50 protein-coding genes and 2 tRNA genes (2 of these 52 running past the window's edge) are annotated in these 56,885 nt (G+C 67.8%); 23 read left to right on the top strand and 29 right to left on the bottom strand.

The features are described from left to right. Positions 1–1,425: the 5' portion of a thiol reductant ABC exporter subunit CydC gene (cydC, locus tag BKE09_RS18935; protein WP_075677255.1), read on the bottom strand. It extends 249 nt beyond the left edge of the window; the window shows 1,425 of its 1,674 coding nt (coding positions 1–1,425); its start codon is at positions 1,423–1,425; its stop codon lies beyond the left edge, outside the window. Next, entirely contained in the window at positions 1,422–3,167 is a 1,746-nt protein-coding gene (gene cydD, locus BKE09_RS18930) for a thiol reductant ABC exporter subunit CydD (RefSeq protein WP_075677253.1), read from the bottom strand. The genes cydC and cydD overlap by 4 nt, the downstream gene beginning before the upstream one ends. A gap of 227 nt (positions 3,168–3,394) precedes the next feature. On the opposite strand from cydD, the gene BKE09_RS18925 reads away from it, so the two are divergent. From BKE09_RS18925 to pgaD, 10 genes are all read left to right on the top strand, one after another. Beyond that, positions 3,395–4,984, top strand: a complete 1,590-nt coding sequence (locus BKE09_RS18925; protein ID WP_075677251.1) for a cytochrome ubiquinol oxidase subunit I — start codon at positions 3,395–3,397, stop codon at positions 4,982–4,984. Between the two features lie 15 nt (positions 4,985–4,999). Continuing rightward, positions 5,000–6,151, top strand: coding sequence for a cytochrome d ubiquinol oxidase subunit II (cydB, locus tag BKE09_RS18920; protein ID WP_075677249.1), 1,152 nt, complete (start codon positions 5,000–5,002; stop codon positions 6,149–6,151). A 58-nt stretch (positions 6,152–6,209) separates the two neighbouring features. Continuing rightward, positions 6,210–6,326 carry a cytochrome bd-I oxidase subunit CydX gene (cydX, locus tag BKE09_RS18915; RefSeq protein ID WP_005410354.1) on the top strand — a complete coding sequence of 39 codons (117 nt, stop codon included), beginning with the start codon at positions 6,210–6,212 and terminating at the stop codon, positions 6,324–6,326. A 55-nt stretch (positions 6,327–6,381) separates the two neighbouring features. Continuing rightward, positions 6,382–6,458, top strand: a tRNA-Pro gene (locus BKE09_RS18910). Positions 6,459–6,598: 140 nt separating this feature from the next. Then, positions 6,599–6,675: transfer RNA gene (locus BKE09_RS18905), tRNA-Pro, on the top strand. Between the two features lie 221 nt (positions 6,676–6,896). Next, positions 6,897–8,102: an MFS transporter gene (locus BKE09_RS18900; RefSeq protein WP_014037847.1), complete on the top strand. Its 1,206-nt coding sequence runs from the start codon at positions 6,897–6,899 to the stop codon at positions 8,100–8,102. Between the two features lie 341 nt (positions 8,103–8,443). After that, positions 8,444–10,471, top strand: a complete 2,028-nt coding sequence (gene pgaA, locus BKE09_RS18895) for a poly-beta-1,6 N-acetyl-D-glucosamine export porin PgaA (RefSeq protein ID WP_075677247.1) — start codon at positions 8,444–8,446, stop codon at positions 10,469–10,471. A gap of 1 nt (position 10,472) precedes the next feature. Further along, complete coding sequence (gene pgaB / locus BKE09_RS18890) at positions 10,473–12,359, top strand: poly-beta-1,6-N-acetyl-D-glucosamine N-deacetylase PgaB (RefSeq protein ID WP_075677245.1); 1,887 nt, start codon at positions 10,473–10,475, stop codon at positions 12,357–12,359. A gap of 7 nt (positions 12,360–12,366) precedes the next feature. Continuing rightward, a complete protein-coding gene (pgaC, locus tag BKE09_RS18885) occupies positions 12,367–13,617 on the top strand; it encodes a poly-beta-1,6-N-acetyl-D-glucosamine synthase (protein ID WP_170871776.1) in 1,251 nt (416 codons plus the stop codon). After that, on the top strand, positions 13,614–14,084 hold the full coding sequence (pgaD, locus tag BKE09_RS18880; RefSeq protein WP_075677241.1) for a poly-beta-1,6-N-acetyl-D-glucosamine biosynthesis protein PgaD: 471 nt from the start codon (positions 13,614–13,616) through the stop codon (positions 14,082–14,084). The genes pgaC and pgaD overlap by 4 nt, the downstream gene beginning before the upstream one ends. A gap of 169 nt (positions 14,085–14,253) precedes the next feature. Here pgaD and BKE09_RS18875 read toward each other — a convergent pair whose 3' ends face one another. From BKE09_RS18875 to BKE09_RS18825, 11 genes are all read right to left on the bottom strand, one after another. Then, on the bottom strand, positions 14,254–15,525 hold the full coding sequence (locus tag BKE09_RS18875; protein ID WP_075677239.1) for a glutamate-5-semialdehyde dehydrogenase: 1,272 nt from the start codon (positions 15,523–15,525) through the stop codon (positions 14,254–14,256). Next, positions 15,522–16,679: a glutamate 5-kinase gene (proB, locus tag BKE09_RS18870; protein WP_075677237.1), complete on the bottom strand. Its 1,158-nt coding sequence runs from the start codon at positions 16,677–16,679 to the stop codon at positions 15,522–15,524. Before proB ends, BKE09_RS18875 begins: the two co-directional genes overlap by 4 nt. Before the next feature lie 11 nt (positions 16,680–16,690). Continuing rightward, complete coding sequence (locus BKE09_RS18865) at positions 16,691–16,954, bottom strand: YciI family protein (RefSeq protein WP_014037854.1); 264 nt, start codon at positions 16,952–16,954, stop codon at positions 16,691–16,693. Next, positions 16,954–18,249 (bottom strand): argininosuccinate lyase, encoded by a 1,296-nt coding sequence (gene argH / locus BKE09_RS18860; RefSeq protein WP_075677235.1) that lies wholly within the window; start codon positions 18,247–18,249, stop codon positions 16,954–16,956. Before argH ends, BKE09_RS18865 begins: the two co-directional genes overlap by 1 nt. A gap of 20 nt (positions 18,250–18,269) precedes the next feature. Further along, positions 18,270–19,223 carry an N-acetyl-gamma-glutamyl-phosphate reductase gene (gene argC, locus BKE09_RS18855; protein WP_071229720.1) on the bottom strand — a complete coding sequence of 318 codons (954 nt, stop codon included), beginning with the start codon at positions 19,221–19,223 and terminating at the stop codon, positions 18,270–18,272. Beyond that, positions 19,220–19,819: a GNAT family protein gene (locus tag BKE09_RS18850; protein WP_075677233.1), complete on the bottom strand. Its 600-nt coding sequence runs from the start codon at positions 19,817–19,819 to the stop codon at positions 19,220–19,222. Before BKE09_RS18850 ends, argC begins: the two co-directional genes overlap by 4 nt. A gap of 4 nt (positions 19,820–19,823) precedes the next feature. Continuing rightward, entirely contained in the window at positions 19,824–21,152 is a 1,329-nt protein-coding gene (locus tag BKE09_RS18845; protein WP_014037858.1) for an acetylglutamate kinase, read from the bottom strand. Between the two features lie 75 nt (positions 21,153–21,227). Beyond that, the gene (locus tag BKE09_RS18840) at positions 21,228–22,316 is read right to left on the bottom strand and encodes an acetylornithine deacetylase (RefSeq protein ID WP_075677231.1); all 1,089 of its coding nucleotides are present in this window, start codon (positions 22,314–22,316) and stop codon (positions 21,228–21,230) included. 152 nt (positions 22,317–22,468) lie between these two features. Further along, positions 22,469–23,665, bottom strand: a complete 1,197-nt coding sequence (locus BKE09_RS18835) for an argininosuccinate synthase (RefSeq protein WP_053450318.1) — start codon at positions 23,663–23,665, stop codon at positions 22,469–22,471. Positions 23,666–23,785: 120 nt separating this feature from the next. Next, positions 23,786–24,796: an N-acetylornithine carbamoyltransferase gene (locus tag BKE09_RS18830; protein ID WP_014037861.1), complete on the bottom strand. Its 1,011-nt coding sequence runs from the start codon at positions 24,794–24,796 to the stop codon at positions 23,786–23,788. 319 nt (positions 24,797–25,115) lie between these two features. Further along, positions 25,116–25,679, bottom strand: a complete 564-nt coding sequence (locus BKE09_RS18825; protein WP_049442777.1) for a hypothetical protein — start codon at positions 25,677–25,679, stop codon at positions 25,116–25,118. 188 nt (positions 25,680–25,867) lie between these two features. Between BKE09_RS18825 and cysS the strand changes: the two genes are divergently transcribed. The 3 genes from cysS to BKE09_RS18810 are packed head-to-tail and all read left to right on the top strand — an operon-like array spanning position 25,868 to position 28,995. Then, positions 25,868–27,244, top strand: a complete 1,377-nt coding sequence (cysS, locus tag BKE09_RS18820) for a cysteine--tRNA ligase (RefSeq protein WP_075677229.1) — start codon at positions 25,868–25,870, stop codon at positions 27,242–27,244. A 54-nt stretch (positions 27,245–27,298) separates the two neighbouring features. After that, the gene (locus BKE09_RS18815; RefSeq protein WP_010486631.1) at positions 27,299–27,751 is read left to right on the top strand and encodes a SufE family protein; all 453 of its coding nucleotides are present in this window, start codon (positions 27,299–27,301) and stop codon (positions 27,749–27,751) included. Continuing rightward, positions 27,748–28,995, top strand: a complete 1,248-nt coding sequence (locus BKE09_RS18810) for an MFS transporter (protein WP_014037865.1) — start codon at positions 27,748–27,750, stop codon at positions 28,993–28,995. Before BKE09_RS18815 ends, BKE09_RS18810 begins: the two co-directional genes overlap by 4 nt. A gap of 140 nt (positions 28,996–29,135) precedes the next feature. Here the strand turns inward: BKE09_RS18810 and dksA are convergent, their stop codons facing one another. Next, positions 29,136–30,365 (bottom strand): RNA polymerase-binding protein DksA, encoded by a 1,230-nt coding sequence (gene dksA / locus BKE09_RS18805; RefSeq protein WP_075677227.1) that lies wholly within the window; start codon positions 30,363–30,365, stop codon positions 29,136–29,138. A 271-nt stretch (positions 30,366–30,636) separates the two neighbouring features. On the opposite strand from dksA, the gene yidD reads away from it, so the two are divergent. From yidD to BKE09_RS18790, 3 genes are read left to right on the top strand one after another with little or no spacing between them, the layout of a single operon-like run. After that, positions 30,637–30,891 (top strand): membrane protein insertion efficiency factor YidD, encoded by a 255-nt coding sequence (yidD, locus tag BKE09_RS18800; protein ID WP_075677225.1) that lies wholly within the window; start codon positions 30,637–30,639, stop codon positions 30,889–30,891. Position 30,892: 1 nt separating this feature from the next. Next, the gene (locus BKE09_RS18795) at positions 30,893–32,239 is read left to right on the top strand and encodes a dihydroorotase (RefSeq protein WP_014037868.1); all 1,347 of its coding nucleotides are present in this window, start codon (positions 30,893–30,895) and stop codon (positions 32,237–32,239) included. Further along, positions 32,239–33,087 carry a M23 family metallopeptidase gene (locus BKE09_RS18790; protein ID WP_075677223.1) on the top strand — a complete coding sequence of 283 codons (849 nt, stop codon included), beginning with the start codon at positions 32,239–32,241 and terminating at the stop codon, positions 33,085–33,087. The genes BKE09_RS18795 and BKE09_RS18790 overlap by 1 nt, the downstream gene beginning before the upstream one ends. A gap of 88 nt (positions 33,088–33,175) precedes the next feature. Here the strand turns inward: BKE09_RS18790 and BKE09_RS18785 are convergent, their stop codons facing one another. The 5 genes from BKE09_RS18785 to efp form a co-directional block, all read right to left on the bottom strand. Beyond that, the gene (locus BKE09_RS18785) at positions 33,176–33,880 is read right to left on the bottom strand and encodes a squalene/phytoene synthase family protein (RefSeq protein ID WP_075677221.1); all 705 of its coding nucleotides are present in this window, start codon (positions 33,878–33,880) and stop codon (positions 33,176–33,178) included. Between the two features lie 11 nt (positions 33,881–33,891). Further along, positions 33,892–34,587, bottom strand: a complete 696-nt coding sequence (locus BKE09_RS18780) for a phosphoglycolate phosphatase (RefSeq protein ID WP_075677219.1) — start codon at positions 34,585–34,587, stop codon at positions 33,892–33,894. Continuing rightward, on the bottom strand, positions 34,584–35,300 hold the full coding sequence (ubiG, locus tag BKE09_RS18775) for a bifunctional 2-polyprenyl-6-hydroxyphenol methylase/3-demethylubiquinol 3-O-methyltransferase UbiG (RefSeq protein WP_014037872.1): 717 nt from the start codon (positions 35,298–35,300) through the stop codon (positions 34,584–34,586). Before ubiG ends, BKE09_RS18780 begins: the two co-directional genes overlap by 4 nt. A gap of 25 nt (positions 35,301–35,325) precedes the next feature. Continuing rightward, a complete protein-coding gene (locus BKE09_RS18770; RefSeq protein WP_075677217.1) occupies positions 35,326–36,669 on the bottom strand; it encodes a TRZ/ATZ family hydrolase in 1,344 nt (447 codons plus the stop codon). Positions 36,670–36,869: 200 nt separating this feature from the next. Continuing rightward, a complete protein-coding gene (efp, locus tag BKE09_RS18765; RefSeq protein WP_014037874.1) occupies positions 36,870–37,436 on the bottom strand; it encodes an elongation factor P in 567 nt (188 codons plus the stop codon). A 96-nt stretch (positions 37,437–37,532) separates the two neighbouring features. Here efp and epmB point away from each other — a divergent pair, with 96 nt between their 5' ends. Continuing rightward, positions 37,533–38,573 carry an EF-P beta-lysylation protein EpmB gene (epmB, locus tag BKE09_RS18760; RefSeq protein ID WP_139319684.1) on the top strand — a complete coding sequence of 347 codons (1,041 nt, stop codon included), beginning with the start codon at positions 37,533–37,535 and terminating at the stop codon, positions 38,571–38,573. 74 nt (positions 38,574–38,647) lie between these two features. On the opposite strand, the gene BKE09_RS18755 is transcribed toward epmB, so the two are convergent. Genes BKE09_RS18755 through BKE09_RS18745 form a run of 3 tightly spaced genes read right to left on the bottom strand, consistent with a single transcriptional unit; the run spans position 38,648 to position 42,520 of the window. Then, positions 38,648–40,774, bottom strand: a complete 2,127-nt coding sequence (locus BKE09_RS18755) for an EAL domain-containing protein (RefSeq protein ID WP_014037876.1) — start codon at positions 40,772–40,774, stop codon at positions 38,648–38,650. Next, positions 40,771–41,703 carry a phosphate/phosphite/phosphonate ABC transporter substrate-binding protein gene (locus tag BKE09_RS18750; RefSeq protein ID WP_049442769.1) on the bottom strand — a complete coding sequence of 311 codons (933 nt, stop codon included), beginning with the start codon at positions 41,701–41,703 and terminating at the stop codon, positions 40,771–40,773. The genes BKE09_RS18755 and BKE09_RS18750 overlap by 4 nt, the downstream gene beginning before the upstream one ends. Positions 41,704–41,749: 46 nt before the next feature. Further along, positions 41,750–42,520, bottom strand: a complete 771-nt coding sequence (locus BKE09_RS18745; protein ID WP_075677213.1) for an RNA methyltransferase — start codon at positions 42,518–42,520, stop codon at positions 41,750–41,752. A 120-nt stretch (positions 42,521–42,640) separates the two neighbouring features. Between BKE09_RS18745 and BKE09_RS18740 the strand changes: the two genes are divergently transcribed. Continuing rightward, positions 42,641–43,468, top strand: a complete 828-nt coding sequence (locus BKE09_RS18740; protein ID WP_005417749.1) for an inositol monophosphatase family protein — start codon at positions 42,641–42,643, stop codon at positions 43,466–43,468. 654 nt (positions 43,469–44,122) lie between these two features. Here BKE09_RS18740 and htpX read toward each other — a convergent pair. Continuing rightward, positions 44,123–44,989: a protease HtpX gene (htpX, locus tag BKE09_RS18735; protein ID WP_014037878.1), complete on the bottom strand. Its 867-nt coding sequence runs from the start codon at positions 44,987–44,989 to the stop codon at positions 44,123–44,125. Positions 44,990–45,082: 93 nt separating this feature from the next. Between htpX and gluQRS the strand changes: the two genes are divergently transcribed. From gluQRS to phaR, 3 genes are all read left to right on the top strand, one after another. Continuing rightward, positions 45,083–46,003, top strand: coding sequence for a tRNA glutamyl-Q(34) synthetase GluQRS (gene gluQRS / locus BKE09_RS18730; RefSeq protein WP_075677211.1), 921 nt, complete (start codon positions 45,083–45,085; stop codon positions 46,001–46,003). 17 nt (positions 46,004–46,020) lie between these two features. After that, the gene (locus BKE09_RS18725) at positions 46,021–46,761 is read left to right on the top strand and encodes a beta-ketoacyl-ACP reductase (protein ID WP_014037880.1); all 741 of its coding nucleotides are present in this window, start codon (positions 46,021–46,023) and stop codon (positions 46,759–46,761) included. Between the two features lie 183 nt (positions 46,762–46,944). After that, positions 46,945–47,484: a polyhydroxyalkanoate synthesis repressor PhaR gene (gene phaR, locus BKE09_RS18720; protein ID WP_032956189.1), complete on the top strand. Its 540-nt coding sequence runs from the start codon at positions 46,945–46,947 to the stop codon at positions 47,482–47,484. Between the two features lie 74 nt (positions 47,485–47,558). On the opposite strand, the gene BKE09_RS18715 is transcribed toward phaR, so the two are convergent. From BKE09_RS18715 to BKE09_RS18690, 6 genes are all read right to left on the bottom strand, one after another. Then, positions 47,559–48,521 carry a TraB/GumN family protein gene (locus BKE09_RS18715; RefSeq protein ID WP_049442766.1) on the bottom strand — a complete coding sequence of 321 codons (963 nt, stop codon included), beginning with the start codon at positions 48,519–48,521 and terminating at the stop codon, positions 47,559–47,561. A gap of 2 nt (positions 48,522–48,523) precedes the next feature. Continuing rightward, positions 48,524–49,453 (bottom strand): DUF1684 domain-containing protein, encoded by a 930-nt coding sequence (locus tag BKE09_RS18710; protein WP_075677209.1) that lies wholly within the window; start codon positions 49,451–49,453, stop codon positions 48,524–48,526. 11 nt (positions 49,454–49,464) lie between these two features. Beyond that, positions 49,465–51,369 (bottom strand): DNA mismatch repair endonuclease MutL, encoded by a 1,905-nt coding sequence (gene mutL / locus BKE09_RS18705; protein WP_075677207.1) that lies wholly within the window; start codon positions 51,367–51,369, stop codon positions 49,465–49,467. Between the two features lie 121 nt (positions 51,370–51,490). Then, on the bottom strand, positions 51,491–53,065 hold the full coding sequence (locus tag BKE09_RS18700) for an N-acetylmuramoyl-L-alanine amidase (RefSeq protein WP_075677205.1): 1,575 nt from the start codon (positions 53,063–53,065) through the stop codon (positions 51,491–51,493). An 82-nt stretch (positions 53,066–53,147) separates the two neighbouring features. Next, entirely contained in the window at positions 53,148–53,630 is a 483-nt protein-coding gene (gene tsaE / locus BKE09_RS18695; protein ID WP_049405932.1) for a tRNA (adenosine(37)-N6)-threonylcarbamoyltransferase complex ATPase subunit type 1 TsaE, read from the bottom strand. Further along, positions 53,627–55,111: a bifunctional ADP-dependent NAD(P)H-hydrate dehydratase/NAD(P)H-hydrate epimerase gene (locus BKE09_RS18690; protein WP_075677203.1), complete on the bottom strand. Its 1,485-nt coding sequence runs from the start codon at positions 55,109–55,111 to the stop codon at positions 53,627–53,629. The genes tsaE and BKE09_RS18690 overlap by 4 nt, the downstream gene beginning before the upstream one ends. A 23-nt stretch (positions 55,112–55,134) precedes the next feature. Here BKE09_RS18690 and queG point away from each other — a divergent pair, with 23 nt between their 5' ends. Both queG and xseA read left to right on the top strand, forming a co-directional pair. Beyond that, a complete protein-coding gene (queG, locus tag BKE09_RS18685) occupies positions 55,135–56,205 on the top strand; it encodes a tRNA epoxyqueuosine(34) reductase QueG (RefSeq protein WP_075677201.1) in 1,071 nt (356 codons plus the stop codon). A gap of 43 nt (positions 56,206–56,248) precedes the next feature. Continuing rightward, a protein-coding gene (xseA, locus tag BKE09_RS18680) for an exodeoxyribonuclease VII large subunit (protein ID WP_075677199.1) crosses the window boundary here: on the top strand, positions 56,249–56,885 show its 5' portion. 695 nt of this gene lie beyond the right edge of the window; only the first 637 of its 1,332 coding nucleotides appear in the window; the start codon lies at positions 56,249–56,251; the stop codon falls past the right edge of the window.

Genomic DNA, 56,885 nt, shown 5'->3' with positions numbered 1-56,885 from the left:
GCCGTTCTCGCCGACCCAGGCCTGCAGGCCACCGTTGTGCTCGGCCCAGTCACCCAGGCGAACGCGGCGCAGCACCGCCCACAACGCGGCGTCGCTGGCGTCGGGATCACCCAGCCGCAGGTTCTCGGCCACCGTGCCGGCAAACACCGGTGCGTTCTGCGGCAGCCAGGCCAGCTGGCGGTGCCACTCGGCCTGGGCGACGTCGCGCAGGTCGCGGCCACCATAGGTGATTCGCCCCTGCTGCGGATCCCACAGCCGCAACAGCAGGCTGGACAGCGTGGTCTTGCCACTGCCGCTGTCGCCGCGAATCGCGATGCGTTCGCCCGGCGCCAGGGTCAGCTGCAGGCCGGACAGCACCGGCCGCGCGGCACCCGGCCACTGGAAATGCACGTCATCCCAATGCACGCGCGCCGCCTGCGGCACCGGCTGCGGCGCCTGCGGATCCTGCACCGTCGGCGGTTGTTCGACGATGGCCTGCAGGCGATCGGCCGCAATGCGCCCGGACTGCAGCGACTGCCAGGCCAGGCCCATGCCCGCCCACAGCTCGATCAGCGCCACGGTCAGGAACACGAGGCCCGCGGCCATCTCCGGCGCGATGCGCTGTTGTTCGGCGGCGTGCAGCGCCAGCGCCAGCATCGCCACCAGCCCCAGCCCGGCGACCAGGCCGTGCAGGGTCGAGGCCGCGATCAGGCGCCAACGCCGACGACGATCACGCGAGGCCAGCTGCTTGGCGGCCACGCGCACCTTCAGCTGCCAGGCCGCATCGGCATGCAGCGCGGCCAGATCACCGGCCCCTTCCAGCCCTTCGAACGCGGCGGTACGCAGTGCGGCACGATGCGCGGCACGATCGGCCTCTTCGTCCTCGTGGCCACGCACGCCCAGCCACGGCACGCCGAAGGCGATCAGCAGCGCCAGCACCGCCAGCAGCACCGCTGCCGCGGGCAGGATCAGCGCTGCCGAGGCGACCGCCACCACTGACAGCGCACCCAGCGCCACCAGCGGCCCGATCGCACGCACCAGCAGTCCATCCACTTCGCCGATGTCCCCCAGCAGCCGCGCCAGCAACTCGCCGGTACGCGTGGCCCCCAACCGTGCCGGGGCAAGTGGCAGCGCGCGGCGGAAGAACCACACGCGCAGGTCGCGGGCGATGCGCAGCGTGGCATCGTGGCCGACCAGCTTTTCGAAGTAGCGCGACACGATGCGCGCCATGGTCAGGCCACGGATGCCGGCCGAGGGTGAGAAGAAATTGAAGCCCTGGCCGAGGCCGGCCGCACCGGCCAGCGCAGCCGCCGTGAGGAAACCACCGGACAGGCCGAGCAGCGCCGTGCCGGCCAGCATCGTGGTCCACAGCAGCAGCATGGTCAGCAACAGGCGCGGCCGGTGGCGCAGGAACACCGCGCGCAGCGAATCAGGCGAGCGGCTCATGCGCGCACCGCCTGTGCCGGTTCCACCAGGCGGCCTTCCGGCAACAGCAGGCAACGGTCAGCCCACGCGATCACCGCCGGGCTGTGGGTGGCGACCACCACGCTGCGCCCGCGTGCATACGCCGCCAGGCTGCGCAGCAGGGCCGCTTCGGTATCGGCATCGAGGAATGCGGTGGGCTCGTCCAACAGCAGCACCTGCGGATCACGCAGCAACAGGCGGGCCAGGCCGATGCGGCGGGCTTCGCCACCGGACAGGCCGAAGCCGCGCTCGCCGATCACCGTGTCCAGCCCCTGCGGCAGGCGCTGGGCAAACTGCAGGACCTGCGAGGCCTCGGCCACCGCGCGCAGCCGTGCATCGCTGGCACCGGGATCGGCCAGGCGCAGGTTGTCGGCGATGCTGCCGTGGAACAGGTACGGTCGCTGGCTGGCATAGGCCACCTGCATGCCGGGCCGCAGCTGCAGCTTGCCGGCACGCGGCGGCAGCCAGCCGGCCAGCGCCTCCAGCAGCGTGCTTTTGCCGGACCCGCTGGGACCGACCAGGGCCAGGCGCTGGCCCGGCTCCAGCAGCAGGTCCAGATCCTGCAGCACGTCCTGCGGCGCACCCAGCGGGCGCAGCACCAGCCCCTGTGCCTGCAGCGGCGGCAGGGCGGCCTCGGCCGGCTCCACCGCCAGCGGTGCAACCTCGTTCTCGATCAGGCCCTGCTCGTCCGGCAGCGATTGCAGCAGGCGCTCCACTTCGGCGGCGGCGGCCAGTGCATTGGCACGATCGTGGTAGTGCGCGGCCAGCCGTCGCAGCGGCGCATAGAACTCCGGGGCCAGCAGCAGGCAGAACAGGCCTGCACCCAGCGTCGGCACCGCTGCATGCAGCGACATCATGCCCAGATAGCTCAGACCGAGGTACAGCGCGACCATCGCCACGCTGACCGAGGCGAAGAATTCCAGCACCGTGGACGACAGGAACGCGATGCGCAGCACCTTCAGCGTGCGCACGCGCACGCCTTCGGCGGCGGCCTCGATGCCCTCCAGCTCGGCGTCACCGCGTCCATACAGGCGCAGCAGGCCCAGGCCCTTGATCCGGTCGGCGAAATGGCCGCTCATGCGCGCCAGTTCACCCAGCTGCGCGCGCCCGGCGGCTTCGGCGCCCCAGCCCACCAGCATCATGAAGAACGGCACCAGCGGCGCGGTGAACAGCAGGATCAGCGCCACCACCCAGTCCACCCAGGCCACCGCGGCCAGGATCAGCAGCGGCACCACCACCACTTCGGTGCGCACCGGCAGGAAGCCGCTGTAATAACTCTCGATCGCATCACCGTGATGCAGCATCAGTTCGCCCAGTTCACCGGTGCGGCGCTGCCGCAGCCACAGCGGGCCATGGCCCAGCAGGCGCGCGAACACGCGTTCGCGCAGTGCCAGGCGCGCGGCATCGGCCACGTCACCGGCAGCGGCCTGGGTGGCGCTGCCCAGCAAGGTGCGCAGCACCAGGATCACCGCCAGTCCCGCCAGCACCGGCAGCCCCGAGGACAGCGACGCGCGCTCCACCAGCACCTGCTGCACCAGCCAGGCGATGGCGGCGGCCTGGCCGATCAACAGCGCGCCGGACAGGCTGATGCACAGCGCGGCCAGACGCTGGCGGCCCCGGGCCGAGCGTGCCAGATCAGCCAGCCAGGCCGTGCGCACACGCCGCTGGCGGGCGGTTTCAGCTTCCGGGGACAGGCCGTCAGGGGTCGTTTCGGCAGCGCTCAAGAGGTCTTCACGGGCAACGGGGGAGACACGGCATTGTAGGCGCAGGCAATAGCCCGCCCCTGCGGCCGGCGGTCGCAGTCTTCATCAGGTTCGCATACCATCCCTTCGCACACCTGTTCATACATTGATCTGGATCAAGGCTGTTTGAAGTAGTCGGTCACATCATTCACGTCGTAGACCACCCTTCCCGCCACCTGCAACGGCACTATCCACGAGGTAGCCAGGCCATGATTGATCAGACAGTCGTAGAACTGTCGCGGCTGCAATTCGCGCTGACCGCGATGTACCACTTCCTATTCGTACCGCTCACCCTCGGCCTGTCCTTCATGGTGGCCATCATGGAGAGCGTGTACGTGATGACCGGCAAGGAGATCTGGCGCAGGATGACCCTGTTCTGGGGCGTCCTGTTCGGCATCAACTTCGCCATGGGCGTCGCCACCGGCATCGTCATGGAATTCCAGTTCGGCATGAACTGGTCCTATTACAGCCACTACGTGGGTGACATCTTCGGTGCGCCGCTGGCCATCGAAGGCCTGATGGCGTTCTTCCTGGAAGCCACCTTCGTCGGCCTGTTCTTCTTCGGCTGGAACCGCCTGAGCAAGGTCAAGCACCTGATGGTGACCTGGCTGATGGCGCTGGGCACCAACCTGTCGGCGATCTGGATCCTGATCGCCAACGGCTGGATGCAGAACCCGACCGGTGCGGTGTTCAACCCGGAAACCATGCGCATGGAAGTCGTCGACTTCATGGCCGTGGTGTTCAACCCGGTGGCGCAGGCCAAGTTCGTGCACACCGTCAGCGCCGGTTACGTGACCGGTGCGGTGTTCGTGATGGCGATCAGCGCCCTGTTCCTGCTGCGCAACAAGCACAAGGACCTGGCCCGCCGTTCGTTCGCCGTAGCCGCAGCCTTCGGCCTGCTGTCGTCGCTGTCGGTGGTGGTGCTGGGTGACGAGAGCGGTTACGCCGCCAGCGAACACCAGAAGATGAAGCTGGCCGCGATCGAAGCGATGTGGGAGACCGAGCGTGCACCGGCCGACTTCACCGCCTTCGGCATCCCGAACCAGGAAACCCACCAGAACGACTACGCGGTGAAGATCCCGTACCTGATGGGCCTGATCGCCACCCGTTCGTTGAACCAGCCGATCCCGGGCATCCTGGAACTGGTCGATCGTGCCGAGCACCGCGTGCGCGGTGGCCAGCTGGCCTACGGTGCACTGGAACGCCTGCGCGCCAACAAGAACGACGTCGAGGCGCGCGAGATGTTCGACCGCCATTGGCAGGACCTGGGCCATGGCCTGCTGCTCAAGCGCTACCGCGATGACATCCTCAACGCCACCCCGCAGGAAATCTCGCAGGCGGCGATGGACACCGTGCCGCGCGTGATGCCGCTGTTCTGGACCTTCCGCGTGATGGCCGGCCTGGGCTTCTACCTGATCGCCTTCTTCGCGCTGGCCTTCTACTACTCCTGCCGCAACAACTTCCAGGACAAGCGCTGGTTCCTCAAGCTGGCCCTGTGGACGCTGCCGGCACCGTGGATCGCGATCGAATGTGGCTGGTTCGTGGCCGAATACGGTCGCCAGCCATGGGCGGTCGACGGCGTGCTGCCGACCTTCTATGCGGCATCGGGCCTGGCCCTGCATGAAATCGTGCTGACCCTGGCCGGCTTCACCGCGATCTACACCGCGCTGATCGTGGTCGAGATCAAGCTGATGCTCAAGGCGATCCGCAAGGGTCCGGACGAGGTGCTGCCGTCGCTGCAGTCTCCCCAGCCGCATGCTTCCCACAATGCCTCGGCGCCGGCCGCCGGCCAGGCCTGAGGCAGGAGAACCAAGATGGATTTCATTCTTCTGGACTACACCACGCTGCGCGTGATCTGGTGGCTGCTGCTCGGCATCCTGCTGATCGGTTTCGCCGTGATGGATGGTTTCGACCTGGGCGTAGGCACCCTGCTGCCCTTCGTCGCCCGCAACGATGCCGAGCGCCGGCTGGTGATCAACACCATCGGCCCGGTCTGGGAAGGCAACCAGGTATGGCTGGTGCTCGGTGGCGGTGCGATCTTCGCCGCCTGGCCGCCGCTGTATGCGGTCAGCTTCTCCGGGTTCTACCTGGCGATGTTCGTGATCCTGTTCGCCCTGATCCTGCGTCCGGTCGGCTTCAAGTTCCGCAGCAAGATGCCCAGCGAACGCTGGCGCAACACCTGGGACTGGGCGCTGTTCATCGGTGGCTTCATCCCGGCGCTGATCATGGGCGTGGCAGTGGGCAACGTGGTGCTGGGCGTGCCGTTCCACTTCGATGACAGCATGCGCATCTTCTACACCGGCTCGTTCTTCGGCCTGCTGATGCCCTTCGCGCTGCTGGCCGGTCTGCTCAGCGTGTCGATGCTGGTCGCCCACGGTGCTGCCATGCTGGTGCTGAAGACCGATGGCCCGGTGGCCGAGCGTGCGGCCCGCTTCGGCAGCATCGCCGCGGTCATCGCCTTCGTGCTGTTCGCCGTCGGTGGCGCCTGGGTGGCCTTCGGCCTGCCGGGTTACCAGATCACCTCGCAGGTGGTCACCGATGGCGCCACCAATCCGCTGCTGAAGACCGCCGAACTCGGCGCCGCCGGTGGCTGGATGCGCAACTACAGCACGATGCCGGCCACGATCCTGGCCCCGCTGCTCGGCCTGGCCGGCCTGCTGGCCAGTGCGGTGCTGCTGCGTGCCCGTCGCGGCGGCCTGGCCTTCATCGCCTCCGGTGCGGCCATCGCCGGCATCATCCTGACCGTCGGCTTCGCCATCTTCCCGTTCCTGCTGCCGTCCTCGAGCCAGCCCACCTCCAGCCTGACCGTGTGGGATGCCTCGTCCAGCCACCTGACCCTGTGGATCATGCTGCTGGCCACGGCGGTGTTCCTGCCGATCATCATCGGTTACACCACCTGGGTGTACCGCGTGCTGAAGGGCAAGACCACCACCGAAGAGATGGGCAACAACCCGAACGCGTATTGATCGCCTGCACGTGTGCCGACCAACGGTCGGCACCTACCCGGAATGAAGGAGACTGATCATGTGGTATTTCGCCTGGATTCTCGGCGCCGGCCTCGCCTCGACGGTGGCCATCCTCAACGGCATGTGGTTCGAAGCCCGCGAGCAGAACCGCATCGAGAAAGAAAATCGTCGCTGAGCTGTAAAAAAACCTTGCCGCCCTGGCCTTCACACGGTATCTTAGGCGGCTCCTTCGGGGTGTAGCTCAGTCTGGTAGAGCGCTACGTTCGGGACGTAGAGGTCGCAGGTTCGAATCCTGTCTCCCCGACCACTTTGGTGGTCACATTGAAGCCTGGTGAAGTCGTCCAGGCTTTTTTGTTCCCTGAAGTGGCACTGCTTCGGCAGTGTGAAGAAAACGGCATTTACCCCTTGCCGCCATCGGGGTAAATCGCTAGAATAGGCGGCTCCCTTCGGGGTGTAGCTCAGTCTGGTAGAGCGCTACGTTCGGGACGTAGAGGTCGCAGGTTCGAATCCTGTCTCCCCGACCACTTCGGTGGTCACCAAGAAGCCTGGAAGACATCACTGTCCTCCGGGTTTTTTTGTATCAGGCACACGGCCGCCCGCGTGACGGGACCTTGCCGGAGCCCGCACGTACAATGGCCGCGCTGCCGGCCCGCCAGCAGCCCCTCCCCCACCTGCCGCTTCGGCGTAGACCGATGCCGGCGCTGCATGCCATTGCCCCGGCGTGCGACACCTGCAAGGACCACCGATGAGTTCCTCCACTTCCGATTCGCCGTCGCTGCTGCACGGGCGCGTCCTCGCGTTCGCCGCGATCCTGCTGGCAGCGATCAACCTGCGCACCGCGGTCACCTCGATCACCCCGCTGCTGGACGTGCTCGGCCAGCAGTTCGGCTTCGGCACCACCATGACCGGCGTGCTGGGCATGCTGCCGACCGCCTCGTTCGCGCTGTTCGGCGTCGCCACGCCGGCGCTGGCGCGGCGCCTCGGGCTGGAGCGCACCACGCTGCTGGCGATGGTGATGGCAATGGCCGGCCTGCTGCTGCGTTCCAGCGCCGGCAACGTCGGCACGCTGCTGTTGGGTTCGGTGGTGGCACTGGCCGGCATGGGCATCGGCAACGTGGTGGTGCCGCCGCTGGTGAAGCGCTATTTCGCCAACAAGGTCGGCACCATGAGCACGCTCTACATCAGCGTGCTGCAGCTGGGCACGATGCTGCCCGCGCTGCTGGCGGTACCGGTGGCCAACGCCGCAGGCTGGCGCGTCTCGCTGGGCATGTGGGCGCTGCTGGCGCTGGCTGCCGCACTGCCGTGGCTGGTGCTGGCCACGCGCGCGCCGAAGCCGCAGACCGACGCGTCCGATCCGACCGCGCAGCCGCACGGCAAGGTCTGGCGCACGTCGCTGGGCTGGAGCATGACGCTGATGTTCGGCATGACCTCGCTGATGACCTACTCGATGTTCACCTGGCTGCCGCGCATCGTGGTCGAGGCCGGTGGCACGCCGGCGTTCGGTGGCGTGATGGTCGCCGTGTTCTCGGCGCTGGGCCTGCTGCCGTCGCTGGTCATTCCATCGATGGCGGTGCGCCTGCAGAACCCGTTCCCGCTGGTGCTGATCGGCTTCTTCTCGTTCGTGATCGCCTTCACCGGCCTGCTGCTGGCACCGATGAAGGCGCCACTGCTATGGGCCTGCCTGCTCGGCGTCGGCCCGTCCACCTTCCCGCTGGCACTGACCCTGATCAACCTGCGCACGCGCACCCCGACCGGCTCGGCGGCGCTGTCCGGCTTCATGCAGGGCGTGGGCTACAGCTTCAGCTGCCTGGGCCCGTTCCTGGTGGGCTGGCTGCACACGGTCAGCGACGGCTGGACCCTCCCGTTCAGCTTCCTGTTCGGCTGCGCCACCCTGATGCTGTGCGCCTCGTGGGTGGCCTGCAAGCCGCGCAAGCTGGAAGATCTCTGGTAAGCGGCCGGGGCCGCCTGCCGGCCTCGTCGACCCGCCATCCGTCTTCACACGCATCTTGACGCTGGACTGACAATTCCGGGCGGATAGTGCCGGTGAATGCCCATCCTTGCCGCGTGCCGGCATCGGGCATGGGGGCGGCGTCGCCGCCCGGAACACCACTCGGTGTGCGGGGGACTTTCGTTTCAGACAAGACATTGCAGGTCGCTGTCCGGGTTGTACCCGCCCTTGCTGGGCGGCATGCACGAAGGGAGTGACGCAGGCCACGGCCATCCCAGAATCTGGCATGTGATGTGCGTCACATTTTCACAGGTTGTCTGGTTCGGAAGCCAAGGGGGTCCCCAATGGTTGTCCACCGCCGGCTGGCGCTCTGCGTCGGCCTTGCCTGCACCGCCCTGGCCTGGGCCAGCAGCGCTGCCCCGCCCGACCGCGACGCGGCGTTGGCCGAGATCGGCCGCTATCGAGACCAGGCGCGTTGGCTGGACGCCCTGGGCGCGATCGAGCGCGCCAGCCAGCAGCAACCCAACGACGACCTGCTGTTCAAACTGCGCGTATTGACGCTGGGTGACATCGGCAACGCCTGGCGCGCGTGGGAGCTGTACCAGCAGCGCCCGCAACTCTTCGACGATGCGCAGAAGCAGCGCCTGGAAGGCGACTACCTGGCCAAGCTGGTGGTCTGGAGCCTGGCCTACAGCAGCAGCGAGGACAGCCGCCTGGAAGAGGCCGAATCGACCTTGGCCCGCATGCAGCGCTACCTTGGCGGCGAAGGCACGCCGCCCGCGCAGGCACCGCTGCGGATCCGCATGGACCGCCTGATCCTGCTCAACCGGCTGGGCCGCCATGCACAGGTCCGCGAGGAAGCCCGGGCCCTGCAGGCCGAAGGCCACACCCTGCCCGACTACGTGCTGCCCGCAGTGGGCGATTCGTTGATGGGCACCCTGCACCCGGAGGAAGCCATTCCGGTGCTGCAGGCCGCCGTGGCCGGCGACCCGACACGCGACGCCTCGCATTCGGAACTGGCTTACGCCTACCTGGAAAGCGAGCAGCAGGAAAAGGCCATCGACCTGCTGCAGGCATGGCGTGACAAAGAGCCGGCCTGGCGCTGGAGCAACGGCAAGTCGCCCTACGCGAACTGGTCGCGCTACGAGGCCGACCTCAACCTGGCGATGGTGCGCGCCTACAGCGGTGACCTGCACACCGCGCAGCACGACCTGGAGTCGATGGTCGAGATCGCACCCGGCAACGGCGGGCTGCAGAGTGCGCTGGGCAGCGTCTACATGATGCGCGGCTGGCCACGCAGGGCGCTGCAGCGCCAGCAGATGGCGCACGCGCTGGACCCGCGTGACATCGAACCGCGACTGGGCATGGAAGAAGCCTACGTTGCCCTGCAGCGCGACGACCTGGCGCGACCGCTGCACGATGACCTGGTCGCGCGCTATCCCACCCAGCCGGCGGTCGAACGCATGGACCAGGCCTGGCGTGCGCATCGCGGCTGGCAGCTGAAGGCATGGACCGACATCGGCCACAGCTCCGGGGGTGGTGGCACCTCGCCACTGGGCAACAACGATCGCCACTACGGCGTGGAAGTGGAGACGCCGATCCTTGATGACCGCTGGCGGTTGTTCGCCCTCGCCGACCGGCGTTCGACCGACTTCCAGGACCAGCGCATCGATCCGTTGTGGCTGGGCGCTGGCGTGCGTTACCGCTTCGGGCGGCTGGACGCAGAAGCAGCCGTACTACGCGCCAACGACCACATCGGCGATACCGGCCTGCGCGCCGGTGTCGGCTGGCAGTTCAACGACTACTGGCATGCCGGCGTGGTGGCCGCGCGCAATGATCCGGACGCCTCGATGCAGGCGCGCGCTGCCGGCATCACCGCCGACAGCGTGAGCGCACAGGTGGACTACCGGCGCAGCGAGCTCACCCACTGGATGTTCGGCGCCAGCCGCTTCCGCTATGACGATGGCAACCATCGCGAGCTGTTCAGCAGCAGCCTGGAACAGCGCCTGTTGACCCGCCCCCGCTGGCTGATCGATGGCCTGGCCAGCGCCTACACCAGTCGTGGCAGCCGCGACGATGCGCCCTACTTCAACCCGAAACGCGACCGCATGGTCGAGATCGGCCTGCGCATCGACCAGCAGCTGTGGCGGCATTACGAGCGCCACTTCCGGCACCGGCTGACCGTCTCGCTGGGCGACTACTGGCAGGACGGCTTCGGCAGCGCACTGGTGCCGTCGGTGTCCTACATGCATGAGTGGCAGCTGGGCCCCGGCCGCGTGTTCGAGTACGGCGTGCGCTGGTCACGGCCGGTCTACGACGGCCATCGCGAACGCCATATCGGCTTCGAAGCCGCATTGCGCTGGGGAGACTGACATGGCCCGCATCCTGCGACTGATCGTGCTCCTGCTGCTGGCCAGCGTGCCGCCGGCGTTCGCGCAGCAACCCCTGCATCTTGATGCGATCGACAACGGCCTGCTGATCCTCAGCTACCACGACATCCGCGACCAGGTGGCCGCCAAGGGCGATGCCGATACCTATGCGGTGAGCACGCAGAACTTCGCCGCGCACCTGGACTGGCTGGGCGCGCATGGCTACCACCCGGTCTCGCTGTCGCAGGTGATCGAAGCCTCGCAGGGCCGTGCCACGCTGCCGCCGAAACCGGTGCTGCTGACCTTCGACGATGGCCTGCGCAGCGTCTACGACAAGGCCTTCCCGCTGCTGCAGGCCTACCACTACCCGGCCCTGGTGGCGGTGATCACCGACTACGTGGACATGGCACCGGGCCGCACCATCGACTACGGCTACCGCCCGTTCGGCCACGATGATTTCGTCACCTGGGCGCAGCTGAAGCAGATGCACGACAGCGGCCTGATCGAAGTGGCCAGCCATACCGACGACCTGCACCACGGCGTGCTCGCCAATCCACAGGGCAATTCCACACCCGCCGTGGTCACCCGCATCTACACCCCCGCCACGCACAGCTACGAAAGCGAGGCGCAGTATGAGCAGCGCCTGCGCACCGACCTCGCACGCAGCGTGCAGCGCATCGAACAGCATCTCGGAGTACGTCCGCGCGCGATCGTCTGGCCGTACGCGGCCTACAACCAGTTGAGCAACGACATCGCCGAGCAGCTGGGCATGCCGGTCTCGTTCGACCTGGAAGGCCGCAGCACCCCGGTGGCCAGCGACCTGCACGGGCTGGCGCGGCTGCTGGTGAGCGACAACCCGACGGTGGAAGGCCTGGCCTATGAACTGCGCCGTGATGTTGCGCTCGATGGCATCCGCGCCCTGCAGATCGACCTGGACGATGTGTATGACCCGGATCCGGCGCAGCAGGCACGCAATCTCGATGCATTGATCGAGCGGGTCAAGCGCATCGCGCCGACCCATGTCTATCTGCAGGCCTTCGCCGACCCGGACGGCAACAACACCGCCGATGCGCTGTATTTCCCGAACCGGCACATGCCAATGCGCGCGGACCTGTTCAGCCGCGTCGCCTGGCAGCTGAAATCCCGCGCCGGGGTGAAGGTCTACGCGTGGCTGCCGGTGCTCGGCTTCGAGCTGCCCGACCCGGTGCAGCGCAAGGCGCTGGCGATCCGCAATGGTGATGCCGACGGCATGTACCGGTTGGATTTCACCAACCCGAAGGCCAGGCAGATCATGCTCGACATCTACGAGGATCTGGCGGTCAATTCCTACTTCGAAGGCCTGCTGTTCCATGACGACGGTTACCTGCGCGACACCGAGCTGCCCGCTCTGGCGGCCGGCGAGGATGGCAGCGCACGTACCCAGGCACTGATCGACTTCACCCTGGCCCTGCGCGACAGCGCCCAACGCTGGCGGCCGAAACTGGCAACGGTGCGCAACCTGTATGCCGAGCCGGTACTCCGCCCGCAGAGCGAAGCCTGGTTCGCGCAGCGCCTGGACCTGTTCAACAAGGCCTACGACCAGACGGCTCTGATGGCGATGCCGTGGATGGAAGGCAGCAAGCACCCCGAGCGCTGGCTCGATCAGTTGCTGGCCGCGGTACGCGCACACGACCCGCAGCTTCAGCACACGCTGTTCGAGCTGCAGACCGTCGATTGGCGCAGCGGGCAGCCGATTCCCGCCGAGCGCCTGCGTGCGCAGATCCGCCAGCTGCAGGCGCAGGGCGTGCACCACTTCGCCTGGTACCCGGATGACTTCATCGCCGACCAGCCCTCCACCCGCGATGCCCGCGCGGCAATGTCCGCCGGCAACTTCCCGTACCCGGAGAAGTGACGTGGACATGCATCCGCTGCTGCAGGTCCTGTTCCAGTTCGCCTTCTACTACCCGATGGTGATGGCGTTCTTCTGGATGTCCGGTGGCCTGTACTACTACTTCCGGCGCGAGCGCCACTCGCGTCCGCGCAACGATCCGCCCTTGATGATCGACCCTCCGTTCGCGACCTTGCTGGTGCCCTGCCACAACGAAGCGGACAACCTGGACGACACGCTCACTGCGGCGCTGGCCCAGCGCTACCCCGCCGACTACGAAGTGATCGCCATCGACGATGGCAGCAGCGATGACACCGGCGCGCGACTGGACGCGCTGGCGGCAAAGCATCCACGGCTGCGCGTGCTGCATCTGGACCGCAACCTGGGCAAGGCCAATGCGTTGCGCATGGGCGCGCTGGCCGCACGCTCGGAGTACCTGGTGTGCATCGATGGCGATGCGATGCTGGAAGAGCATGCACTGCACTGGATGGTCTGGCACCTGGTCAGTGGCAACCGGGTCGGCGCGGTCACCGGCAACCCGCGCATCCGCAACCGCTCCACCCTGCTCGGACGCCTGCAGGTGGCGGAGTTCTCCTCGATCATCGGCATGATCAAGCGGGCGCAGCGCGTGTATGGCCGCATCTTCACCATCTCCGGCGTGATCGCCGGTTTCCGCCGCACCGCCCTGCATCAGGTCGGCTGGTGGTCGGATGACATGGTGACCGAGGACATCGACATCAGCTGGCGCCTGCAGCGCGCGCACTGGGATATCCGCTACGAACCCAACGCGCTGTGCTTCATCCTGATGCCGGAGACACTCAAGGGCCTGTGGCGGCAGCGCCTGCGCTGGGCCCAGGGCGGCGTGGAAGTGATGCTGCGCCACGCCCGCTCGCTGCTGCACTGGAAAGAGCGCCGCATGTGGGGCGTGTTGCTGGAATACGTGCTGAGCGTGGTCTGGGCCTACACCATGCTGTTCATCGTGCTGCTGTGGGCACTGGGCAAGTTCATCGAGCTGCCGCCGCAGCTGCATATCGCCAGCCTGCTGCCGGAATGGCATGGCGTGATCCTGGCGCTGGTCTGCCTGCTGCAGTTCGCCAGCAGCCTGATCATCGACCGGCGTTACGAAACACAGATTGGACGCAATTACTTCTGGGTCATCTGGTACCCGATGGCGTACTGGCTGATCAGCCTTTCCACCACCCTGGTGGCGCTGCCGAAGACGCTGCTGCGCCGTCGCAGCAAGCGCGCCACCTGGACCAGCCCTGACCGGGGGATCCGATGAACGCGCAACGCCCGTCCAACCGCTTCGACTCGCGGATGATCCGCAAGCCGCACCGCCAGCCACGCTTCCAGCGCACTGCCTGGGGCTTCGTCACCCTGGCGTTCTGGGGCTTCTACTTCTACCTGTGGGCACCCCTGGTGACCCTGCTTTCGTGGCTGATCGGTGGCCAGCTGGCCTGGCGGCAACTTTACGAACGGCAGAACCAGTTCGACCCGTACGTGCTGGTCGCGCTGCCATTGATGCTGCTGTGCGCCAGCGTGCTGCTGATCGGCTGGGCCGAGTACAACCGCGCCCGCTTCCGTGGCCGCGAGCGCCGCCTGCCGCGGCCCCTGGCCAGCCTCAACGAGGTGGCCGCCGATCTGGGCGCCAGCACCGGGCTGGCCGAACGCCTGATGGGCTGCAAGGCCGCCACGCTGCACATGGATGAGCATGCGCGGCCGGTCGGCATCCGCCGCGAGGTGGTGTAACTCGATTCCCCTGGGTGCCGACCTTGGTCGGCACTTGCTTTGGTAGATGCCGACCTTGGTCGGCGTTCTCTCCGGTGGCTGCCAACCTTGGTCGGCGTTCTCTCTGGTGGGTGCCGACCTTGGTCAGCACCGGGGTCTACCGCGAAGAGCGTCCACGCATGGCGTGGATCTACTTGCGCGTCTGCCCTTCCCCGCGCACGACAAATCGTTCGACGGTGAGCGCTTCCAGGCCCATCGGGCCGTAGGCGTGCAGGCGCGTGGTGGAAATGCCGATCTCGCTGCCCAGGCCCAGCTGGCCACCATCGGAGAAGCGCGACGAAGCGTTGACCATCACCACCGCCGAGCGCAGTGCGCTGACGAAGCGCTCGGCGTGGCCGGCGTCCTCGGTGGCGATCACTTCGGTGTGGTCGGAGGTATAGGCGCGGATGTGCGCGATGGCCGCATCAAGATCATCGACCACGCGCACCGCCAGTACCAGATCGAGGAATTCGGCGGCATAGTCCTCTTCGGTGGCCGCCGTGCTACCCGGCAGCAACGGCTGCGCCTGCGCATCGGCGCGCAGCTGCACCCCGCGCTCACCCAGCGCCTGCGCCACGCGCGGCAGGAACGCTTCGGCCAGGTCGCGGTGCACCAGCAGCGTCTCCAGTGAATTGCAGGCCGCAGGACGGCTGCACTTGCCATCCACCAGCAGGTCGATGGCCTTGCCCAGGTCGGCACTGGCATCCACGAACAGGTGGCAGACGCCCTTGTAATGCTTGATCACCGGCACGCGCGCGTGTTCGGCGACGAAGCGGATCAGGCCTTCGCCGCCACGCGGAATCGCCAGGTCGATCAGCTCATGCAGCTGCAGCAGTTCCAGCATCGCTTCGCGGCGCAGGTCGGTCAGCACGGTCACCGCCGCCGGCGGTACGCCGTTGGCCTTCAATGCACCGGCCAGCGCCTGGGCGATGGCCGTGTTGGAATGGATCGCTTCGGAACCACCGCGCAGGATCACGCCATTGCCCGCCTTCAGGCACAGCGCGGCCGCTTCGGCGGTCACGTTCGGGCGCGCCTCGTAGATCATCGCGATCACCCCCAGCGGAACGCGTACCTTCTGCACGCGGATGCCGTTCGGACGTACGTCGTCGCGGGTGACCTGGCCGACCGGGTCGGGCAGTGCCGCCACTTCGCGCACCGCTTCGGCCATCGCGAACAGACGTGCCGGGTCCAACGCCAGGCGATCGAGCATGGCACTGCCAACGCCCTTGTCGCGAGCGGCGGCGAGGTCCCGCGCGTTGCCGGCCAGGATCAGGCCTGCATTCACTTCCAGTGCCTGCGCCATCGCCAGCAGCAGCGTGCGCCGCGCCGCGCTGTCGAGGCCGGCAACGATCTGCGCCGCATCGCGGCAGGCGCGCACCTGCGCTTCGATTTCGCTCATCGGGGTGTCCTTCAAACCGTTCATGGCAGCACCAGGTCGTCGCGATGGACGACGCTGCCGCCGTAGTTGTAGCCGAGCACGGCCTGGATGTCGCGCGAATGGTGGCCGGCGATCCGGCGCACGTCATCGGCGGCGTACTGGCTGACGCCGCGGGCGACACAGACACGCCCCTGCGGCGCGATCCAGCACACCTGCACCATGTCACCGCGGCGGAACGCGCCCTCCGCACCGGTGATGCCACCGGGCAGCAGCGAGGCGCCCTTCTCGCGCATCGCCTGTGCCGCACCGGCATCGATGACGATCGCGCCCTCGGCCAGCGGCGCGTGCCGCAACCAGTGCTTGCGGGCGGCCTCGCGGCTGCGTGCGGCATGGATGCGGGTGCCGAACAGGCGATCCTGCGCCAGCGCGCGCACCACGTCGCTGCTGCGGCCGTTGAACAGGTAGGTCTCGATGCCGAGACGGCCAGCCTTGGCCGCCGCCTCCAGCTTGGTCCGCATGCCGCCGGTGCCAGCGCGCGAGCCAGCGCCGCCGGCCATCGCCAGCACATCGTCACTCAGTTCCGGCACGTCGTGCAGGGGCCGCGCGTCGGCCACGGTGCGCGGGTCGGCGCTGTACAGGCCGTCGATGTCGGTGGCGATGAACAGCGCATCGGCATCGACCAGTGCGGCCACGGTCGCGGCAAGGTTGTCGTTGTCGCCGAGCTTGAGTTCGTCCACCGACACGGTGTCGTTCTCGTTGACCACCGGCAGCGCACCCAGGCGCAGCAGTTCGCTCAGCGTGGCGCGTGCGTTGAGGTAGCGGCGGCGGTTGCGCAGGTCGTCGTGGGTCAGCAGCACCTGCGCCACCGGGCGCTCGAAGAAGCGCTGCCAGAGCCCGATCAGCTGCGCCTGGCCGAGCGCGGCCAGCGCCTGCCGCGCCGCCATCGCCGCACCGGGTTCATCGGCCCGCGGCAGGATCGCGCGCCCCGCCGCAACCGCACCGGAGGAGACGATCACCACCTCGCGCCCGGCCAGTACGTTGGCGGAAACAAACTGGGCCAGGCCCAGCGCGTGGCGTGGCGACAGGCCGCCACCATCGGCCGCCAGCAGGCTGCTGCCGACCTTCAGCACTGCACGCCGCCACGGCGGCAGCGCCTGTTGCGGGAACGGCGAGGCGACGTTGGCGGCGTGCAGGGTCATCGGTCAGGGCCTCAGCGGGTATTCCATTCGTGCACGGTCAGCTCGGAAGCGTGCATCGTCACCAGCGGATCGGTGGCGACGATGGCCTGCGCCTGCTCCAGGCTCTCGACGTTGCACAGCACATAGGCACCACCGCTGCCATCGGCGAAACCGCCGGTCAGCTGCAGCTTGCCCTGTGCCTGCAACGCGTCGAGGAAATCACGGTGCGGCTGCACCGCCGCGGCAGTGAAGTCGGGGCGGCGCATCGCCAGCACCAGATACATCGTGGCCGCCATCAGGACAACGCCTGCCAGCGTGCACGCAGTTCATCCAGGCGCAGGTCAGCGGCCGACCCCGGCGACACGCGTGCGGCCAGGCTGCCTTCCGGCGTGCGTCCCTGCCCTGCGCTGTCGGCGCCCGCCGCGGCGGCCTTGTAGGCCTCGCGGAACGGCACGCCGGCCACGGCCGCTTCCACGGCCACGTCGGTGGCATACATGCCCGAATCGATCGCCGCACGCAGCCTGTCGTCGCGCCATTCCAGGTTGGCCAGCAGCGCCGGCAGCAGCTCCAGCGCGGCCAGGCCACGGCCGAAGCCGTGGAAGATGGCACCCTTGGACGACTGCAGGTCACGGTGATAGCCGGACGGCAGCGACAGCAGCTGCTCGATCTCGGTGCGTGCGGCGGCGACGCTGGCGTGGGTCGCACGCATCAGTTCGATCACGTCCGGGTTGCGCTTGTTGGGCATGATCGAGCTGCCGGTGGTGTACTGCGCCGGCAATGCCACGAAACCAAATTCGGCGCTGGTGAACAGCGACAGGTCCCACGCGATGCGGCGCAGGTCCAGCGTGGCGCCTCCCAGCGCTTCCAGCGCGGCCAGCTCGAACTTGCCGCGCGACAGCTGCGCGTAGATCGGCGAGACCTGCATGCGCGCGAAGCCCAGCGCCGCCGTGGTGTGCTCCCGGTCCAGCGGCAGGTTCACGCCGTAACCAGCGGCGGTGCCGAGCGGATTGGCATCGACCAGTGCATGGGTGTCGCGGGCACGGATGGCGTTGTCGATGAAAGCCTCGGCCCAACCGGCCCACCACATGCCGGCCGAGGAGACCACGGCGCGCTGGATGTGGGTGTAGCCGGGAATCGGCAGGTCCTTCTCGGCCTGCGCACGGTCCAGCGCGACCTTGGCCACGTCGGCGCTGAGCTGGGCCACGCGCAGCAGCTTCTCCTTCAGCCACAGGCGGGTGGCGACCAGGATCTGGTCATTGCGGCTGCGGCCGGTGTGGATCTTGCGGCCGGCATCACCGAGGCGTTCGGTCAAACGTGCTTCGATTGCCGAGTGGCCATCTTCGTACTGCGTATCCAGCACGAAGCGGCCTTCGCGGAAGTCCTGCGCCAGCACGTCGAGCTCGCGCAGCAGGCCGGCCAGCTCGTCGGCGCTGAGGATGCCGATGTGCTGCAGGCCCTGCGCATGCGCGGCGCTGGCAGCGATGTCATGCAGGAAGAACTCGCGGTCGAGGATGACGTCGTCGCCGGCGAGGAAGGTCTGGATCTGGGCGTCGACAGCGACGCCGGGCTTCTGCCAAAGAAGGTCTGCCATGGGGGCTCCGGAATGCGTGTTCAGTGCGGGATCGACGTCAGTTCGTCGATGCCCAGCGCGAGGTTGAGGTTCTGCATGGCCTGGGTGGCCGCGCCCTTGAGCAGGTTGTCCAGGGTCGCCACCACCACCACCCGCTTGCCGCCCGGGGCCAGGGTGAAGCCGCCGACCTGGGCACCGTGGCGGCCGGCGATGCGGCTGACCCACGGTGCTTCATCCACCACCTCGATCAGCGGTTCGCCGGCATAGGCCTGCTGGAAGCGCTCGACGATCTGCTCGCGGGTCTGCACGCGGTTCAGCCACAGGTTGGCGGTGAGCGTGATGCCACGGAAATGCGGCGCGACGTGCGGCATGAACTCGACCGCCACGCCCAGCTGCACCGACACCTCGCGCTCGTGCACGTGGTTGGTCAGCGCATACGGCATCAGGTTGTCAGCCAGCAGTTCGACGTTGTTCTTGTCCGACGGCGTAGTGCCGGCACCGGAGTAGCCGGACACACCGAAGCACTGCGGCGGGCCGGCCAGCAGGTCCAGCAGCGGATGCACCGCCAGCTGCATCGCCGTGGCATAGCAGCCCGGATTGCTGATGTGCTTCTGGCCGCTGTAGCGGCCGCGGGTCAGCTCCGGCAGGCCGTAGTACCAGCTGTTGTCGAAACGGTAGTCGGCCGACAGGTCGACGATGACAGTGTCCGGCTTCGCCGCTTCCAGTGCCGCCACGAACGGAGCGGCCAGCCCGTTGGGCAGGGCCAGGATCACCGCGTCCACGCCCTTGGCGGCCACCGCGTCGGCGTCCAGGTTCTCGTACTGCAGCTCACCCTGGAATTCCGGGTGATGGTCGGACAGGCGCTGCCCGGCACGCTCGCGCGAGGAGACGAAGGCCAGTTTCAGGCGCGGGTGGGCGGCCACCAGCTTGATCAGCTCGGCGCCGGTATGGCCACGGGCCCCGACGATGCCCAGGGTGAAAGTCGAATCGTTCATGCGTGACTGTCCAGGCGGTACTGCAGGTGGCGCTTCACGCCCTGCCATTCCGCATCGATGATGGAGAAGATGACGGTGTCGCGCGGCGTGCCGTCGGCGTGCCGCTTGTGGTTGCGCAGCACGCCATCCTGCTTGGCGCCAAGGCGGGCGATGGCGGTGCGCGAGGTGAAGTTGAACCAGCTGGTCTCGAACACGACGCTCAGGCACTCCAAGCGCTCGAACGCGTGGCTGAGCAGCATCAGCTTGGTCTCGGTATTGATCCCGGTGCGCTGCGCCGACTCGCCATACCAGGTGTAACCGATACTCAGGCGCGGCACGTCCGCTTGCAGATCGTAGTAGCGGGTGGTGCCGACAATCTGGTCGTTGGCATCGAACACCACGAACGGCAGCACCTTGCCTTCGGCCTGCGCCTGCAGCGCTGCCTGCACGTAGCCGGCCATGGTCTTCGCATCAGGCACCTGGGTGTACCAGAGCTTGGACAGCGCGCCATCGCCAAGCGCGCCGCGCAGGCCATCGATATGTCCCATCTGCAGCGGCTCCAGCCGCGCATGGGTACCCGCCAGCGTGGGGACCTTGGTCCAATCGGCATGGTTCATGTGTTCAGCCCTGCAGGCTCGGCGCGCGCCGGGCACAATGGTCGACGTAGGTCTTGATCCGGTCGATGCCATCGGCACCGAACCAGAACACCTTCCAGTGGTCCTGCTTGTAGCAGCCGTCGGATTCAGCGTAATAGAAGTGGTTGATCGGGTTGCCGTGGCGCGAACGCCAGAACAGCTGCGGGGTTTCCTCCAGCATCACGTTCCAGACCGCGCGGCCCAGGCCCTCGCCCTGCGCATCGTCGAGCACGGCGAACTTGTCCAGGTACACACCCTCGGCCTCGTCGGTGAGGATCACCGCGGTGCGGTAGTTCTCGCTGACATAGGCACGCAGCAGCTTCGTCTTTTCGAAGTACTCCGGCACCAGGGTGCGGCCGAAGCTGGATTCGATCAGGCCCTTCAGGCGGGGCAGGTCCAGCTCGTTCCAGGCAGTGGCGCGCAGCACCTTTTCGCCCTTGCGCACCAGCGTGCCCGACCCCTTGTGGGTGAACAGTTCCTTGGCCAGGTCGGCCGGGCGCGTGATCGACACCGACGATTCCAGCGGCAGGCGGTCGAGCAGATCCTTGATCTGTTCAATCTTCACCTTCATGCCGCCGTGGATCCACGGCTGCGCGATCAGGTGGTCGTACTCGGTGGACAGGTTGATCGAATCAATCACGTTGCCCTGCTCGTCCAGCAGGCCGCCGGTGCCGGTCAGGAAGATGATCTTGTACGGCTGCAGTTCCTGTACAAGCTCGTTGGCGGCGAAGTCGGCGTTGACGTTGAGGATCTGGCCCCCAGCGGTTTCGCCCAGGCTGGTGATGACCGGGATCGACCCGGCGCGCAGGCTGGCCTCGATCGGTGCCAGGTTGACCTTCTTCACCTCGCCGACCAGGCCGTAGGTGTCCACGTCCAGGTACTCGGCCTCGAACACGCCGCCGGTGATCGAGGTGGCGCGCGCGCCGTTCTGCTGCAGCGCCTCGACCAGGCGCAGGTTGGACTGCTGGAACACCCGGCGCACGATCGCCAGCGCTTCCGGCGAAGTCACGCGCAGGCCGTTGACGGTCTGCTTCTCGATGCCGGCGGCGGACAGTTCGGCATCCAGCTGCGGGCCGGCGCCGTGCAGCACGATCGGGGTCAGCCCGACTTCCTGCAGGAACGACAGCGAAGAGGTCAGCGCGTCGAGGTCGTCGCGCAGCACCGCGCCGCCGACCTTGACCACGGCGAAACGCTTGGCGTCCAGCTGCGAGAAGCGCTTGAGGTACTGGCTGATCTCCTTCGCGCTGGCCATGCTGGAAAGCAGGCGCACGATGGTCTGGCGGGTCTGGCGGTGAGGCTGGAGGGCAGGAGACATTTCGGTTTCGTCACAGGCGGCGGTCGCCGCGTTGCAGTTCCACCCGGCCAGGGCCGGGCGGCGTTGTGGGGTCGATCAGGCGCCGGCGGCGATGATGCGGTGCACGGCGTCGGTGTAGCGCTGCAGCTGCTCCAGCGTCACGAACTCATCGGCGGTGTGGGCCTGGGCGATGTCGCCCGGGCCGAACACCAGCGTGGTGTAGCCACCGGCCGAGAACAACGAAGCCTCGGTCCAGAAATCCACCGCGTTGCCGATCGGCAGCTCCAGCGCGTCGGCGACGTCGCGCGCCAGCAGGCGGCGGTTCTCGGCCTCGGCGATGTCACCGGCCGGCAGGCTGGGGCCACGGAAGGTTTCAGTGAACAATGCGGCTTCCGGCTCGGCGAAACCGGCGAAGGTTGCCAGCAACCCGTCGATGTCCATCGACGGCAGCGGCCGGAACCCGAAGCGCACCTCGGCAGCCGGCGCGATCATGTTGGCCTTGATCCCGCCTTCGACGCGGCCGATGTTGAAACGCAGGCCGGTCAGCCCGCCGAAGCGGGCCGAGGCCAGCGATTCCACATGGTCCAGCGCGCGGTTGCCCCAGCGCATGGCCTGGTGCAGCGCGCTGGCGGCCGCATCCTGCTTGCCCGAAGCGTGCCCGGCGCGGCCGGCGAACTGCATCAGCACCGAACTGATGCCACGATGCGCCAGCACCGCTTCGCTCATGGTCGGCTCCGCCACCAGCACCGCTTCATACGGCAGGCCACGGGCCAGGAACGCGGCGATGCAGCGCGGATCGTTGGCTTCCTCGTCACTGGAGAACAGGAAGGCGGCGTCGCCATCGCTGGCATTGGCCGCCGCCACCAGTGCAGCGGCGGCGCCCTTGATGTCACACACGCCCAGGCCGACCACACGGTCGTCCAGGCGGCGCATCACGTGCGGGTCGGCACTCCAGTGCGGCGAGTCCGGCACGGTATCCAGGTGCACGTTGAACAGGTACTTCGGCGTGCCGCGCACCGCGTACAGGCTGACCGCACCGGCGCCATGGTCGATCACCTCGACGTCGAAGCCGGGCAGGTTCGCGCGCAGGTAATCGAAGATGCCACCGGTGGTGATCGCACGCGGCGGGTTGCGGGTGTCGAAGGACACCAGGGCCTGCAGGTGATCGAGCGTCTGTTCAAGCATGTGTCTGAATATCCGTAGGGTTCGAAATCGGTAGTGCCGGCCGCTGGCCGGCTCCGCAATGATCCAGCCGTGCCACGAGCCGGCCAGCGGCCGGCACTACCCTCCATTGACGTTGCGAGGCGCCGGCCAGCGGCCGGCACCCCCGTCACAGGTCAACCGCGATTGACCTGCGCATAGACAGTGGAGCTCATTCCGAACAGCTTGATGAAGCCCTCAGCCTCCTCCACGCCCCAGTCGGCCGACTGCGCGTAGGTGGCGCCCTTGGTGTTGAGCAGGTGCGGCGACTTCACCGCCACCGCATCGACGCGGCCACCACGGGTTTCCAGCACCACTTCACCGTTGACCTTGGCCTGCGAGGACTTCAGGAAGGCCTCGATGTCGGTCTTCAGCGGGTCGTGGTAGAAGCCTTCGTACACCAGCTCCACCCACTTGCGTGCGACGTCCGGCTTGAAGCGGTTCTGCTGCTTGGTCAGCACGGCATCTTCCAGCGCGCGGTGCGCGGCCAGCAGCGAGACCAGGCCCGGGGCCTCGAACACGATGCGGCCCTTCAGGCCGATCACGGTGTCGCCGGTGTAGACGCCGCGGCCAACGCCGTACGGGGCGAACAGCTTGTTGAGCTGGGCCAGGATCTGGTCGCCCGGCAGCGCCTTGCCGTTCAGTTCGACGGCTTCGCCTTCAACGAACTTCAGGGTCACGGTCAGCGCCTGTTCCGGCCATTCGCTGCGCGGCGAGCACCAGCCACGCGCGCCTTCACCCGGGGCTTCCCAACGGTCGATCTCGCCGCCGGACATGGTCACGCCCAGCAGGTTCTCGTTGATGGTGTAAGCCTGCTGCTTGGCGCGCACGCCGAAGCCGCGCTCTTCCAGGTACTTCTGCTCGTAGGCGCGGGTCTGGGTGTGTTCCTTCTGGATCTCGCGGATCGGCGCGATGATCTGGTAGTCGCCCAGTGCCTTCACGGCCAGGTCGAAGCGGACCTGGTCGTTGCCCATGCCGGTGCAGCCATGGGCAATGATGTTGGTGCCCAGCTCGGCAGCACGCTTCAGCGCGGCATCGACGATCAGGTAGCGGTCCGAGACCAGCAGCGGGTACTGGCCCTGGTAGCCCTCACCGGCCCACACGAACGGCTTGACGAAGCCTTCCCAGATGGCCGGGCCACCGTTGACGGTGACGTGGCTGGTCACGCCCAGCTCGGCGGCGCGCTTCTCGATGAAATCGCGCTCTTCATCATCCACGCCGCCGGTGTCGGCGAACACGGTGTGCACGTTGTAGCCGCGCTCCTGCAGGTACGGCACGCAGAAGCTGGTATCCAGGCCGCCGGAGAAGGCGAGAACGACGTCTTTGTTGCTCATGGGGATCAGGTCCACTTGGGGGATGGGAATTCGGTAGAGCCGACCGCTGGTCGGCTGATATGTTGGATGCGCCTCTGCGGGAGCAGCCGACCAACGGTCGGCTCTACCCCCTTGTTTGATTCAGCGCCCGGCAACTGCGGCCATGATCGCCTTCTGTACGTGCAGGCGGTTCTCGGCTTCGTTGATGGCGATGCACTGCGGCGAATCCATCACCGCATCGGTGGCCTTCACGTTGCGGCGCAGCGGTAGGCAGTGGCTGAACACACCGTTGTTGGTCAGCGCCATCTTCCGTTCGTCCACGATGAAGTGCTTGAACTGGTCGCGGATCGGCTTTTCCGGTTCCCAGTTGCCGAAGAACGGCAGCGCGCCCCAGCTCTTGGCGTAGACCACGTCGGCGCCGGCGTAGGCGCTGTCGATGTCATGGCTGATCTTCAGCGAGCCACCGCTCTCGGCCACGTTCTGCTCGGCCCAGCCCATGTAGCGGTCGTCGAGGATGTAGTCGGCGGTCGGGCACAGCAGGGTCACGTCCATGCCCATGCGGGTGGCGATGGTCAGCGCCGAATTGGCAACGGCGGTGTTCAGCGGCTTGGGGTGGTAGGTCCAGGTCAGCACGTACTTCTTGCCGCGCAGGTCCTGGGTGCCGAAGTGCTCCTGCAGGGCCATGATGTGGGCCAGCTCCTGGCACGGATGGGTGATGGTCTCCATGTTGATGACCGGCACCGGCGAGTACTTGGCGAAGCTGTTGAGGACGATGTCCTGGCGGTCGTAGGCCCAGTCGATGAACTTGGGGAACGCGCGCACGGCGATGATGTCGCAGTAACGGCCCAGCACCTTGGCCACTTCAGCGATGTGCTCTTCGGTATCGCCGTCCATCACCGTGCCGAGGTTGAACTCGATCGGCCACGCATCCTTGCCCGGCTGCAGCACCACCGCGTGGGCGCCGAGCTGGAACGCGCCCAGTTCGAAGCTGGTGCGGGTGCGCATGGACGGGTTGAAGAACACCAGCGCGATCGACTTGCCCTTGAGCTGGTCGCCGAGCTTGTTGCGCTTGAACAGCGCTGCCTGGGTCAGCAGCGCGTCGAGATCGCTGCGGCTCCAGTCCTGGGTGTTCAGGAAGTGCTTGGGGGACATCATCTTTCCTTGCGTGGCGGCGCCGGGTTCGACGCAGTGGAAGGGAAAAGCAGGAACCAAAGGTGGAGCGAAAAGGTTGCAGTTGCAGCTTTCAGAACGCAGAAACGAAAAAACCCAGCCGGCGGGCTGGGTTTTTTTCGGACGAACAGCAAAAAGCTCCGGTTACCCAGCGAGGATGTGGGGTTCCGGTCGACGCGCACGCGAGGTCATGCCAGACGCCTGTCGGGCTGCGCTGCTGTCGTGCTGGAAGTCGGTGAGCTTCATGGTCAAATATCTTTGCATGCGCCCGGGGCCGGCGCAAGGGGCCGGGGTCGCAGAATCAGGGATTACTGGCAGTGCCCTGCTCGGGGCCGACCCAGGGAGTGATCGACACCCGGATCTTGAGCCGGTTGCCGGGGTCTTCCGGCAGCCGCGAGCGGTACTTGGTGCCCTTGTAGACGTAATCCACGTCGTAGGCGATGGGCCGGCGGAATTCACGCCCCACCGGCACGATGCGGCAGTCGCGGGTCAGCATCGGGCCCGTGTTGGCCGGCGCCGGGGCCGGCGTCTCGGCTCCGGTCTCCTCAACGGCTTCCTCGTCGCTGCGCTTGAACATCGAGCGCACCGAGTCCCAGAAGCGGCTGATCCGGCCCTTGTCCTCAACCGGCTCCTCGCCCGTCACGTTCACCGGGGCCAGGGTCCGGGTCGACACCGGCTCGCAGTGCTCCTCGGTGCGGGTCGCACGCAGGGTCTGGAACACCGGCTCGACGTTCAGGACCTGGGCGTAGTCGAACTTCACGTTCTCCACGATCACCACCCGGTTGCGGGGCTCGGCCTCCTGCGCCAGCACCACGGCGGGCAGCGCCGACAGGCAGGCCAGGGTCAGCAACGCGGTGGATTTCATTGGCGACGGGAGCAAGGACACGGCAATAGTGTAGGCAGTGGCGAGCGCAAGGGGCTGAACATTACCCGTCCACGCCGCTCCTGCCCACCCCACCCGGGGTGGACCCGGCGTCCACCGGTGGCAACGGGTGCCCCCAAAGGGGGCCGACACGTTCTAAAATCACAGGCTTGTCCCCCAGCCACAGCCCCATGACCCTGCGCCTGCACAACAACCTGACTCGCCAGCTCGAACCGTTCACCCCGCTCGATCCGGCCTGTCCGACTCTGTATGTGTGCGGCCCGACGGTCTACAACTACGTGCACATCGGCAACGCCCGTGGCCCGGTGGTGTTCGGGGTGCTGGCCGACCTGCTGCGGCGCCGTTTCGGCGCGCTGCGCTACGCCCGCAACATCACCGACGTGGACGACAAGATCAACACCGCCGCGCGTGAGCGGGGCGTGCCGATCAGCACCATCACCAACAAGTTCGCCGCCGCCTACCGTGAAGACATGGCCGCGCTGGGCGTGGTGCCGCCGGACATCGAGCCGGAAGTGACCGCGCACATTCCGCAGATCGTCACCATGATCGAGCAGCTGATTGCCAGCAATCATGCTTACGCCGCCGAGGGCCACGTGCTGTTCGCGGTGGCCAGCTTCGACGGCTACGGCAAGCTCTCGCGCCGCGATCCTGACGAAATGCTGGCCGGTGCCCGCGTCGACGTCGCCCCGTACAAGCGTGACCCGGGTGATTTCGTGCTGTGGAAGCCGTCGAGTGACGACCTGCCCGGCTGGGAATCGCCGTGGGGCCGGGGCCGGCCTGGCTGGCACATCGAGTGCTCGGCGATGGCTGCCGCCCACCTGGGCGAGACCATCGACATCCACGCCGGCGGCGTCGACCTGCAGTTCCCGCACCACGAGAACGAGTTGGCGCAGAGCGAATGCGCCCATGGCGGCAAGATCTTCGCCCGTTTCTGGCTGCACAACGGCATGCTCAACTTCGGCGGCGCCAAGATGAGCAAGTCGCTGGGCAACATCGAGCGCGTGCACGACCTGGTGCGCCAGCATCCGCCGGAAGCGCTGCGCCTGGCCCTGCTGTCGGCCCATTACCGGCAGCCGCTGGACTGGTCCGATGGCCTGATCGAGCAATCGGTGCGCACCCTGGACCGCCTGTACGGCACCCTGCGCGAACTGGCATCGGTCGAGGCGGTCGTGGCGATCCCGGCCACGGTCGAGGCGACCCTGGACGACGATCTCAACACCCCGCAGGCGCTGGCCGAAGTGGCCCGCATCGCCGCCGATGCGCGTCGTGCCACCGACCCGGCCGAGCAGGCGCGCCTGAAGGGTGAACTGCTCGGCGCCGGCCTGGCGCTGGGCCTGCTGCAGGCCGACCCGGCGCAGTGGTTTGGCACTGCGGCCAGCGAAGACGGCGACGATGCCCGCATCCAGGGCCTGATCGATGAGCGTGCCGCTGCCAAGAAGGCGCGCGACTTCGCCCGTTCCGACGCCATCCGCGACCAGCTGGCCGCCGAAGGCATCGTGCTGGAAGACACCCCGCAGGGCGTGCGCTGGTCGCGCAAGCGCAGCTGACCCGCCCTGCCCCGTGGCCGGTACGCCGGCCACGCCCCCACCGTAGAGACTGTTGTGACCGACTCCCCGTTCCCGCTTGAACCCACCGCCGCCGAGGCCCAGACCGCCATCGCTGAGGAATTCGGCTTCTTCGGTGACTGGTCCGAGCGCTACCAGTACCTGATCGACCTTGGCCGCAAGCTGCCGGCCTTCCCGGAAGAATGGAAGACCGAAGAGCATCGCCTGCTCGGCTGCCAGTCGATGGTCTGGATCGTGCCCGAAGGCAACGCGCAGTCGCTGCGCTTCCACGCCATCAGTGATTCGGCCATCGTCTCCGGACTGATCTTCCTGGCCCTGCGCGTGTACTCCGGGCGCTCGGCGCAGGAGATCCTGGCCACCGAACCAAGCTACATCCAGGACATCGGCCTGGCCCGCCACCTCTCGCCCACCCGCAGCAACGGCGTGGCGGCGATGCTGGCCTTCATCCGCGAGACCGCGCAGGCGCAGCTGCAGCGCGACCCGTCGTGAGCGAACCTGCCACAGCCGAAGACAGCGCGCTGGGCCTGCTGTCCCGGCCCGGATTCGCCAGGCTGCTGGCGTACCGCATCTTCGCGATGCTGTCCTACCAGGTGGTCGCGGTCACCGTCGGCTGGCACATCTACGAAGTCACCCGCAATCCGTTCTCGCTGGGCCTGATCGGCCTGGCCGAGGTCGTGCCGTTCTTCTGCGTGGCGCCGTTTGCCGGCTACCTGGTGGATCACCTGCCGCGCCGCCGGCTGGGCATGGTCGCCTGTTGCGGACTGATCGCCACCGCACTGGTATTGACCAGCGTGGCCATGGGCTGGCTGCCGATCGACGGCGTGTGGCCGATCTACGCAGCCATCGCGCTGACCGGCATGGTCCGCGCCTTCCTGTCGCCGATCTACAACGCCCTGTTCGCCCGCGTACTGGCCCGTGACCAGTTCGCGCGGGGCGCCGGCCTGGGCGCGGTGGTATTCCAGGCCGGCATGATCGCCGGCCCGGCACTGGGCGGTGTGCTGGTGGGCTTCGGCGGCAAGGGCCTGTCCTATGCCGTGGCCACCGTCTTCGCGCTGGTGGCGATGGCCTGCCTGGCCACGCTGAAGGTGGAAGAACCGGTGCATACCGGCCCGGCCGCCCCGATCTTCAAGAGCATCGCTGAAGGCGCACGCTTCGTGGTGGGCAACCGGATCATGGTCGGCGCGATGGCGCTGGACATGTTCTCGGTGCTGCTGGGCGGCGTGGTGGCGATGCTGCCGGCGTTCCTGCACGAGATCCTGCACCACGGCCCGGAAGGCCTGGGCATCCTGCGCGCAATGCCGGCGCTGGGCTCGGTCTGCGTGGGCCTGTGGCTGGCCCGCCACCCGCTGCACCGCAATGCCGGCCGCGTGCTGCTGTTCGCAGTGGCCGGCTTCGGCCTGTGCGTGATCAGCTTCGGGCTGTCGCAGCACTTCTGGCTGTCGGCGCTGATCCTGCTGTTCTACGGGGCCTTCGATGGCGTCTCGGTGGTGATCCGCTCGACCATCCTGCAGCTGGCCACGCCTGAGGAAATGCGCGGCCGGGTGTCGTCGATCAACGGCATCTTCATCAGTTCGTCCAACGAACTGGGCGCGTTCTATGCCGGCACGATGGCGAAGCTGCTCGGCCTGGTGCCGGCAGTGGTGCTGGGCGGGTTTGCGGTGCTGAGCGTGGCCGGGATCACCGCGTGGAAGAACCCGACGTTGCGGAAACTGAATCTTCGCGACCTGCAATAGCTGTTTTGTAGAGTCGAGCCATGCTCGACTGGCGCCCCTGAAAAGCAGTCGAGCATGGCTCGACTCTACAGAAGACGATCACCCAAACAAAAAACCCGGCCGAGGCCGGGTTTTTCGCATGACATCACAACGATCGGGAATCAGTCGCCCTGCTGCTTCTGCAGGTGCTCCCAACGCTCCTGGGCGTCGATGGTGCGCTCGGCGGTCAGGCGCGCTTCCAGGCGCTCCAGGCCGATTTCTTCGCCGGTGTCGACGCAGTAACCGTAGTCGCCGGCTTCCAGGCGCTTCAGGGTGCTGTCGATCTTGCCGATCAGCTTGCGGTAGCGGTCGCGGGTACGCAGTTCCAGCGAGTTCTCGGTCTCGCGGGTCGCGCGCTCGGCTTCGTCGCCGATGTCACGCACTTCCTCGCGCAGGTTCTCGATGGTCTGCTTGGACTCTTCCACCAGGTCCGCGCGCCAGTTCTGCAGGCGCTGGCGGAAGTATTCCTGCTGCAGCGGGCTCATGTATTCCTCTTCCGAGGACGGCTTGTAGCCAGCCGGCAGGATCGGGCGGCCAGTGGCCTCGTCGGTCTTGTACTCGACCACCTTGTACTTGCTGCGCGGGGCCGGTGCCGCCGAACGGGCGGCGACGGCCACGGCAACCTTGCCGACAGGGCGCGACACGGTCTTCGGGGCGGAATCGGATTTCACGGCGGTTTTGGCAGGCGATTTCGAAACGGGCACGGGATTCTTGGATTGCGGGGCCTTCGAGGCGGCAGGAGCGGCGGCCGGGGCCGGCTTGGAGGCCGGTTGGGCTGCTGCCACTGCCACGGTCTTGGCCGGGACAGGCTTGGCCGGAGCCGGCTTGGCAGCAGGCTTCGGTGCGGACTTCACTACTGGGGCCGGTGTCGGCTTTACGGCCGGCGCGGCAACATTCTTGGCAACCTTCTTTACAGCGGCAGGCGTGGCGACCGGCTTGGCCGCCGCAACCTTCTTTGCCACCGGTTTGGCGGCGGGCTTGGCGGCAGCCTTCTTCACCACCGCCTTCGGCGCCGGCTTGGCTGCTGCCTTCTTCGCTACCGGCTTGGCGGCGGCCTTCTTCACCGGCGCGGCCTTGCTGGCAGCCTTCTTCACCACCGGCGCCTTCTTGCCAGCGGCGGCAGGCTTGGCCTTGGCCGGCGCAGCGACCTTCTTCGCCACCGGCTTGGTTGCCTTCACCGGCGTTTTCTTTGCGGTGGCCTTCCTGGCCGCCGGTTGCGAGGACGCTGCCTTGGTCGCCGGCTTGCTGGCCGGCTTCTTGGCAACGGGCTTTGCCGCCAACTTCTTCACAACAGGCTTGGCGGTTTTCTTGGCGGCCGTTGCGGCCTTCTTTGCAGTTTTTTTAGCAGCCACGAAACGCTCTTCCTTGGATTCCCCGGGGCCCGGGAAAGCGGGCCTTTATAGCCTACCCGACCCGCAGCAGCAACCTCGGCACCCTGCTCCATTCAGTCCTGGAGTCAAGGCGCCCAAGGGGCAGTCCGACGAACACGGACCGCCTTGCGCGGTACGGAACCTGGCCAGCACCCAAAGGTGCTGGTACCGGTCGCAGGCCATCGGCGACATGCGACCAACGGCCCATCCTGCACAAATGCGGCCTTCATGCCAACTGGCATAAGATGACTGGGTGATCTCGCGCCTGCTCATCGCCCTGCTGCGCTTCTACAAGCGCTTCATCAGCCCCTTGCTGGGGCCACGCTGCCGTTTCGTGCCGAGCTGTTCTGAATACGCGATGGACGCCATCTCGCGGCACGGCCCGCTGCGCGGCAGCTGGCTGGCTGCGCGCCGGCTGGGCCGCTGCCACCCGTTCCATCCCGGCGGCTACGACCCCGTGCCCGAGTCCCCCAACGCCCCCTCTTGCCGTTGCACAGGAAAACACTGACATGTCCTCCACCCTCATCACCAACGCCCGCATGGTCAACGAAGGCCGCACCTTCGACGGCGACCTGCGCATCGAGAACGGCCGCATCGCGCAGATCGGCAGCGGGCTGGCGCCGCGCGACGGCGAGCAGGTGGTGGACGCAGCCGGGCGCTGGCTGCTCCCCGGCATGATCGACGACCAGGTGCACTTCCGCGAACCGGGCCTGACCCACAAGGGCGACATCGCCAGCGAATCGGCCGCGGCCGTGGCCGGTGGCCTGACCAGCTTCATGGACATGCCCAACACCAACCCGCCGACACTGGATTCGACCATCCTGGAAGCCAAGTACGAGCTCGCGCGCGGCCGCGCCTGGGCCAACTACGGCTTCTACCACGGCGCCAGCAATGACAACCTGGAAGCGATCCGTGCGCTGGACCCGAAGAAGGCGCCCGGCGTGAAGGTGTTCATGGGTGCTTCGACCGGCAACATGCTGGTCGACAACCCGGAAACGCTGGACGCGATCTTCCGCGAATGCCCGACCCCGATCATCACGCACTGCGAAGACACGCCGATGATCGATGCCAACCTGAAGGCCTTCCAGGAGAAGTACGGCGACGCGCTGACCCCGGACATGCACCCGGACATCCGCTCGCGCGAGGCCTGCATCAAGTCGACCCGCCTGGCGATGTCGCTGGCGCGCAAGCACGGCACCCGCCTGCACGTGCTGCACATCTCCACCGCCGACGAACTGGCGCTGTTCGAGAAGGGCCCGCTGATCCGCGCCGACGGCAGCCGCAAGCAGATCACCGCCGAAACCTGCGTGCACTTCCTGCACTTCGCGCGCCCGGACTATGCGACCAAGGGCAACCTGATCAAGTGCAACCCGGCGATCAAGGAAGTATCCGACCGCGAGGCGATCACCGCCGCGCTGGCCGATGACGTGCTGGACGTGCTGGCCACCGATCACGCGCCGCACACCTGGGAAGAGAAGCAGAAGCCCTACGCGCAGGCGCCGTCGGGCCTGCCGCTGGTGCAGTACGCGCTGGTGGCCGCGCTGGAGCGCGTGCACGAAGGCAAGCTGACCCGCGAACAGGTGGTGCAGAAGTTCGCCCACGCCCCGGCGCAGCTGTTCGACGTGGAAGAGCGCGGCTTCCTGCGCGAGGGTTACTTCGCCGATCTGGTCCTGGTCGAGGACGTGCCGTTCACGGTCAAGCGCGAAGACGTGCTGTCCAAGTGCGGCTGGTCGCCGTTCGAAGGCACCACCTTCCGTTCGCGCATCGCCTCCACCTGGGTCAACGGCCAGCAGGTGTGGGACGGCAGCACGCTGGTGGGTGAACCCGCCGGTCAGCGCATGACCTACGACCGCTGATGCGCTCCGCACTTCTGATCGGGGCGCTGCTGCTGGCCGCGCCCCTGCTTTCCTCATCCCCGGCGCAGGCGCAGGACGGCATCGGCAGCCTGATCGACAGCCGCGTGGTGTTCCCGGCCAGCGCGTCGCAGGGCGCGCTGGTGATCGGCAAGGTACCCGCCGGCAGCCGCGTGCAGTACGCCGGCCGCCAGCTGCGGGTGAGCGGCTATGGCAGCGTGGTATTCGGCATCGGCCGCGACGAGAAGGGCCCGCTGCGCGTGCAGGTGCAGCGCCCCGATGGTGGCAGCGAGACCGCGACCATTGCGGTGACCCCGCGTGACTGGCCGACCGAGCGGGTCAACGGCGTGCCGCCGAAGACGGTCAATCCGCCGCCGGCGATTGCCGAGCGGATCAAGCGCGAACAGGCGCAGGTGACTGCCGCGCGTGCCCGCGATGACGACCGTACCGACTTCACCCAGACCTTCATCTGGCCGGTACAGGGCCGCATCAGCGGCCGCTTCGGCAATGCGCGCGTGTACAACGGGCAGCCCGGCGCCGGTCATTCCGGCATGGATATCGCGGTGCCGACCGGCACGCCGGTGAAAGCACCGGCCGCCGGCATCGTCACCTTCGCCGGCCCGGACCTGTACCTGACCGGTGGCACCCTGCTGCTCGACCACGGCTTCGGCGTCAGCTCCAACTTCCTGCACCTGTCGCGCATCGACGTAAAGGTCGGCGACCGTGTGGAACAGGGCCAGGTGATCGCCGCGGTCGGCGCCACCGGCCGTGCCACTGGCCCGCATCTGCACTGGGGCATGAACTGGTTCGATACCCGTATCGACCCGCTGCTGGTGCTGGAGCGCAAATAACGCGCGCAATGCGCTTTGGTGGGTGCCGACCTTGGTCGGCACAATCCCTCAGAGCATGCGGACCCAGGTCCGCACCCACCGGAATCAATCAACCGCGCGCGGCCCACCACACGCGCAGCAGGGTGCGCACCGGCGTGGCTTCGATCGGCTTGCCTGCGGCCTGCGCTGCAACGCGCGCACGCGCCAGGCTGGACCACACGCGGCGCGGGCGCGGGCCAGGCACGCGGGTGCCCCACCCCTTCAACAGATGCTGCGCCCAGCGCTGTGCGGCATTGCTGGCGTCTTCGTCCAGCAGGCTGCGCGGCACACCGGCCACGCCCGCATCCTGCAGGCGCTGGGCCAGGGTCTGCAGCTGCACCGCACGACCGGCGCCGGTACGCGGCTTGTCGGCGAACAAGGCCGCCTCCACCGCGGCCACGGCCTCGGCGTAGTTCGCCAGCGCGCGCTCGGCGCCGGCCGCATCCAGCGCGACCGTGCGCGCTTCAACCAGATCCGGAAGTGCTTCGGCCAGCTGCGCCCACGGCGCACGCACCGGCTCCAGCAGGCGGCCCAGCGGATGGCGCGAACGATGCGCGGCCCAGCTGCGCAGCTCCTCGCCCCACCATGCCAGCTTGGCGTCGGCCGGCAACGGGTCGCCGCCGGTGTTGAGCATGTCGTCGAACTCCTGCAGCAGCGCGAACCACGCCACCGCAAGCTCGCGTTGCGATTCGGCCACGAACGGGGCGGCCACCGACCATTCCGGCCAACGGCTGCGCCACTTGTCGAGGAAACTGTCCAGCGCGGTACTGCTCACTACGTGATTCCTTACGGCTGGGCCGGGGCTGCCGGCCGGGTCGGCCACAGACTGGCCAGTTGCAGAAGTTCGGCGTTCTCGACCAGCACGTCGGCCTGCCAGGCCAGCGGGTCGTCGCTGTGCAGGCGGTAGCCCCACAGTGCCGCCACCGACGGCATCGCTGCGGCGCGCGCAGCAATGATGTCGCGCTCGTCGTCGCCCACGTACACGCAGTCTTCGACGGCGATGCCGATGACCTGTGCGGCGTGCAGCAGCGGCAGCGGATGCGGCTTGCGTTCGGCCAGGCTGTCACCACCCACCAGTACCGCGCAACGCTGCTGCCAGCCGTGTTGCGGCAGGATCAAGCGCGCCAGGTACTCCGGCTTGTTGGTGACGATGCCCCACACGGTGCCGGCGTCATCCAGCGCGGCAAGCATGCCGGCCACGCCATCGAACAGCACCGCGTGCTGGCCGATCAACGCTTCGTAGCGCTGCAGGAATTCCGGGATCAGCGCATCGCGTGCGACAACATCCAGTTCCGGGAACGCAGCCGAGACCATCGCCCGCGAGCCCTTCGACACCACCGGGCGCAATAGCGCCGGATCGATCGGCGCGCGACCGCGCTCGGCCAGCATCGCGTCGCAGGTGGCGACGAAGTCCGGTGCGCTGTCCAGCAGCGTGCCATCCAGGTCGAACAGCACCGCGCGCGGGAAGCGGGCCGCGGTCATGCCGGCTTGACCGCGTAGGCCAGGTAGTTGATGTCGGTACGGCTGCTCAGGCGGGCATGGTTGCGCCACGGCTCGTAGGCCATGCCGCTGACATCCACCAGCTGCATGTCGGCCTCGCGCAGCCAGCGCGCCAGCTCGGCCGGCTTGATGAATTCCTGATAGTGGTGGGTACCCTTGGGCAGCAGCCGCGCCACGTACTCGGCGCCGACAATCGCCACCGCGAAGGCGGCAGCGGTGCGGTTGATGGTCGACAGGAACAGGTGACCGCCCGGCTTCAGCAGGCGCTTGCAGGCCTCGATGATCGCGCCCGGGTCCGGCACGTGTTCAAGCATTTCCATGCAGGTGACCACGTCGAAACTGCCCGGCTGCTCGGCGGCCAGGTCCTCGGCGGCCTGCACCCGGTAGTCGACCTTGGCACCGCTTTCCAGCGCATGCAGGCGCGCGACCTTGACCAGTTCCGGGGCCAGGTCGATGGCGGTCACGTCCGCACCGGCCTGCGCCAGTGCTTCGCTCAACAGGCCGCCACCGCAGCCGATGTCGAGCACGCGTGCCCCGCGCAGCGGCACGCGGTCGGCCACGTACTGCAGGCGCACCGGGTTCAGCGCATGCAGTGGCTTCTGCGGGCCGTCAGCGTCCCACCAGCGGTTGGCCAGCGCGGCGAACTTGTCCAGCTCGGCCTGATCGAAATTGGAGGAAGCGTGGGGGGCAGTCATGAGGGAGTCCTTGCGGCGCCAGGGTTCAGGCGCGGATATGACGGATGCGCTCGCGCCACTGGCGCGCGTTGGCGATGATGCCCGGCAGGTCCATGCCGACCAGCTCGCGCTGCACCAGCTTCGGCTTGCCGGCGATCCAGACGTCGCTGACCTGCTGGCGGCCGGTGGCGTACACCAGCTGCGACAGCACGTTGTGCAGCGGCTGGGTTTCCAGTGCGGACAGGTCGACGCAGACCAGGTCGGCCTGCTTGCCGACTTCGATCGAGCCGATGCGGTCGCCGAAGCCCAGCGCGCGCGCGCCACCCAGCGTGGACGCGCGCAGCGTGGTGGCCGCGTCCAGTGCAGTGGCATCGTCGGCCACGGCCTTGGCCAGGATCGCCGCGGTGCGGTTCTCGCTGAACATGTCCAGGTCGTTGTTGCTTGCGCAGCCATCGGTACCGATCGCCAGGTTCACGCCGGCGCGCTGCAGGGCGCAGGCCGGGCAGAAACCGGAGGCCAGCTTCAGGTTCGATTCCGGGCAATGCACCACGCTGACGCCACGTTCGGCGCACAGGTGGATTTCCGCATCGGTCAGCTGGGTCATGTGCACCGCGATCAGGCGGTCGTTGACCAGGCCAAGCCGGTCCAGCCGCGCCAGCGGGCGCTGGCCGTGCAGCTTGATCGAATCGTTGATCTCCTGCGCGGTCTCGTGGGTGTGCAGGTGCACCTGCATGTCGAGCTGGTCGGACAGCATCCGCACCCTCTCGAAGTTGGCATCGCTGACCGTGTACGGCGCATGCGGCGCGAACGCGGTGCCGATCAGCGGATCAGTGCGCCACTGGTCGTGCAGTTCACCGGCCTTGGCGAAGTATTCGTCGTCGGTCCTGGCCCAGGCGGTGGGGAAATCGATGATGACCGCGCCGACCAGCGCGCGGAAACCGTGCTTCTTGTAGACCGCGGCCTGCACGTCGCCGAAGAAGTAGTTCTCGTTGGCGCAGGTGGTGCCGCCGCGCAGCATCTCGGCGATGGCCAGGGTGGTGCCGTCGGCAACGAATTCGGGGCCGATCACCGCCGCTTCCACCGGCCAGATGTGCTGCTGCAGCCAGGTCATCAGCGGCAGGTCGTCGGCGACGCCGCGCAGCAGGGTCATCGGGTTGTGCGTGTGCGCGTTGACCAGGCCCGGCATCAGCGCAGCCTCGGGGCGGCTCACCACCTGGGTGGCGCGGAACCGTGCGCGCGCCTCGGCACGCGGCAGGATGGCCACGATCTCGCTGCCACGCACGGCAACGGCATGGTCTTCCAGCACCACCGCGTGCGGCTCGATCGGAACGACGTAACCGGCTTCGATGAGCAGGTCGCAGGCTTCGGGGAGGTGCGGGCTATCGCTCATGCGGGCTCACTGGCTGGGGGGCGGCGAGATACTTCTGGGGGACACGCCCCTGAGTCAGGGGCTGCCGCGAAGCGGCGGGGTCTGGAGACTCGTGAAGCGGGGCCCATGATCTGCCGAAGCAGATCATGGGAGCGCCAGCGCGAATGCGATGGCGCGTACCCGGCCAGCGGCCGGCACTACCGTAATCCGGCTGCGCCGGATTACTTGACGCGTGCGGAGTATTCGCCCGAACGGGTGTCGACGCGGATCACTTCTTCCTGGTTGACGAACAGCGGCACGCGGACCACGGCACCGGTTTCCAGGGTGGCCGGCTTGCCGCCGCCGCCCGAGGTGTCGCCACGGACGCCCGGATCGGTTTCGGTGATCTTCAGTTCGACGAAGTTCGGCGGCTGCACGAAGATCGGCTCACCGTTCCACAGGGTGACCACGCAGGACTCTTCGCCCTTCAGCCACTTTTCGGCGCCGCCCATGCCGGCCTTGGTGGCCTGGACCTGCTCGAAGGATTCCGGGTCCATGAAGTGCCAGTACTCGCCGTCGCTGTACATGAAGTTCATGTCGGTATCGACGACGTCGGCTGCATCCAGCGAGTCGGTCGACTTCATGGTGACTTCCTGGGTACGGCCGTCCTTGATCAGGCGGTACTTCACGCGGGTGAAGGCCTGGCCCTTGCCCGGCTTGACGTATTCGGTGTCGATGATGACGGCCGGTTGGTTGTTGACCAGGATCTTCATCCCGTTCTTGACGTCGTTCATGCCGTAGCTGGCCATGCGTAAACTCCTGAGTGGCAAAAACGCCGCGGGTGCGGCGAGCCGTTAGAATGGAAAGCCCACCGGATGCCGGTGGGCGACTGTTTTTCTGCCCCCATGATAACCGCAGGCCCCCTCTCCATGCAGCTTTCCGCCTTCCCCCGGCCCCAGTCGCCAGGCGCGCCCGCGCGCTGGCAGCAGCTCTGGCGCCAGGCGCTGCGCGACCCGCACGCGCTGCTGGCCCGGCTGCAGCTGGACCCGGCCGCGCTGGGCGTCTCGGAGGCGGCCATCGCCCAGTTCGCGCTGCGCGTGCCCGAGGGCTTCGTGGCGCGCATGCGCGTGGGCGATGCGGCCGACCCGCTGCTGCGCCAGGTGCTGCCGGTCGACGAGGAAATGCGTCCGGCACCCGGGTTCAGTTTCGATGCGGTGGGCGATGGTGCCGCCAGGAAGGCCACCGGGGTCATCCAGAAATACCGCGGTCGCGCCCTGCTGGTCGCCACCGGCAGCTGCGCGATCAACTGCCGCTACTGCTTCCGCCGCCACTTCGACTATGGCGCGGAAAACGCCGCCAGGGGCGGCTGGCAGGAGGCCGTAGCCGCCATCGCCGCTGACCCGGACATTGACGAGGTGATCCTGTCCGGTGGTGACCCGCTGTCGCTGGCCACGCACAAGCTGGTGGAGCTGACCGACGCCCTGCGCGCGATCCCGCACATCCGCCGCCTGCGCATCCATACCCGGCTGCCGATCGTGCTGCCGGAGCGCGTGGACGAGGAGCTACTGGCCTGGCTGGGCAGCCTGCCGTGGCCGCTGGCGATCGTGGTCCACGCCAACCATGCCAATGAGTTCGACGCCAGCGTGGACGCGGTGATGGGCCGCCTGCGCGGTGTCGGTGCCCAGCTGCTGAACCAGGCCGTCCTGCTGCGCGGGGTCAACGACAGCGTGCAGGCCCTGCAGGACCTGAGCGAGCGCAGCTTCGCCGCCGGCGTGCTGCCCTACTACTTGCACCAGCTGGACCGGGTCGAGGGCGTGGCCCACTTCGAAGTGGACGACAGCCAGGCCAAGGCGCTGATTGCCGGCCTGACCGCACGCCTGTCCGGCTACCTGATCCCCAAGCTGGTGCGCGAACTGCCCGGCGACCCGAGCAAGCGCCCGGTGTAACAAAAAAGGGGACGGAGGGAATTAAGTCGCTTATGCATTTGCGACTTAATTCCCTCCGTCCCCTTTTTTGGGGGTCAGACGCCCGATTCGATCATCCGCACCACTTCGGTGGCGGTCACCGGGTGGCTCAGCCAGTAGCCCTGGCCGAGGTCGCAACCACGCTGGGCCAGCAGCTCGAACTGTGCCTGCTGCTCGATGCCTTCGGCCACCACCGTGATGCCCAGCGCGTGGGCCATGGCGATGATCGCCGTGGTCAGTGCCAGGTCGTCGGGATCGCGCTGCATGTCGGCCACGAAGCTCTTGTCGATCTTCACCCCGTCCACCGGCACCTGGCGCAGATGGCTGAGACCGGAGAAGCCGGTCCCGAAATCGTCCAGCCAGACCTTCACGCCGGTGCGGTGCAGCTTGTCCAGCAGCTGCGCGGCGACCATCTCGTCGCCGATCACGGCGGTTTCGGTCAGTTCCAGGTGCAGGCGCGAGGCCGGCAGCCCGGACTCGTGCAGGCACTGCGCAACCAGCGCCGGCAGCTCGCCGCCGCGCAGCTGCCGCGGCGATACGTTCACCGACACGAACAGATCGTCGCCGCCCGCGCCCCGTGGCCACTGCGAGGCTTCCATGCAGGCCGCACGCAGCACCTTCGGGCCGATGATCTCGATCAGCCCGCTCTGCTCGGCCACTTCGATGAACACCGACGGCGGAATCGTGCCCAGGGTCGGGTGCTGCCAGCGCAGCAGCACTTCGACGCCGACCATGCGGCGGTCGCGCATGCGGAAAATCGGTTGGTAGGCCAGGCGCAGCTCGCCGCGCTCCCAGGCCCCGCGCAGTTCCTGCTCCATGTGCACGCGGCGCTCGACCGCATGGTCCATCGCCCGGCTGTAATAGCGGTAGCAGTTCTTGCCAGCCATCTTCGCCTGGTACATGGCGATGTCGCCGTTCTTCAGCAGCGTGGTTGCATCGGCGGCATCGTCAGGGAACAGGGTCACGCCGATCGAGGTCCCCAGGAACAGCTCCCTGCCCTGCACCACCAGCGGCTTGCCCAGTTCGCGCACCAGCACCTCGGCCAGCAGCCGCGCGTTGGCGGCCACGTCGCCATCACCGACCAGGATCACGAACTCGTCGCCGCCGAAGCGGGCCAGCAGCGCCTCATCGCCGCCCGCCTCGGTGACCGCGCGCCCGATGCGCTGCGCGAACTGCAACAGCGCCTCGTCACCGGCCTCATGGCCGAGGGTGTCGTTGACGCGCTTGAAATCGTCGATATCGGCGAACAGCAGGCCCAGCCGATGATTGGATGCGCGCGCCGCCATCAGGCGATGGTCCAGCGCTTCCCGGAACGCCAGCCGGTTGGTCAACCCGGTCAGCGCATCGGTATAGGCCATGCGCCGAACCTCGCGGTCATGGCGGGCGATGGAATCGCGCATCCGGGCAAAGCCGCGCACCAGCTCGCCGACCTCGTCGTCGCGGGTGTTCTCAGCCAGCGGCGCCTGGTAGTCGCCGGCCTCGATGCGGCGCGCTGCGGCAGCCAGGTCCCGGATCGGCGCAACCAGGGTGCGCTGCACGTACAGGATCACCACCACGCCGATCACCACCAGCAGGCCCAGCATCAGCAGCAGCCAGCCCAGGTGGCGGCTGCCGACCTGCTGCAGGCGCTCGCCGAGCGTGGCATTGGCCGCCTGTTCGCGCTGCTGCACCTCGTCCAGCGCCATGCCGACGCGGACGCCGCCGATGCGCTGGTTGCCGACCATGATCGGCATGGTGTTGTCGAGCACCTTGGGCGATTCCTGCACCACCAGCGCCTGCGCCACCGCGGCCTTGGGCGCCAACGGATCGGCCATCGGCTGGCCGAAGCCGGACACCTCGATCGAGCCGTCATGCACCAGCCGGCCGCGTTCGTCGAACACCAGTACATAGCGCACGACCGGCTGCCGTGCGGTGCTGCGCACCAGCGCACCGACCTGGTCCAGGTCGCGGTAGTACAACGGGTTGGCCAGCGCGTCGGACAGCTCGCGCGCCATCGCTTCGCCACGGCTGCGCACGCTGCGGTCGAACAGTTCATGGATGACGCCACCACTGAGGTTGCGCACTTCGCCCTGCATTGCCGCCTGACGCCCCAGCAATACCGCCAGGATCGCCACCACCACGACCATCGCCCCGCCCATCGCGAGCAGGAACCGGGCCTGCATTCCCGAGCCGAGCCACTTCATTCCACTTCCATCCGCACGCGCGTCAATCCTTGTTTCAATTCATCCAGCCGCTGCTGCGCATGCGCATCGACGCGGTGGAAACCGGAAGTGCCGAAAAACCGATGCAACGCCCCCTGCGCCTGCGGGTCACTGGCCGCCTGCAGCAGGACTTCCTGCAGCCGGTCGCGCACCCGCGGGTCAAGGTCGGCGCGCACCATCTCCACCGCCCGCGGGTAGGGTTCGGTGCGCAGCAGCTCGCGGAAGTCGCGCCGGAATGCCGCCGGCACCCGTCGCTCGTCGTTCCAGTCCACGCTGCTCACCGCCCCCACCTCGACCACGCCCTTGTGCACGAACGTAGCGATGTTCAACTCGCTGCGCGCGAACACATACCCCACGCTGTCCCGGCCCGGCATATCCCACGTACCCGCCAGGATCTGCGGTGACAACCCTTCCTGCAGCAGCGTCATCACCGGCACCAGGTAGGCACTGGTGGACGCCGTGTTCTGCAGCGCCAGGCGATGCCCGCGCAGGTCCTGGATCCGCTGGATTGGACTGTCGCGGCGCACGAAGAACACGGTCTGGTACTCACGCACGCCGTTGCGCTCGGTCAGCAGCAGCGGCCGCGCGCCACTGCGCTGGCCCAGCGCCACCGCCGTGCCCGACGTTTCCGTGACCCAGTCGACCCGCCCCCGCCGCAGATAGCTGGCCATCTGCTGCGGGTCGCGCGCCATCAGGATCCGCCCCTCCTTGATGCCAACGTCATGCATGCGTGCCACCACATAGTCCAGCAACGGCTGCAGCTGCTCGTAATGGGCCTTGGGATCATCGCTGATCCGGCCCAGCACCAGCACCGGGTCCGGTGCTGCATGCACCGTCCCGGCCAGCAGGATCATGACCAGGCTCAGCAGTCCCCTCTGCACTGCCCTTCGCAGACCCGACACAGGCTTCATCCCCCCTGGGTATCCAGACAGACTACCCGAAAAAATGAGAACGTCGTCAGCTGTCCTTGTTGCGCGCTTGTGCCAGTCGCGCCATGCGCTGGGTGTCGGCCAGGATGCCGCGCAGCAGGCGCACTTCCTGCTCGCTCGGCTCGCTGCGCAGGAACAGGCGGCGCAGCTTGCGCATCGCCGATTCCGGCGCGCGGCCCTTGTGGAAATCGATCTCGTCCAACGTGTCGCCGAGCTGGGCGAAGAAGCTCTCCATCTGCTCGTGGCTGGCCGCCTGTTCGCGGAAACCCGGTTCGGCGTCGGCGGCCGGCTGCGCGCCCAGCAGCTGCATGCGCGTTTCATAGGCCAGCACCTGCACCGCGGCAGCCAGGTTGAGCGAGCTGAACTCCGGGTCGGACGGGATATGCACCGCCGCATGGCAGAGCTGCAGTTCCTCGTTGGTCAGGCCGGTGCGTTCACGGCCGAACACCAGCGCCACCTCGGCCCCTTCGCCGGCCTTGGCCACCGCACGGGCGGCGGCATCGGCCGGCAGGTACTCCTCCAGCTGGACGCGGCGGGCACGGGCTGTGCAGCCCAGCACCAGGCGGCAATCGGCCACGGCCTCGGCCAGGGTGGCCACCACCGGGGCGTCCCCCAGCACGTCTTCGGCACCGGCCGAGCGGCGGAAGGCCTCCTCGTCCAGCGGTTTTTCGGGGGCGACCAGCACCAGGCGGGCCAGGCCCATGGTCTTCAGGGCACGGGCAGCAGCGCCCATGTTGCCGGGGTGCTGGGTACCGACCAGGACGAATCGGAGGCGGGTGGCGGCGGGAAACTGGGACATGAACAGGGAAAAGGTCGAGCTGGACGATGACCAATGGTAAACTGTGCGGCCGGCCACTGCGCCGGACCCGCTCTTTTCCCCCGCCAGTCCTTCTCTTCTGCCTTTCCGGGAGCCCACGCCATGCAGAAACCCGCCGTAACCGTCATGGTCAAGGCCGCCCGCCTCGCCGGCAACGTCCTGTTGCGCAACATCAACAAGCTCGAGGCACTGAACGTGGTGCAGAAGGGCCGGATGGACTACGCCAGCGAAGTGGATGCGGACGCGGAAAAGGTCATCGTCAAGGAACTCAAGCGCGCTTACCCGGACTACGGCATCTTCGGCGAAGAAGGTGGCGTGCAGGGCGAGCGCCGCCAGATGTGGGTCATCGACCCGCTGGACGGCACCAGCAATTACCTGCGCGGCGTGCCGCACTACTGCGTGTCGATCGCCCTGGTCGAGAATGGCGAGCCGACCGATGCGGTCATCTTCGACCCGCTGCGCAATGAACTGTTCACCGCCAGCCGTGGCGCCGGCGCCGTGCTGAACGACCGCCGCATCCGCGTGGCCGACCGCAAGGACCTGGAAGGCACGATGATCCACACCGGCTTCGCCCCGCGCGAGCGCAGCCGTGCCAGCGCCCAGCTGAAGGCGGTCGACGCCCTGCTGGTGCACGGCGAGGACATCCGCCGCACCGGCTCGGCCGCGCTGGACCTGGCCTACGTGGCCTGCGGCCGCGCCGACGCCTACTTCGAAGCTGGCGTGAAGGCGTGGGACATCGCCGCCGGCCTGCTGCTGGTCCGCGAGGCCGGTGGCAAGGTCTGCGACTTCAAGGGCGCGACCCTGGGCCGCATGGACAACCGTGGCCCGGAGACCCACCAGATCGTGGCCGGCAACCTGAAGGTGGCCGAGTCGCTGCAGAAGGTGCTGGTCAACACCGGTTACGCCGCCGAGTTCGACGCGAAGTTCTGATCTGCGCGTAGTCGCGGTTCATGGAGACGGCACCTGCGAAGGTGCCGTTTTCGTTTGCGCGCACGGAGATTCGTTTCCGCGACCGCGGAGGGGTGTCACTTTCTTTGCTCGTGCAAAGAAAGTAACCAAAGAAACACGCCGCCGGGGCGCGAGCCGATGCTGCGCATCGGTACCCTGCGCTCCTCGGTCCGTCGAGGGACGGTGCGGGAACTCGCTGCGCTCAGACACCCGCACCTCTTCGCCCTCGCCGGACCTGCGGTGCTCGGCTCGCTCAAGGCGGACCCAAGGTCAAATGCCACAGCTGCACCCAGTAAATCCACGCCATGCGTGGATGCTGTTGCCGTTGATCTTGACCTTCCAGTCCGCCTTGAGCGAGCCGAGCATCGCAGGGGAATCAGGGGCGAAGAGGCGCCGGTGTTTGAGCGCAGCGAGTTCGGCGCCGTCCCCTGATTCGCCGAGAAGCGCAGGGTACCGGCGCGTAGCGACGGCTCGCGGCTGGCGGAGCGTTTCTTTGGTTACTTTCTTTGCGCGCAAAGAAAGTGACACCTCTCCGCGGGCGCGGAAACGATCGGGCGCCACCGATGCGTCGGCGCGCAAACAAAAACGCCCGGCACGAGGCCAGGCGTTCCTGCACTACCGTGGAAGTATGGAGGCTTACGCCGCCGTCGATGCCCGCAGCGCCGCGATGCGCTCTTCCAGCGGCGGGTGGCTCATGAACAGCTTCTTCGCCGTCGAACCGGCAATACCGAACGCCGCGATCTGGGTCGGCAGCGTGCTCTGGCCGTGGTTGAGCTGCAGGCGCTCCAGCGCGGCGATCATCTTCTGGCGGCCGGCCAGCGAGGCACCACCCGCATCGGCACGGAATTCGCGGTGGCGCGAGAACCACATCGAGATCATGGTGGCGAACAGGCCGAACACCATCTCCAGCACGAACACGATGATGTAGTAGGCGAAGCCGCGGCCGCCGCCTTCGCGGTTGCCCGACAGCGCGCTGTCGATGATGCCGCCGACCACACGGGCCAGCACGATCACGAAGGTGTTCAACACGCCCTGCAGCAGTGCCATGGTGATCATGTCACCGTTGGCGACGTGGGCGATCTCGTGGCCCAGCACCGCTTCGGCCTCGTCTTCGCTCATGTTGTGCAGCAGGCCGGTGGACACTGCCACCAGCGCGTTGTTGCGGTTGGCGCCGGTGGCGAAGGCATTGATCTCCGGGCCGTCATAGACCGCCACTTCCGGCATGCCGATGCCGGCCGCCTTGGCTTGGCGCTCGACGGTGGCCAGCAGCCAGCGCTCGGTCTGGTTGCGCGGCTCGGTGATCACCACCGCACCGGTGGAGCGCTTGGCCATCCACTTGGACAGCAGCAGCGAGATGAAGGAGCCACCGAAGCCGAAGATCGCGGCCATGACCAGCAGGCCGCTCATCTGGCTCGGATTGACCCCCAGCAACGACATCACGATGCTGGCGAGGATCAGGACCGCGAAGTTGGTCGCCAGGAACAGGGCAATGCGGGTAAACATGGGAAAATCCGGCTTGGAAGGGGTCGATACCGGTCAATTTGCGGTGTGGTCAGCTTGAATTCAAGCGCCAACCTGACCGACGATTCAGCCAGCATGACCTCCCCCATTCCCTGCGGCCGCTTCGCGCCCTCACCGACCGGCCTGCTCCACCCCGGATCCCTGCTTGCCGCCTTCGGCAGCTGGCTGCTCGCCCGCCATCACGGCGGCCTGTGGCGGCTGCGCGTTGAAGATGTCGATCCGCCGCGCACCGTGCCCGGCGCAGCGGATGCGCAACTTCAAGCACTGGCCGCGTTCGGCCTGGTCCACGACGGCCCGATCCTCTGGCAGAGTTCACGCGGCGAGGCCTACCAGGCTGCCCTGGACGTGCTGCTGGCCAGCGACCTGGCCTTCGTCTGCCACTGCAGCCGCAGCGAACTGGCCGCCAGCGGCGGCATACACCACCGCTGCGTCGCGCGACAGCCACGACCGGACCCTGCCGTCCGCTTCCGCGTGCCGCGCGGCAGCATCGTGCACTTCAATGATGGCCTGCGCGGGCCGCAGCACCAGGACGTGCATGCCGAGGTTGGCGACTTCGTGCTGCGCCGTGCGGATGGCTGCTGGGCCTACCAGTTGGCCGTGGTGGTCGATGACGCCGCACAGGGCGTGACCGAAGTGGTGCGCGGCGCCGACCTGCTCGACTCCACCGCGCGGCAGATCCTGCTGCAGCAGGCATTGGGCCTGGCGGTGCCACGCTACTGGCACCTGCCGCTGCTGCTGGATGCGCCGGGCCACAAACTGTCCAAGTCACTGGCGGCGCTGCCGGTGGACAGCGCACGCCCGCTGCCGGTGCTTCGCCAGCTCTGGCAGCTGCTCGGCCAAGCCCCTGAGGCGCTGGCGCAGGCACACGATCTGGACACACTGCTGGCCGCGGCTCGACAGGCCTTCGATCCCGCCCAGCTGCCGCGCGCCGACATCCTGCTGCCGGCCGGCGCACTTTCCGCGCCGATGTTGCAGAATCCCCCTTCCCCCACCTGATACCCGGACAGCATTCCATGACATCTCGCGTCGCACTGGTCACCGGCGGAACCGGCGGCATCGGTACCGCCATCTGCCAACGCCTGGCCGACCAGGGCCACCGGGTCGCCACCAATTACCGCGACGAGGCCAAGGCCCGCGCCTGGCAGCAGGCGATGACCGAACGCGGCTACAGCGTGTCGATCTTTCCGGGCGATGTCTCCGATCCGGACAGCGCCGAAGCGCTGGTGCGCGCCGTCGAGGCCGAGCTGGGCCCGGTCGAGATCCTGGTCAACAACGCCGGCATCACCCGTGACACCACCTTCCACCGCATGCGCGCGGACCAGTGGCACGATGTGATCAACACCAACCTCAACTCGGTGTTCAACGTCACCCGGCCGGTCATCGAAGGCATGCGCCGCCGCGGTTGGGGCCGGGTCATCCAGATCAGCTCGATCAACGGCCTGAAGGGCCAGTACGGCCAGGCCAACTACGCCGCGGCCAAGGCCGGCATGCATGGCTTCACCATCTCGCTGGCGCGCGAGAACGCTGGCTTCGGCATCACCGTGAACACCATTTCGCCCGGCTACGTCGCCACCGACATGGTGATGGCGGTTCCGGAGGACGTGCGCGCCAAGATCATCGCCGACATCCCCACCGGACGCCTCGGCAAGCCGGAGGAAATCGCCTATGGCGTGTCCTTCCTGGTGGCCGAGGAAGCCTCGTGGATCACCGGCAGCAACCTGGACATCAACGGCGGCCACCACATGGGCTGGTGAGCCGCGCAGGGGGCCCTCGCGGCGATCACCGCCGGCCCCTGCCAAGAGTCATGCTGCGCAGCACGCAAACCCTTGTTGCGCAACATGATCGCCCCTGAAAGCCAAGCCTGGCGGGGGCTGGGGCGGTTGCAACCGCTGCTGCACTGCGCCATGCTGCGCGTCTACTGTGACGAGTACCGCTTCATGGCTGCGACCCGCATCATCAAGAAGTATCCGAACCGCCGTCTCTACGACACCGAGATCTCCAGCTACATCACCATCGAGGACGTGCGTCAGCTGATCCTGGACGGTGAAGACTTCGAAGTCCGCGACGCGAAGAGCGGCGACGACCTCACTCGATCGGTCCTGCTGCAGATCATCGCCGACCAGGAACAGGACGGCGAACCGATGCTGTCCACCCAGCTGCTGAGCCAGCTGATCCGCTTCTACGGCGATTCCCTGCAGGGCTTCATGGGCAACTACCTGGAGCGCAGCATGCAGGTCTTCCTCGACCAGCAGCAGCAGTTCCGCCAGCAGATGGGCAACCTGCTGGGCCAGACTCCGTGGGCGATGATGAACCAGCTGACCGAGCGCAACCTGGAGCTGTGGCAGGAATTCCAGCGCAGCATGGGCAGCGGTTTCGGTGGCCCGCGCCCGGGCGGCACCGGAACGGGCACCGGCACCGGCAACAAGCCCGGCGAACCGGGCACCGGCACCGGCACCGGCGGCAAGACCCGCCGCTGAGCGGCAGCTACGGCTGATACGAAAACGGCGCGCCCCTGGCGCGCCGTTTTGTTTGGCATCGCGCCAACGATGCGTCAGCGTTTCGCCTTGCACCCCGTGCACACGCGCTCGACCTTGTAGCCCTTGGCCTTCAGCTTCTCGACCACGCCATCACTGCCCAGCAGGTGCAGCGTGCCGACCACCACCAGCGTACCGCCCTGCCCGGCCTGCAGGTACGGCTGCAGCTTCGGTACCCAGGCATCGTTGCGCCCGGTGTTGATGCGCTGATACAGCTGCGGATACTGCTGGCGCATCTCCGCCGCCATCTTGGTCCACAGCAGGCGTTCGTCGCCGCGCCGCCATGCATCATGCAGCAGCCGCGCCTGCTCATCGGCCTTGCCTGCCTGGTCCAGCGCTTCGGCCAGCATCTGCCGCTGTTCCTGCACCGTCATCCCGTCAAGCATGCCGATCTGGGTATCGATGTCCTCCAGGCCAGCGGTCTTGCGGCCGGTCTTCTGCGCGCGCTCCATGAAGTGGCGGTCCAGGCCCAGCGCCGGGTCCAGGCCCAGCTTCTGCATCTGCCCGACCGAAATGCTCAGGCCGACGAACCAAGCCTTCATGCCCTGCATCTGTGCCAGCGGCAGCTTGTTCTCGGTGGCAAAGGCCTGCAGCTTCTGCCAGGTCGCCGCATCGAGATCACGCTTGAGCTCGCTGCCATCGGTGCGCGTCGCGGCCTGCACCATGCGGCTGGCCAGCTGTGGCGACTGCATGTCTTCCGGCGACAGCTCGAACACCACCCGCTGCGAGGCTTCGAACGCCTGTTCGACATCGGGCGACAGCGGGTAGTCCTGCGGTTTCAGCAGATGGAACGACCCCAGCAGGTACACGCGTGCATCGCCCGGGCCGGTGACCTTCCACAACAACGGTACGGGCGGCTTGGCCGCCGCGGCGGTCGCGGCCGCAGCCGTGGCGCCCGGCGCATCGCGGGCAGTGGCCAGTGGTGCCATCGCGCACGCCGCCATCAGCAGCGCGGCACGGAACAGATGTTTGATCGGCATGGTCAGCCTTCTCCTTCAGGCAGGTGGTAAGCCTTCTCGCCCGCTTCCACGCGCAGGTCCAGCCGGTTTTCCGGTGGCGCCAGCGGACAGGTGGCGTAGGCGGTGAACGCGCACGGCGGGTTGTAGGCATGGTTGAAATCGATGCGCACGGTGCCGTCTGCAGCGGGCGCATCGGTATCCAGGTAGCGCCCGGCCGGATAGCTGCCGCGGCCGCTGGTGCGATCGGCGAAGATCAGGAACAGCGGCTGCCCGGGCGCACCGATCGCTTCCAGCCGCCAACTGCGGCCGTCGCGCTGGAACTCGACCGCGCCGGCATTGGGCATCTCGGTGGTCAGGCCGGTGATGTCGACGATCGGCAGGGTCTTGCCCGGCGGGTGCGCGATGAAGCGCGCCTGCACCTGCCAGTCCGCGCCGCCCGGCCAGTACTGCAGGCCGGCGAAATCACGCCGCGCAGGCGCATCGGCATGCTTGACCCGCAGCGCGTCACGCGCCCCCCGGCGGATGATGCTGAGCTGGCCCTTGCCGCCATCGAAGGCCAGCAGCGTCGGCTGCGCGTCCTTGTCGGTGTCGACGCGAATGCGGCCGCGCACCGGCTGGCCATCATGACTGACATCGACACCGTCTTCGGGCGTGAACCACCACTGCGTCCCTTCGCGACGCAGCAGGCCCAGCTTGTCCGGGCCGACCGTCAGGCGGATGCCGTTGGTGGCGCCGCTGCCAACGAAATGGGATTTGTTCTGCAGCCAGTGCAGACCGACCAGGGCCGTCCAGCCATCGGGCCGGGTCAGGTCCTGGTAGCGCGCTACACGCCATTGCTGCTGCGCGGCCGCGTAGGCCGGATCTTCAGCGGCCGTAGGCGCCGGCGGTGTTGCCGGGCTGCAGGCGGCCAACACCACGGCGGCCAGCAGGCCCGCCATTCCCCGATAACGCATCGATGCTCCCCTCAACGTCCGCGCAGGAACCAGCGGTCGATCTCCGCCAGCGAAAAACGGGCCCAGGTCGGTCGGCCGTGGTTGCACTGGCCGGACCGTTCGGTGATTTCCATGTCGCGCAGCAGCGCGTTCATTTCCGGCACGGTCAGGCGCCGGTTGGCACGCACCGCGCCATGGCAGGCCATGGTCGACAGCAGTTCGTCGCGTGCAGTGGCCACGCGGCGGCTCTGGCCATGCTCGCGCAGGTCGGTCAGCACGTCGCGCAGCAGCCCTTCCGGTTCGGCATGCGCCAGCAGTGCCGGAATGCTGCGCACGTGCAGCGAACCGGGGCCGGCACGGGTCACCTCGAAGCCGAGCGCCGCCAGGGTTTCGGCTTCGCTTTCGGCGGTGTCGGCCTCGCGCTCGCCTACCGCCAGCGTGATCGGCACCAGCAGCGGCTGCGACTGCAGGCCGATGCCATCGTGTGCATTCTTCAGGCGCTCGTAGCCGATGCGTTCGTGTGCCGCATGCATGTCGACCACGATCAGGCCTTCGGCATTCTCGGCCAGGATGTAGATGCCGTGCAGCTGCGCGATCGCGTAGCCCAGCGGTGGCACGCCCGCGTCGGCGCTGGTCACCGGCAGCCCGTTCTCGGTCGGCATCGGTGGCAGTGCCGCTGCACGCTCGGCACCGGCCGGCGTGGCATACAACGCGGCATAGGCAGCCGGTGCATCGGCCACCTGCAAGCCCAGTGGCTGCTGCGGTCGCCACCCCGAGAATCCACCACCACCGCCGGAGCCGGCACCGGGTGCCGGACCGCGCACCAGCCCGAAACCGGAGGCGCCCGCGCTCGATGCCGTGGCTGCAGCCGCGGCATCCGCCGGATGCACCGGGCCAGCACCGATCTCCTGCGCCGACATGCCGGCACGGGTATCGGCCAGCGCATCCTTCAGCGTGCGATAGACGAAATCATGGACCAACCGCGAATCACGGAAGCGCACCTCGTGCTTGGCCGGATGCACGTTGACGTCGACGCGGGTCGGGTCCAGTTCGAGGAACAGCACATAGGCCGGCTGGCGGCCGTGGTACAGCACATCGCCGTAGGCCATCTTCACTGCGTGTGCAACGCTGCGGTCACGCACCGAACGGCCATTGACATACAGGTACTGCTGGTCGGCGCTGGCCCGCGAATAATGCGGCTGCGCGATCCAGCCATGCAGGCGCAGGCCGGCACCGCTGTGGTCCACGCGCACGGCCTGGTTGGCGAAATCCTCGCCCAGCGTTTCGGCAAGGCGCGCATCGGAATACAGATCGCCCGGCTTGTAGCGCCGCGAGGCCTTGCCGTTGTGCGACACGCGCAGCTCGACATCCGGCCGTGCCAGCGCCAGTGAACGCAGCCACTCTTCGATATGGCCCAGTTCGGTGCGCTCGGCGCGCAGGAACTTGCGCCGCGCCGGCACGTTGTAGAACAGCTCGCGCACTTCCACCGTGGTGCCCGGCGCATGCGCGCGCGGGGTCACCTCGCCGATCTTGCCGCCTTCGATCTGCAATGCCGAACCATGCTCGTCGTGCGCGCGACGCGAGGACAGGGTGAAGCGGCTGACCGATGCGATCGACGGCAGCGCTTCCCCCCGGAAACCGAGCGTGGCCACCGATTCAAGATCGTCCAGATCGGCGATCTTGCTGGTGGCATGGCGCGACACCGCCAGTGGCAGCTGTTCGGGCGCGATGCCGCTGCCGTTGTCGCGGATGCGGATCAGGCGTACACCGCCTTCTTCCAGGTCGATGTCGACGCGGCTGGCGCCGGCATCGATCGCGTTCTCGACCAGTTCCTTGACCACCGACGCGGGCCGTTCGACCACTTCGCCGGCAGCGATCTGGTTGATGAGGATCTCCGGCAACGGCCGGATCGGGCGCGGATGGGTAGCAGACGTCATGCGGGGATGATAACGGAGCGGCCGAGGGTAGAGTCGAGCCATGCTCGACTGACGGGCTGCCGACAAGGCCCAGTCGAGCGCGGCTCGACTCTACAGAAAGCAGCAACCCACCTTCGGCGGGTTACTTGCTGCCGCCGGCCATGGTGCCGGCCGCGTCGATCTCAGCCTGGGCGCGGGCGGCATACAACGTGCCCGGCGGCGGCTGGCGGCTGAAGAAGGTGTGCACGCCATCCAGCACGGCGCCAGCGATCTTGCGCTGGTACGCCGGGTCCATCAGGCGGCGCTCTTCATCCGGATTGGAGATGAACGCGGTTTCCACCAGCATCGCCGGCATGTCCGAGGTTCGCAGCACCGCGAAGTTGGCGCGCTCGATGTTCGGCTTGTGGTTGTTGCCGATCCGCTTCAGGCCGCCCAGCACGTGGCCGGCCGCGTCTTCAGACGCCTTCATGTAGCCACTCTGCGCCAGGTCCAGCAGCACGTTGGCCAGGGTGCCTTCGGTCTGCTGCAGGCGCACGCCACCCACCAGGTCGGCCGCGTTTTCCTTGTCCGCCAGCCAGCGGGCGCGCTGCGAAGAGGCACCCTTGGTCGACAGCACGTAGACCGACGAGCCCGTGGCCGAACGGTTTTCGGCCGCGTCGGCATGGATCGAGATGAAAATGTCCGCCTTGTTCGCGCGCGCCTTCTGCGCACGCATCGGCAGCGGAATGAACACGTCGCTGTCGCGCGTCAGGTAGGCCTTCAGGCCCGGCGTGGCGTTGACCTGGCGGGCCAGCTCGCGCGCCACTGCCAGGGTGACGTCCTTCTCGCGCTTGCCGGTCGGGCCGATCGCACCCGGATCCTGGCCGCCATGACCGGGATCGATCGCCACCACCAGGTGGCGCATGCCGGCCTGCATGCGGATACGCGACGCATCGCTGGGCATGGCCGGACGCGGCGGCTCCGCCGGCGTCGGTGCCGGTGCCGGTGTGGGCACGGTGGCCGGCGGCGTGGTCACCACCGCTGCGGTGCGCTGGCCGGCGAGGATTGCGGCCGGCGAGGACGAGGGAGTGCTGCTTGCGGTGACGCCGGCCGCAGCGACCTGGGCCGGCGCGGTGGTCGGTGCCGGGGTCGGCGTCGCCGGTGCGGCGGCAGAGGCGCTGGCCTGCTGCTGTACCTGTGCGGTCAGCAGCGCCGTGGCACGCGCGGCATCGGTGCGCGACTGCGCGCTCTCGGCCGGCGTGGGCGCAGGCGAGGCACCCGCAGCGGGTGCCTGCGGCTGCACGACCGGCGGCGTCGCCGGGCGGTTGGCGGCCACGGCCGGGCCATCACCCGGCCATTCGATCACCAGCTTGGATTCATTGCCCTCGCGCTGCATCTGCGGGCGGAACGGCGCCACCGATTCGGCGAGGTCGAAAACGACACGGAACGTGCCCGGGACCGGCTGTCCGGTACGCACCGCCGTGACCACGCCCTGCGCGGCCGGCATCTTCAGGTTGCGTATGGCGCTGGAGTCGGGGAAATCGACCACCAGGCGGTTCGGGCCGGCGAGCGACAGGGTCTTGTAGCCGCCACTGCCGACCAGCGAGATCTCGGCACGGGTGCCGGTCGCGCCAGTATTCAGCAGGACCTGGCGGACTTCACCCGCCCACGCACTGACGCTCGCCAGACCCAGTCCGACGGCGGCACAGATGGCGATGAGACGGTTCCCCGGGCGCATGGCTCAGGATTCAATCACCGCGCTGAACGGAATGCAACACCTTTTTCCTTAATAATCCGTAACCTGCCGGTGTTTGTTCTCGTCAGCCGACAGAAATGGCCTGCAAGTCGCCCCCTTGGGGCAGCCGTTCCAGCCATTCATGTCCTACGTCGCTGGCCCCAGTGAGACGGACGCGACGCCCCTGCCCCTCGATCTCCAGCGCCACCACCAGGTCGGTCGGCGGCAGCGCGCCGGCCCCCCGTTCCGGCCATTCGACCAGCCACAGCACCGCGCTGCCCTCGTCCAGACCGAGGAAATCCAGCTCGCCGGCCTGCCCGATGCGGTACAGGTCCAGGTGCCACGCCTCACCGCCACTGGCCAGCGGATAACGCTCGACCAGGGTGTAGGTGGGGCTGCGGATCGCACCCTGCACGCCCAGCGCACGCAGCAGCGCACGGGCCGTGGTGGACTTGCCGGCACCCAGGTCGCCGCGCAGTTCGATCAGCGCCTGCGGCGGCCGGGTGGCCGCCAGCCATTGCCCGAGCAGTTCGGTAGCGTCGCTGTCGGCAAGGAAGAATTCGGTCATGGGGAGAGGTCCGGGTTGGCCAGTCGCCGCAGCGGCACCAGCAGATCAGTAGGAAGCAGGCCGCGCGCTCCGTCAGCGGCAGCCACGTCGCCGGCCAGCGCGTGCAGCAACGCACCCGCGGCCGCGGCATCGAAGGCCATCAGGTCCTGCGCACGCAGGCTGGCGATGATGCCGGTGAGCAGGTCACCCATGCCACCCACGGCCATCCCTGGATTGCCGGCGGCGATCAACCGGGGCGCTTGCCCAGGCGCCGCCACGATGCTGCCGGCGCCCTTCAGTACCACTACGGCGTGGAAACGTTCGGCCAGCCGCTGCGCGCAGGCATAGCGATCGGCCTGGATTTCAGCGGTGCTGCAGCCGAGCAGGCGTGCGGCCTCGCCCGGGTGCGGGGTGAGAATGGCATCGGGCAACGCGCGCGGATCCTGCGCCAGCAGGTTCAGGGCATCGGCATCGACCACCAATGGTTTGGTGCTGGCCAGCACCCGCGCAAACAAGGCGCGTGCCCATTCGTCCTGGCCCAGTCCGGGCCCGATCGCCACCACCTTCGCCTTGTCCAGCAGCGCCGGCAGCACATCGCCGTCTTCCAGTGCATGGGTCATGGCCTCGGGCAACCGGGCCAGCAGTGGACCGACGTGGTCGCGGCGGGTGCCCAGGCTCAACAGCCCCGCACCCGCGCGCAAGGCGGCTTCGGCCGCCATCGCGATGGCGCCGCCGCTGCCATGGTTGCCGCCGACGCACAGCACGTGCCCGGATTCACCCTTGTGGGTATTGGCGCGGCGCGGTGGCAACAGGGCCCGCAACCGCACCTGCGTCCAGTGCTCCGCAGCGGGTACCACGCCTTGCCAGGCCGCCGCGGGCAACTGCAGAGGCGCCAGGACCTTCTGCCCGCAATGATCCAGCGCATCGCCAGAATACAGCCCGCGATGCGCCACGATGAACTGCAGGGTCAGCGTGGCACGCACCGCCTCGCCCGGCACCGCCCCACGGTCGGCATCGACACCACTGGGAACATCCAGCACCAGCACTGGCGCTGTCTGCGCGTTGAGCGCGGCAATCAGCGCCTGCGCCGTACCCTCCGGCGCGCGATCGAAGCCCAGCCCGAACAGGGCATCGACCCAGATGTCAGCCCCGGGCAGTGCGCCGTCGAAATCGGCGCTGGCGCCGCCTGCGGACCTGAACTCCAGCGCCGCACGCTGTGCCAGCGCGGTCGAGGGCGGCCTGCCCGGCAGGGCGATCACCGTCACCTCGCACCCGGCCTGCAGCGCGTGACGGGCCAGCACATGGCCGTCGCCCCCATTGTTGCCAGCGCCGACCACCACACCGATCCGCCGCGCCTGCGGCCAATGCTGCAACAGGCACTGCCAGGCGGCCTGGCCGGCCTGCGCCATCAGGCCCCAGCCGCCGTCAGCGGCCAGCGCCGAGGCCTGCACATCAAGCGCACGCGCGGCAGCGGAATCGAACAGATCGGCAAGGTTGGCCATGCAGGGATTTTATACTGGTGCACATGTCCCCCGCCCCCACCCCTGTCGATCCGGCCCAGGCCGTGCAGCGCATCCGCGAACTGGCGCGTGCGCATGGCTTCCAGCGCTGCGGCATCGCCGGTATCGAACTGGGCGAGGATGAAGCGCATCTGGCCGACTGGCTGGGCCAGGGCCTGTACGGCACGATGGACTGGATGGCGCGCCACGGCACGCTGCGCGCGCGCCCGGCCGAGCTGCTGCCCGGCACCGTGCGCGTGATTTCAGTGGGCATGGACTACAGCCACAAGGACGATACCGAAGCCTGGGCGACCCTGGCCGATCCGGGCCGCGCCTACGTGGCCCGCTACGCGCTGGGCCGCGACTATCACAAGCTGATGCGCAACCGCCTGCAGAAGCTGGCCACGCAGATCAACGATGAGGTGGCACCGCTGGGCTATCGCGTGTTCGTCGACTCCGCCCCCGTGCTGGAACGTGCACTGGCACGCAATGCCGGCCTCGGATGGATCGGCAAGCACACCTGCCTGATCGACCGCCATGGTGGCTCCTGGTTCTTCATCGGCGAGATCTACATCGATATCCCGCTGCCGATCGATACGCCCGCCACGGCGCACTGCGGCACCTGCACGCGCTGCATCGATGTCTGCCCGACCCAGGCCATCATCGCCCCGCAGCGGCTGGATGCGCGGCGCTGCATTTCCTACCTGACCATCGAGCACGACGGCGCCATTCCCGAAGACATGCGGCCACTGATGGGCAACCGCATCTACGGCTGCGACGACTGCCAGCTGGTCTGCCCCTGGAACAAATTTGCCAAGCGCACCGACGAAGCCGATTTCCGCGCCCGCAACAATCTGGATACGGCGCGCCTGGACCAGCTTTTCGCCTGGGACGAGGCCGAATTCCTGCGCCGCACCGAGGGCAGCCCGATCCGCCGCAGCGGGCATGAGCGCTGGCTGCGCAACATCGCCGTGGCGCTGGGCAATGCACCGTCCTCGGCCGAAGCACTGGCCGCCCTGCACAGCCGCGTCGACGATCCCTCGCCGCTGGTGCGTGAACACGTGCAATGGGCGCTGGGCCAGCACACGGCGCGCTGACGTGCGATCCTGAGCTCCCGTTCCGCCCGCCGCACGCTGTTCCATGCAACCACGCAACAACGACATCCTGACCCCCAGCCAGCTCAATACCCTGGCCCGCGACCTGCTGGAAGGCAGCTTCCCGGCGATCTGGGTCGAGGCCGAGCTGGGCAGCGTGGCGCGCCCAGCCTCCGGGCACCTCTACTTCACCCTGAAGGACGCGCGCGCGCAGCTGCGTGCGGCCATGTTCCGGATGAAGGCGCAGTACCTGAAATTCGTGCCGCGCGAAGGCATGCGCGTGCTGGTACGCGGCAAGGTGACCCTGTATGACGCCCGTGGCGAGTACCAGATGGTGCTGGACCACATGGAGGAAGCCGGCGAAGGCGCACTGCGCCGCGCCTTTGAGGAGCTGAAAGCACGCCTGGAAGCCGAGGGCCTGTTCGACCCGGCACGCAAGCGCCCGATGCCCGCACACGTACAGCGACTGGCGGTGATCACCTCGCCGACCGGCGCCGCCGTGCGCGACGTGCTGAGCGTGCTCGGCCGCCGCTTTCCGCTGCTGGAAGTGGACCTGCTGCCGACCTTGGTACAGGGCAGCAGCGCCGCCGCGCAGATCACCCGCCTGCTGCAGGCGGCCGATGCCAGTGGCCGCTACGACGTGATTCTGCTCACCCGCGGTGGCGGTTCGCTGGAGGACCTGT

Origin of the sequence: Stenotrophomonas sp. TD3, from assembly GCF_001939825.1 — a bacterium.
GTDB lineage: Bacteria > Pseudomonadota > Gammaproteobacteria > Xanthomonadales > Xanthomonadaceae > Stenotrophomonas.
This window is presented reverse-complemented; position numbering and strand designations above follow the sequence as displayed.

Bases quoted from the DNA above. Each gene is read 5' to 3' on its own strand.
- BKE09_RS18875 (WP_075677239.1), bottom strand. From the start codon at position 15,525: ATGAACGGTTTGAAGGACACCCCGATGAGCGAAATCGAAGCGCAGGTG.
- argH (WP_075677235.1), bottom strand. From the start codon at position 18,249: ATGGCAGACCTTCTTTGGCAGAAGCCCGGCGTCGCTGTCGACGCCCAG.
- BKE09_RS18830 (WP_014037861.1), bottom strand. From the start codon at position 24,796: ATGTCCCCCAAGCACTTCCTGAACACCCAGGACTGGAGCCGCAGCGAT.
- argC (WP_071229720.1), bottom strand. From the start codon at position 19,223: ATGAACGATTCGACTTTCACCCTGGGCATCGTCGGGGCCCGTGGCCAT.
- BKE09_RS18710 (WP_075677209.1), bottom strand. From the start codon at position 49,453: ATGCGTTATCGGGGAATGGCGGGCCTGCTGGCCGCCGTGGTGTTGGCC.
- BKE09_RS18840 (WP_075677231.1), bottom strand. From the start codon at position 22,316: ATGCTTGAACAGACGCTCGATCACCTGCAGGCCCTGGTGTCCTTCGAC.
- BKE09_RS18690 (WP_075677203.1), bottom strand. From the start codon at position 55,111: ATGGCCAACCTTGCCGATCTGTTCGATTCCGCTGCCGCGCGTGCGCTT.
- efp (WP_014037874.1), bottom strand. From the start codon at position 37,436: ATGGCCAGCTACGGCATGAACGACGTCAAGAACGGGATGAAGATCCTG.
- BKE09_RS18700 (WP_075677205.1), bottom strand. From the start codon at position 53,065: ATGCGCCCGGGGAACCGTCTCATCGCCATCTGTGCCGCCGTCGGACTG.
- BKE09_RS18825 (WP_049442777.1), bottom strand. From the start codon at position 25,679: ATGAAATCCACCGCGTTGCTGACCCTGGCCTGCCTGTCGGCGCTGCCC.
- BKE09_RS18835 (WP_053450318.1), bottom strand. From the start codon at position 23,665: ATGAGCAACAAAGACGTCGTTCTCGCCTTCTCCGGCGGCCTGGATACC.
- ubiG (WP_014037872.1), bottom strand. From the start codon at position 35,300: ATGACTGCCCCCCACGCTTCCTCCAATTTCGATCAGGCCGAGCTGGAC.
- tsaE (WP_049405932.1), bottom strand. From the start codon at position 53,630: ATGACCGAATTCTTCCTTGCCGACAGCGACGCTACCGAACTGCTCGGG.
- cydX (WP_005410354.1), top strand. From the start codon at position 6,210: ATGTGGTATTTCGCCTGGATTCTCGGCGCCGGCCTCGCCTCGACGGTG.
- BKE09_RS18770 (WP_075677217.1), bottom strand. From the start codon at position 36,669: ATGAGCGATAGCCCGCACCTCCCCGAAGCCTGCGACCTGCTCATCGAA.
- BKE09_RS18780 (WP_075677219.1), bottom strand. From the start codon at position 34,587: ATGACCGCGGCCCGCTTCCCGCGCGCGGTGCTGTTCGACCTGGATGGC.
- pgaB (WP_075677245.1), top strand. From the start codon at position 10,473: ATGGCCCGCATCCTGCGACTGATCGTGCTCCTGCTGCTGGCCAGCGTG.
- epmB (WP_139319684.1), top strand. From the start codon at position 37,533: ATGATAACCGCAGGCCCCCTCTCCATGCAGCTTTCCGCCTTCCCCCGG.
- BKE09_RS18755 (WP_014037876.1), bottom strand. From the start codon at position 40,774: ATGAAGTGGCTCGGCTCGGGAATGCAGGCCCGGTTCCTGCTCGCGATG.
- phaR (WP_032956189.1), top strand. From the start codon at position 46,945: ATGGCTGCGACCCGCATCATCAAGAAGTATCCGAACCGCCGTCTCTAC.
- BKE09_RS18750 (WP_049442769.1), bottom strand. From the start codon at position 41,703: ATGAAGCCTGTGTCGGGTCTGCGAAGGGCAGTGCAGAGGGGACTGCTG.
- BKE09_RS18745 (WP_075677213.1), bottom strand. From the start codon at position 42,520: ATGTCCCAGTTTCCCGCCGCCACCCGCCTCCGATTCGTCCTGGTCGGT.
- BKE09_RS18790 (WP_075677223.1), top strand. From the start codon at position 32,239: ATGCGCTCCGCACTTCTGATCGGGGCGCTGCTGCTGGCCGCGCCCCTG.
- BKE09_RS18795 (WP_014037868.1), top strand. From the start codon at position 30,893: ATGTCCTCCACCCTCATCACCAACGCCCGCATGGTCAACGAAGGCCGC.
- BKE09_RS18740 (WP_005417749.1), top strand. From the start codon at position 42,641: ATGCAGAAACCCGCCGTAACCGTCATGGTCAAGGCCGCCCGCCTCGCC.
- BKE09_RS18725 (WP_014037880.1), top strand. From the start codon at position 46,021: ATGACATCTCGCGTCGCACTGGTCACCGGCGGAACCGGCGGCATCGGT.
- BKE09_RS18845 (WP_014037858.1), bottom strand. From the start codon at position 21,152: ATGTCTCCTGCCCTCCAGCCTCACCGCCAGACCCGCCAGACCATCGTG.
- pgaD (WP_075677241.1), top strand. From the start codon at position 13,614: ATGAACGCGCAACGCCCGTCCAACCGCTTCGACTCGCGGATGATCCGC.
- BKE09_RS18925 (WP_075677251.1), top strand. From the start codon at position 3,395: ATGATTGATCAGACAGTCGTAGAACTGTCGCGGCTGCAATTCGCGCTG.
- proB (WP_075677237.1), bottom strand. From the start codon at position 16,679: ATGACCCTGCACGCCGCCAACGTCGCCTCGCCGTTCCCGCAACAGGCG.
- pgaC (WP_170871776.1), top strand. From the start codon at position 12,367: ATGCATCCGCTGCTGCAGGTCCTGTTCCAGTTCGCCTTCTACTACCCG.
- gluQRS (WP_075677211.1), top strand. From the start codon at position 45,083: ATGACCTCCCCCATTCCCTGCGGCCGCTTCGCGCCCTCACCGACCGGC.
- queG (WP_075677201.1), top strand. From the start codon at position 55,135: ATGTCCCCCGCCCCCACCCCTGTCGATCCGGCCCAGGCCGTGCAGCGC.
- BKE09_RS18715 (WP_049442766.1), bottom strand. From the start codon at position 48,521: ATGCCGATCAAACATCTGTTCCGTGCCGCGCTGCTGATGGCGGCGTGC.
- mutL (WP_075677207.1), bottom strand. From the start codon at position 51,369: ATGACGTCTGCTACCCATCCGCGCCCGATCCGGCCGTTGCCGGAGATC.
- BKE09_RS18900 (WP_014037847.1), top strand. From the start codon at position 6,897: ATGAGTTCCTCCACTTCCGATTCGCCGTCGCTGCTGCACGGGCGCGTC.
- cydB (WP_075677249.1), top strand. From the start codon at position 5,000: ATGGATTTCATTCTTCTGGACTACACCACGCTGCGCGTGATCTGGTGG.
- BKE09_RS18865 (WP_014037854.1), bottom strand. From the start codon at position 16,954: ATGGCGGCCACGATGTATCTGGTGCTGGCGATGCGCCGCCCCGACTTC.
- cysS (WP_075677229.1), top strand. From the start codon at position 25,868: ATGACCCTGCGCCTGCACAACAACCTGACTCGCCAGCTCGAACCGTTC.
- htpX (WP_014037878.1), bottom strand. From the start codon at position 44,989: ATGTTTACCCGCATTGCCCTGTTCCTGGCGACCAACTTCGCGGTCCTG.
- BKE09_RS18850 (WP_075677233.1), bottom strand. From the start codon at position 19,819: ATGAACCATGCCGATTGGACCAAGGTCCCCACGCTGGCGGGTACCCAT.
- pgaA (WP_075677247.1), top strand. From the start codon at position 8,444: ATGGTTGTCCACCGCCGGCTGGCGCTCTGCGTCGGCCTTGCCTGCACC.